We start from the raw sequence: 41,467 nt of genomic DNA, 5'->3' as shown, positions 1-41,467 counted from the left end.
GGCAGGTTTTTTGTTTCGTTTTTTAATGAAATACACGTTAGTACGTCAAAAGTCCTTTGAGTGAGAGGACCTTTGGCGTTTTTATATTTTAACCCTGTGTTATAGCTGCTTTGGCTTACGTCCACAGCTCTGCTACCGATTCTTGTTAACGCTGTAGCTTGTAATTGCATAGATGGGATAACTAATAGGCTTTTAGGCTTCATACACGATTCAGGCTGCTTCTAGGCATGCATAGCACTAATTGATTGGATGGGAGGTTAACTAACGATATTGGGATTGGTCTTTAGATATGGCTGGGTAACGAAGTGAGATAGCCATAGGTTAGTCTACACATCAGAACGGGGTAGAAGACTGCTCTGTAGGAGTATTTTGTTGGGTTCATAGCAGGGATTAGTATCATATTTATAAATCCATTTTAAGCATACTATTTAGGTTTTTTTCATCTTAAATAATATTATTATTAATAATAACAAGATTAAAATAAGTCTTAATGAGGGTCGTAAATATACATGATTAGTTATTAAAATGTCTTGAAATTTGATTGTTTGGCATTGGCGATGATCCTATTCTTATAATAGTTGTTGTGGATTGTTATCCTTTTAACGTGTTAACCTCCCATTCAGTAAAAGAATTGCTATTAAACTTTTGACGAATTAAATATGTTTGATTTTGTAAAATAACATTGTAGTGTTAGGATGTGAGATTATCTCAATAGAAATGGTTTATTAATCTGTTTTACAGATACAATGGCAATAATAATGACATGCTCAGTACTCAGTAATATTGCTAAATTAGTGGGAGGTTGTGAAGATGGAAAAGTCCATTAAGACGTTGTTTGATCAAGTTGCTAAGGACTATGATTTGCAGCGGCATCAGCTAATTCCATGCTTTGATGAGTTTTATGTAACAGCTGTGGATTGGGTGCAGACGACTAAGCAGATTGTTCAAGCAAAAATATGATATTGTTATTTCGTCCTTATCTATTCATCACCTGAGCCATGAGTCTAAGCAGGGGCTTTTCCATACCGTGCACGAGCTTCTAGAGGACGATGGCAGCTTTATTAATGCTGACCAGGCTGCCGGAAGCTTGCCTTGCTTTGATCTTGCCTATAAGGATAAATGGGAGCAGCAAATTGGCAAAGGGGAATTGGCTGAGCAGGCGAATTGCTCTGCAATGGAGCGAAGAAAGCTCGATCAGAATGCGACGGTTCATGATCAGCTGCAGTGGCTTCACAAAAGTGGTTTTGCCGCGGCTGATTGTGTTTATAAGCATCATGAGTTTGCTGTTTTTGCAGCTTTTAAGCTGCTACTTAATTATTCGTAAATTTGTTTCAAGTACAGGAAGAGACGACGCTGAACAAAGAGCCTATTGCCAGAGTAGAAATTGAAATGATGCCTCTAGGCGCTGATAATAAAAAGGCATCAGCAGTCGAACTTGTAACCCTTTTTATTACAGATATTTCGCCTCTTTAAAATACGAAGCTCTCGCATGTAAGCGTGAAGCTTCTGTTTAGTGAGAAAATTCAGACAAAAAGCTTATTGCAAAACGGAAATTGCCCGCCTTGTGACAGCCTTGACAGCCCATGACCCCTCTGCTAATATTGCAATAATATACGTGAAGACGGCTCAATTTAAGGGAGGAACATATTCGTGTGGGAATCAAAATTTGCCAAGGAAGGCCTAACATTTGATGATGTGCTGCTCGTTCCAAGGAAATCAGAAGTACTGCCAAGAGAATCGGATATTTCGACAAAACTTTCTGCTAACATCAAGCTGAATATTCCATTGATCAGCGCAGGGATGGACACGGTTACGGAAGCAGCTCTTGCTATTGCCATAGCGCGTGAGGGCGGAATCGGCATTATTCACAAGAATATGTCCATTGCACAACAGGCGGAAGAAGTAGATCGTGTAAAACGTTCGGAAAGCGGCGTTATTACGAATCCATTCTCGCTTACACCAGATCATCATGTGTATGATGCGGAAGAATTAATGGGTAAATATCGCATTTCGGGCGTGCCGATCGTAGATGCTGACAAGAAGCTTGTTGGTATTTTGACGAATCGCGACCTTCGTTTTGTACATGATTATTCCATTAAAATCCATGAAGTTATGACACGTGAAAATGTAGTAACGGCTCCAGTCGGCACGACGCTTACTGAAGCTGAAGTATTGCTGCAAAAACACAAAATTGAGAAATTGCCATTGGTGGATGACTCGAATACGCTCAAAGGCCTGATTACAATCAAGGACATTGAGAAGGCGATTCAATTCCCTAATGCTGCAAAAGATACACATGGCCGCTTGCTTTGCGGAGCAGCTGTTGGTATTTCTAAAGATACAATGGATCGTACCGAAGCACTCGTACAAGCAGGTATCGATATTCTCGTTGTAGACTCTGCTCACGGGCATCATATTAATATCCTTGATGCAGTTCGCAAAATCCGCAAGCAATATCCAGAATTGACGATTATTGCAGGAAATGTAGCTACAGGCGAAGCTACACGCGATTTGATTGAAGCAGGCGCATCTGTCGTTAAAGTCGGCATTGGACCAGGCTCGATCTGTACAACGCGTGTAATCGCAGGTATTGGCGTACCACAGATCACAGCGATTTATGACTGTGCTACCGTTGCCCGTGAATACAATGTACCGGTTATCGCTGATGGCGGTATCAAATATTCCGGCGATATTACGAAAGCTATTGCAGCAGGCGCAAGTGCCATTATGATCGGCAGCTTGTTTGCAGGTACTTCTGAAAGCCCTGGCGAAACAGAGATTTTCCAAGGCAGAAGCTTTAAAGTATATCGCGGTATGGGTTCCCTTGGCGCTATGAAAGAAGGCAGCAAGGACCGTTACTTCCAAGAAAACGAGAGCAAGCTAGTTCCAGAAGGCATTGAAGGCCGCGTGCCATTCAAAGGTCCTTTGTCTGATACGGTTCATCAGCTGCTTGGCGGCTTGCGTTCCGGTATGGGCTATTGCGGTACTTCAAACCTGGAGCAACTGAAGAACGATACACATTTTATCCGGATTTCTGGTGCAGGACTTCGCGAAAGCCATCCACATGATGTGCAAATTACGAAGGAAGCGCCTAACTACTCGCTTTAATATCCCGACCAACGGGCCAGAGACAGACCACAAGAAAGCGGAACTTCGCTTTTGCCGGGTCTGTCTTTTTTTCAATAGAGGGCATTGAATTAGATCCACTATTTTACATGGTAATTATTGCTCCAGGGGCGTTTTAAGGGGTTTAAACAGCTCAAATGGGCTTCCTACAAGGGCTTAACTGGTGAAAGAGGGCTGAGCGCAGTAGAGGTTTAATTCCCCTGCTTGCATGTGATACAATTAACAACGACAAACTTTCGGATGAAAAGGGGAGAAGACGTTGAAGGCAAAGGTAAAGCCGATTAGACTGACATCGGTTATCGCCGCTTTTATGGCGATGTGGTTGGTAATTCTGTCATTAGGGTCTGGTGCAGCAGCGGCTGCAGGTAAGGAAGATTGGGTCGAAAACTCTTTAGGCATGGAATTATCATCAGCCATTCTAATAGATGCAGATTCGGGACAAGTCATCTATGAAGTCAATGCGGATACGCCGCGTCCTCCTGCCAGCATGACGAAGCTCATGACGGAGTATATCGTACTTGAGGAAATTACGAATAAAAGATTAACTTGGGATCAGGTCGTTACCGTTAGTGAAGAAGCAGCGAATACTCCTGCAGATGGCTCGCAAATTTATTTGGCGCAAGGCGATCAGCACACGGTAAAGGACTTATATATTGCTATGGCAGTAGGCTCGGCGAATGATGCAACGATTGCGCTTGCATCGCAAATTAGCGGTAGTGAGCAGAGCTTTGTTGCCAAGATGAACGAAACGGCGAAAGAGCTGGGCCTGACGACGGCTCATTTTACAAGTGCAACAGGTTTATTGGATACAACGGTGATTTCGGCTCGCGATATGGCGAAGCTGGCACAAACGATTTTGAAAAAACATCCGGACTTTCTGGATTATTCGAAAATTCAGGAATACAAATTTCGTGAGCGCGATACAGCGACCATGAAGAACTATAACTGGATGCTGGAATCGAACAAAAGCAACACGTATTTGCGTGCATATGCGTATGAGGGCGTGGACGGTATGAAAACCGGCTATATTTCGGCAGCTGGTTATACGTTTACGGGTACAGTTAAACGAGGCGATACGCGTTATATCAGCGTCGTAATGAATACAAAGTCAAAAGAAGCCCGTTTCTTTGAAACAGCGAAGATGTACGACTTTGCGTTCAACAATTTTGAGAAGAAATCAGTGCTTCCTGCAAAATCTGTAGTAGAAACGGTGGAATCGGTTAAAATTAAGAAGGGTGTCGAAAAGACGGTTCCTGCCGTTACGGAGTCCGACATCACTTTCACAGTTAAAAAAGGTGCGGAGCCTAAGATTGAGCTGAAGGAAAGCAACATCTTGAAAGAGGAAGAGCTTGTTGCTCCCATTACAGCTGGTCAGAAGCTCGGAACAGTCACTTACGAGTATACGGATGCTGAAGGCAATAAAGTGGACAGAACGGTTAATTTGATCGCATCGGAGGATGTGGAAAAGGGCGGCTGGCTGCGTCTGATGTTCCGCGCTATCGGTCAATTTTTCGTTGGACTGTTCAACGATATTGTGAATCTGTTTTAATCACATAATACAGGGAAAACAATAGTTGTCGATTAAGGAGCGTTCCTGTAAAATTAGTGCCTAGGGCAAGTATCGATATTATAATGGGAGCTAAGCGCTAACCCTTCAGGATGAAGGGCGCGGCGTAAAACCTTGAGGAGGATTTTTCGAAAATGGAAACAGGAACTTCGCGTGTAAAACGTGGTATGGCTGAAATGCAAAAAGGCGGCGTCATCATGGACGTTATGAACGCCGAGCAAGCAAAAGTAGCAGAAGCGGCAGGTGCAACAGCAGTTATGGCGCTGGAGCGCGTTCCTTCCGATATTCGTGCAGCAGGCGGCGTTGCCCGTATGGCTGACCCAACCATCGTAGAAGAGGTTATGAAAGTTGTTTCGATCCCTGTTATGGCGAAAGCTCGTATCGGCCACTATGTAGAGGCGAAAGTGCTTGAATCGATGGGCGTTGACTATATTGACGAGAGTGAAGTTCTGACTCCGGCAGACGAAGTGTTCCACATTAGCAAAAACGAATTTACGATTCCTTTCGTATGTGGCGCTAAAGATCTTGGCGAAGCGCTTCGCCGTATTCAAGAGGGGGCAGCAATGCTTCGTACGAAAGGTGAGCCAGGAACAGGAAACATTGTTGAGGCTGTTCGCCACCTTCGTCTGATCAATGGCCAAATCCGTAAAATTCAAGGTTTGTCGAAGGACGAGCTGTATAATGAAGCGAAGGTTCTGGGCGTTGCTTATGACCTGCTTCTGGGTGTACACGAGAGCGGCAAGCTGCCAGTCGTTAACTTTGCAGCAGGCGGTGTAGCAACACCTTCTGACGCGGCACTGATGATGCACCTGGGTGCTGACGGCGTATTCGTAGGTTCGGGTATTTTCAAATCCGACAGCCCGGAGAAATTTGCTCGTGCTATTGTTGAAGCTACAACTCATTACCAAGACTACAAATTGATCGCAGAAGTATCCAAAAACTTGGGAGCGCCAATGAAGGGCATCGAAATTTCCAAGCTGGACGCTTCGCAGCGTATGCAGGATCGCGGAATTTAAGCAGCAAGCTTGGATAAGGTGAAACGGCCGAAAGCCGTCTTTTGGCGGCGCGGCGCGTTTCAATCCGAGAAATATAAGCCCATTTATAAGGGGAAACTTATAAATTCTTATATTTTAAGAAAGGCGTGTAGGCGATGAAAATTGGTGTACTTGCGCTTCAAGGCGCAGTTGCAGAGCATATACGCAGTTTGGAGGCGGCGGGCGCGGAAGCGGTCGCCGTTAAACAGACCTCGCAGCTTGATGAGCTGCAAGGTCTTGTTATTCCAGGCGGCGAAAGCACGACGATAGGCAAGTTGATCCGCAAATATGGCTTTCTAGAAGCGATTCAAGCTTTTTCCAAGCAATCCAAGCCGATTTTTGGCACTTGTGCAGGAATGATTTTGCTTGCTGAACGTATTGAAGGACAAGAGGATGCACATCTGAAGCTCATGGATATGACGGTGGAGCGCAATGCTTTCGGAAGACAGCGGGAGAGCTTCGAAACCGATCTCGACATTAAAGGCATTGATGAGCAGGTTCGGGCAGTATTCATTCGTGCTCCTTTGATCAAGAAAGTTGGATCGCAGGTTGATGTGCTGTCGGAATACAAAGGGGAAATTGTGGCGGCTCGGCAAGGACATTTGCTGGCAGCTTCCTTTCATCCCGAGTTAACCGATGATTACCGTTTGCATGCCTATTTTGTCGATATGATTAAACAGTTGGCAGTGAGCCGGTAGCTGAGAGGAGTTCATCCAAGCGTGATAGATATAAAATGGCTGCGTAACGAATACGCAAAAGTAGAGCAAGGGCTAACCAATCGCGGTAAATCGCTTGATTTAATCGCAGATTTCCCTGTTCTGGATACAAAGCGCCGGGACCTGCTGCAGGAAACGGATCAGCTGAAAAATCGCCGCAACACTGTATCGCAGGAAGTGGCGAAGCTGAAAAAAACAGGCGGCGACGCCGATGCGCTGATCATCGAAATGCGTGAGGTAGGCGATCGGATTAAGCAGCTGGACGAAGAAGTTCGCGCGGTAGAGTTGCAAGTGGACGAGCTTATGCTTTCGATTCCGAATTTGCCGCATGAAAGTGTGCCAGTAGGGGCCTCTGAGGATGATAATGTAGAGCTTCGCCGGATTGGCGAGCAGCCTTCATTTGATTTTGAGCCGAAAGCGCATTGGGATCTTGCACAAGAGCTTGGCATTCTTGATTTCGAGCGTGCAGCTAAAGTAACGGGCTCCCGCTTTACGTTTTATCGCGGCTTAGGTGCGCGTCTTGAGCGTGCGCTGATTAACTTTATGATGGATCTACATAGTGATAAGCACGGTTATGAGGAAGTGCTGCCGCCTTATTTGGTTAACCGCGATAGCTTAATTGGTACAGGACAGCTTCCGAAGTTCGAAGAGGATTTGTTCAAAATTTCCGATTCGGATTATTTCCTGATTCCAACAGCCGAGGTTCCAGTGACGAATCTTCATCGTGAAGAGATTTTGTCGCTTGAGGAGCTGCCGAAGCATTTTGTAGCTTACAGCTCTTGCTTCCGTTCGGAAGCTGGTGCAGCGGGACGAGATACACGCGGCCTGATTCGTCAGCATCAATTCAACAAAGTCGAGCTGATCAAGCTCGCGAAGCCAGAAGAGTCCTACGATGAGCTGGAGAAGATGACGGCGAATGCGGAGAAGGTACTTGAACTGCTAGGCTTGTCCTATCGCGTGCTCGCTCTGTGCACAGGCGATATGGGCTTCACCGCTGCGAAAACCTATGACCTTGAAGTATGGCTGCCAAGTGCAGGCACATACCGGGAAATTTCCTCATGCTCGAACGTAGAGGACTTTCAGGCGCGACGTGCAGGCATCCGCTTCCGCAGGGACGCCAAGAGCAAGCCGGAATTCGTTCATACGCTTAACGGCTCAGGTCTTGCGGTAGGACGTACCGTTGCCGCTATTCTTGAAAATTACCAACAGGCAGACGGCTCCATCGTCATTCCTGAAGTATTGCGTGCATATATGGGCGGAATCAGCGTAATTGGACCTAAAGCTTAAAGTTTTTACATTTTTGATAGCCACAGGTTAAAAATAGGGTTGATATTCATTTTTAACCTGTGGTATAATAATTTTTGTGATGATTTTATATGTGGAGAGGTACCGAAGCGGTCATAACGGGGCGGTCTTGAAAACCGTTAGGGTGCAAGCCCACGTGGGTTCGAATCCCACCCTCTCCGCCAACTTAATAAATGATAACGTCCAACCTTACAGTTTGGGCGTTTTTTTGTTGTTTGGGGATTGGGGATAACATCTGAGTAGGAGTTATCACCATTATCCACGATAGGCCTGTGGATAGAATGTATATAATGTGGATAACTGGCATGGAATGTGCATAAGACTGTGGATAACGCTGTGATTAAGAGTAAGTTTATGCTGGATTTTGCCTGAATAATTGGCGGGCCCGCGCCGCATCTTATAGGATGTGGAGGTGTTGATAAAGATGGTGAAAAAAGATGAGCTGACCTACAGCCAGCCAGAACTGGTGGAAGCATGGAACCGCACGCTGCCGGATATGATGAACAAGCCCGATAAATGCCAGGTAGCAGCCGATGAGGCGGACCCAAAATCGCTGCGGATTACAATTCAGTCAGCGGGGCATCAGGCGTATGAGATCGATTTTAAGGTGACATATGTGGATAGCCGTGAAATTAATGTGGAGCTCGTCGATGTGGAAAAGGATCATCAAGCTGTGGATGAACGCACAGACATGCTTCAACAGCTAATTCATGATTATAAGCGTCATATCCATGAATGCGCCCAAGCGCTTTCGCAGCTTACACACGCCTAAAAGGAGGATGATGATATGAGCAAGCCAGACAGCGTGCCTGTACCGGAGGCGCAGCGTCAATCTCAGGACAAAAGAAGCCGCAATGATGACTCCGCACAACAGCAGCCTTTATCGGGATCGAAAAAAACGAAGCAGAAAAATCATACTTCTCACCTAAATCCGGAAGGATCATAAAATTAAGGTGTTCATACAAAAGTCCCGTTTCTTCTCGAAGAAGCGGGATTTTTTGGATATTGCTTCTATATGCTGTCGTTTTGTTATAAAATAGGGGGGATGTCAAGTAGAGATACAAATAGGGAGGATCAACTAGAATGAAAAACAGACTACATAAAGTGGCTATGCTATTTATCGCTGCTGCTTTAATTATTGTCGCAGGATGCAGCGCGAGCGCATCTCCTAAGGAGTCTTTAGAAAAAGCTACTCAAAAAATGGCGGAGGTCACATCGTATGAATCTACGATGTCTTTTGGGATAGATGAGCTTACAGTGCCGGACGAATTACTTCAGGAAGACGGAGCTGGAGCACAATATGTCATTGGTCTGCTTAAAGGTGCTAAAGTAAATGTTAAAGCGGTATATCAGAAAGAGCCACTGCGCACAGATATGGAAATGGATGTTACGGCAGCGGGCATTTCCATTAAAATTCCGATGATTATGACCGACAAAAAGATGTTTGTGAAAATTCCAGCGCTTCCAATGCTTATGCTGCCCGAGCAATACACGGATAAATTCGTGGAGATTGATCTGGAGGAGCTGGCAAAGCAAGCGGAAACAGGAGCCATGCTGGATACTGCGGCCCAACAGAAGCTTGGTCAAGAAGTGAGCGGCATCATCCTAAAACATTTTGATGAAAAAACATATTTCTCCTCGCTGAAAAAAGAAGATGCAGCGCTCCCTGAAGGGGTAGAGGCTGATCAAGTTGTTCGCTTTCAAATTAATGAAGGCAACTATCAGCAAGCAGTAGAAACAATCGTTAATCAAGTGCTTCCAGAGCTCATCGACACATTGACGAAAAACGAAGATTTCATGAAAATGATTGAAAGCACGAATGAGGATGTAACGAAGCTGAAGGCTGATTTTGAAGCCAACAAGCAAGAAACGTTGGATCAACTGAAAGCAAACTTGAAAGTCAATGATTTCTCCATTGTAGGAGCCATTAAAGATGGCTATATATCGCAGCAGACTGCTAAAATCAATGTAGATTTTACGGATGAAAGCGGCGGTATCGTAAAAGTTGGCGGTTCGTTAACAGCTGAATACCACAACATTAATAAAGCGCCTAAATTCCTGTATGAAATTCCGACGGACGCGGTTAAGATGGATGAGCTGATGTCTGGCATGGGATTGGGTATGTAATTTTATAGCTTAAAATGATACAAAAGGAGCCGCCCATTCTAAATGAATGAGCGGCTTTTTCTAACGCTGTAGCGGCGGCCAAAATGATCCTATTGCTTTAAAAAGTAAAGTATATTACTATACGTATATGAGTTTAAAGGAGGAATCGTTATGCAAATAGATGTATGGTCAGATTTTGCATGTCCATTTTGTTATATTGGTAAAAAGAGGCTGGAGGGCGCATTAGCAGAGTTCGAGCATGGCAAGCAGGTGAAGGTCGTGTTCCGCAGCTTCGAGCTCGACCCTAGCGCCGCGATCAGCTATGAGCATGATGTGCATGAAATGCTGTCCCGCAAATACGGCATGCCACGTGAAAAAGCAATTGAGATGAACAGCGATTTGGCGAAGCAGGCGGCAACCGTTGGTTTGACCTTTAACTTCGATACGCTGGTGCTGACGAATACGTTTGATGCGCACCGCTTAACCCATTTTGCAGCTAAATACGGTAAGCTGGAAGAAATGTCGGAACGACTGTTCCGTGCATATTTTACCGATTCCAAGCATTTGGGACAGCGCGATACACTCGCTGATCTGGCTGCCGAGGTTGGACTGGATCGTCAGGAGGCACTTGCTGTGCTGGAAAGCGATGCTCATGCACAGGACGTTCGTGGCGATGAGGAGGAGGCTTCGCGGTTAGGCGTGCGCGGTGTGCCATTCTTCGTCATTAATCGCAAATATGCGATATCCGGTGCTCAGCCGAATGAAGTGTTCCTGAATGCAATGAAGCAGGCTTGGGATGAAGCGTATCCGGCCCTGACCGTCATTAATGATTTGCCGGATGATGCGGATGGTGCAGCTTGCTCGGACGGCACTTGCGCTCCTTCGCCTGCTAAGGAAGCTAATTCAGACAAGGCGTAAATTTATATACAGCTGAAATGATGAATATTTGAATATAAGCAGTTTTTAGGGAAGGCTGGAGTGGCGGGCAAGTGACGCTGCTTCAGCTTATTTGAAGTTATACAAATATAATTTGGCCGAGGGTTGTCCTCCGCCCTTTATGATGAGAAAATGAGGGAAAAGAGCATCAGGAGGCTGTGCGTGTTGAAAAGAAAGTCCCGTAAAAAGAAGTTTAAAATGAAAAATGCCCTTATTTCCTTGCTTATTATGCTGGCTTTGGCCGGAGCGTCTTATATGGGCTGGCTTGATGAGCTGGCGAAAGATTGGAACACGGCAGAAGGAACGGATTACACGTTATATTTTCCAACAGATCGGTATCCGGAGACAGGCAAGCACATTAAAGATGCGATTGCAGCGGGAAAATCCCCTATTTGTACGATTGATCGGGACGGCGCGGATCAGAATCGGAAGAAATCTTTGCAGGGCGTAAAGGTGAAAAAAGGCTATGATCGCGATGAATGGCCAATGGCGATGTGCGCGGAAGGCGGGAGCGGCGCCCATATTGCTTATATTGACCCATCGGATAATCGCGGGGCAGGGTCATGGGTCAGCAACCAGCTGGAGAAATATCCGGATGGTTCGAGAATTGCTTTTGTCATCAAATGAGCAAGCATATATTGTATATAAAAGTCTAATGGTCTGCGTTCGTGCAGAGGATTGGGCTTTTTTTTATATTCAGAGACTGGGTGAATACCGTGTTGCATATCGGGCTCAAACATAGACTGGTGTAATGATGATAAAAGACTATTTTTTGCGTTTTTGAATAGGAAGTGAGCAAATAAATCGGTAAAGAGGGATGAATATGAACAGGAAACGGAAATCACAAGAGCTGAATAAATGGATTAAGCAGCTCCAGCATATAAAAGGTCTAATTCGCCAAAAGCGCGTTAAACGAGCGAGCTCCCATATTCGATATGTCATTTCGGCATGCAGGCGTACAGTTAGTAAAAAGCGGTAATGTGAAAGAATAATGGGAGATGAGCAGGTTGGTGAAAAGAAGAGCCAGTTGTATGCGTAAATTAAACCTCGCCATTCTTGAATTGAGATTAGCGCGCAGGCTTGCGGGGAGAAATAAAATCGTCCGGGCGGACCGCGAAGTGATCGACTCGATTTTGCTGCTGAATGAGGCGCTGAAATGTCTCGATGGGCATTACGATAAAAAACCTCGACATAGCCATATCCACTGGACAGCTCATGCAAGGCGCGGAAAACGTGGCTCGAGGGGCGCCAGAGGCCCAAGGGGAGTGCGAGGTCTTAGCGGTCCAGCTGGAACTGACGGGGCAACTGGAGCCATTGGTCCGGCGGGAGCGCAGGGAGCTGCAGGGCAGCCTGGAGCGGGCCTTCCCGGAGGGATTGGTCCAGCGGGATCGCCTGGAGCGCAAGGCGCTGCGGGAGCAATTGGCCCAGCGGGGGCAAATGGCGCTGTGGGAGCTACAGGAGCGACTGGTGTAACGGGAGCAACAGGGGCAGGACTGGAAGGGATAGTCGCGTTTGAACCTTTGGCAGCCCCGGCATATCCCGTTAATTGGGTCGTTACATTCAATGGAAGAACGTATGTCGTGAATACGGCACCGCCAAGCGGAGTACCAGAAAGCTCGGCAGATTATACGCTGCTGGCTGGTGCAGGTGCGACGGGGACGACTGGGGCAACTGGAGCAACGGGGGCTGGCGTGACAGGAACGACCGGATCAACCGGGGCTACTAGTACAACTGGAGTGACAGGTGATACAGGAGCAACAGGTGCGACGGGTACCGGGGTTGCAGGCTCTACCAGCATAACTGGATCTACAGGTACAGCGGGAGAAACAGGTGCAACAGGGGGCACTGGAGCGACCGGAGCTAAAGGAACGACTGGTGTAACTGGAGCAACCGACTCGACAGGTGTAACTGGTATGACAGGAGTGACCGGGGTAACGGGTGCGACAGGAGCTACTGGCGTAACCGGAGCCACGGGAGCTACAGGTCTGACCGGAGCCACTGGTGCCACGGGTGCGACTGGAGCAACGGGTGTTAGTACGACAGCCGTGTCTGCTTTTGCAGCCAATACGACGGGAGGCATTATTGCGGTTGTGCTTGGAGGTACGAATGTGCCGCTCCCAAGCTTTCAAAATATCGCCGCAGGCATAACGGTCAATGGATTAAACGATACGTTCACAGTTGCCGCTGCGGGCAGATATTATATTACGTACCAAATTAATTTGACAGCGGCGTTATTGGTCAGCTCGCGTCTGTTAATTAACGGCACAGCGAGTACGGCCTCAACATTGGAGTCGGCATTAAGCTTATCCTCTTTCAATAATGATATTATTGTTGGGCTGACAGCAGGCTCGACCATTACTCTTCAATTATTTGGACTGCTGGGTTCGGCCACATTGCTTGGAGGCATCGCCGGCGCGGCACTGACCATTATTCAATTAAGCTAATGCGCCAGTTGGGCACCAAGGCAAGAGTGGCTGAATAGGATGGGTCAATAGAATCAACTCGCAGGAGTGTGGTTTCATTGATCGCGATCAGTCTTTGCATGATAGTCAAAAATGAAGAAAAAACATTGGCGCGCTGTCTCTCCTCTATCGCCCCTGCTGTAGATGAAATTATTATCGTCGACACAGGCTCGACCGATGCTACAAGGGAAATCGCCGCCGATTTCAACGCTCGCGTCGAGTCTTTTACCTGGGCGGATGACTTTGCCGCTGCCCGTAATTATGCATTTTCGCTTGCAACGAAGCCTTATATAATGTGGCTGGATGCGGACGATGTGCTGGAGGTTTCCGAGCTGCACAAGCTGAAGGCGCTCAAACATCAGCTCGGCGATACGGTGGATTCCGTCTCCATGGATTATCACCTGTCCTTTGACGAGTTCGGCAACGTAGTTAACAAGCTGCGGCGCAATCGCATTGTCAAGCGTGAGCGGAGCTTTCAGTGGATTGGCGCAGTTCATGAGTATTTGGAGGTTTACGGAAACATCGTTCATTGTGATGTGGCCGTTACGCATAAAAGCCTCGGGCAAGACAGCGACCGCAATTTGACCATGTATGAAAATCGGCTCCGCAGAGGAGAGATTTTCACCCCGCGCGACTTGTTTTATTACGCCAACGAGCTGAAAGACAATGGCCGTTACGATTCGGCCATTCGTTATTATGACAAGTTTCTCGCTACCGGAAAAGGCTGGATCGAGGATAATATTCTCGCTTGCGGGCGGCTTGCTGACTGCTACCACGAGCTGAACGAGCCTCGCAACATGATGGACTCCGTACTGCGATCCTTCTATTACGATAAGCCTCGGGCGGAATTTTGCTGCCGCCTTGGGCATTATTTTTTGCAGCGGGATGAACTTCAGATGGCGGTATATTGGTATAAGCAGGCGCTCCACGTGGAGCATACGGACACAACAGACTGGGGTTTTGCGAATATAACCTGCTCTACCTGGCTGCCGCAGCTTCAGTTATGTGTCTGTTATGATCGTCTAGGCGACTTCGAGGCAGCCTATATGCATAATGAGCAGGCGGCCAAATATCGGCCGGAGGATGAGCGAATGATAGCGAACCGGGTATATTTGAGTCAGCGGCTGTGTAAGACGGATGAGGGAGGGGTCGTACTTGTCTGAGAAAAAAAGGCGTGTGCTCGTTGCCAGTCCTGTTCAGCAGCAGCCTACGATTCTTGCGTTGTTTCTCGCTTCGCTGAAACGTCTTCATGCAGATCAGCTGGAGCTGAGCTATCTCTTCATTGACGACAATACGGATGCTACGAGCAGTCAGCTGCTGGAACAGTTTGCTGCTGCTCGCGAGAGGGTAACCATTATCCGCTCAGAATCCTCCGATAGCCAAGACGTGTATGTACGCACGGATATGACGCATTGCTGGAATGAGTAGCTCATTTGGAAGGTAGCCCATTTCAAAAATCGAATCATTGAACATGCTCTAGAGAGCCAATTTGACTACTTATTTCTGCTCGACTCCGACCTGCTGCTGGATGCCAGAACGCTTGCGCAGCTAGTATCGGACGACAAAGATATTGTAGCGGAAATTTTTTGGACCCGCTGGCAGCCGGATGCGCGTCCTCAGCCGCAAGTATGGCTGCATGACGAATATGGACAGTGGGAGCGAGGCCGAGGCGAGAAGCTGAGCGATTTGGAAATTGCGGAGCGTTTGGAGCAGTTTTACGCTATGTTAAACGAGCCTGGCGTATATGAGGTAGGCGGGCTTGGCGCATGCACGCTGCTGAGCAGAAAGGCGCTTGAAGCAGGTGTGCATTTTGGTCCCATTAGCAATTTAACCTTCTGGGGGGAAGACCGGCATTTCTGCATCAGGGCGGCTGCGCTTGGCTTGAGGCTGTTTGTGGATACCCACTATCCAGCCTATCATATTTACCGCAGTGCAGATTTGGCTGGGGCGGAGCGGTTTCTACAGAAAGAAATGGAAGTCCAGCCTAAGGCGAGAGGACGGCTTACGCTGTCGATGGTCGTAAGGAATGAGGGCAGCCGCTACTTGCGCCAGGCGCTGGAGCAGCATCGCCAGTATATTGATGACGCGGTCATTATTGACGATGGCAGCACGGATGATACAGCTGAGGTGTGCCTGCAGGCACTGGAAGGCATTCCGGTTAAGCTGATCCGCAACGAGGTGTCGCGTTTCAGCAATGAAATTACGCTGCGGAAGCAGCAGTGGGAAGAGACGTTGACTGTAAATCCGGAGTGGATACTGAATCTGGATGCGGATGAATGGTTTGAGCAAAGCTTCGTTCAGGAGCTCGACACCCTGCTGCAAAACCGTACTACGAATGTATTTTGCTTCCGTTTATACGATTTCTGGAGCCTTCATTCGTATCGATCGGACGCGATCTGGCGGGCACATGAAAGCTATCGCCCTTTTTTGCTCCGCTATGACCCAGCATTTGATTATAAGTGGAAAGATACACCGCAGCATTGCGGGCGTTTTCCCGTTAATATATTGGAGCTGCCTCACGAACTGTCGGGCATTCGCCTTAAGCATTATGGCTGGGCGAAAGCAGAGCATCGCCGGGAGAAGCTCCACCGCTACCAGCTGCTTGACCCCGATGCCAAGTATGGCTGGAAGGAGCAATACCTGTCCATTTTAGATGTCAATCCACAGCTTGTGGAGTGGCAGGAATAATAGGCACAAGCATGCAAAAAAGCATCTCTGCTCATCAGAAAAAATGAGTGGAGATGCTTTTAATCAACATATCGGAAGTACGTATAATAAATGGCTTAACGCAAAATTCGGCCAATAATGCCGCCGAGCCCGCCTTCGTTATTATTATTATTGCTTGGAGCGCCGCCGTTATTGCCAGCGTTACCAGCATTGCCGCCGTTGCCGCCAAAAGTGTTTTGGAAGGCGCTGCTTTGCTCTTGCGGCTGGTAACGGTTGTCGTCAATGCCGAATTTTACGCCGCTTTGGCGCTCGAAAGGCTGAATGATAACGATTTGCCCAGGCTCATTGAACTCATACATATACGACTCACCAGAGGTTTGTCCGATAAGGGTTTTCCAGTTCACATCTAGCTTTACTTTAGGTGAAGGGCCTGTCCAGGCAACAATCGCATCGGGATCGACGCGGCATGGAGCTTGCAGAACGAGCGGGTTGCCGTTCGTTTTCACTGCGACTTGAGCGCCTTGGCCGTTATAGGAGAGCTTGGAGGTGAAAAGTCCGCGTTGGGAAATGACACCGGAGCCGATGATCGTAACGCCGTAGTGGCAAGTTTCTGTAAACGCCAGCAGGTCTTCACTTTCAACGCTTACGTGCTGCCAAGGGCCGCCCTGCTCCAAATTAATGACGGTCACATGCGTGTTCTGGTCAGCAAGATAGACAGAGCCTTGGCCTTCGACTTCCATAATTTCAAGGTTTTCGCCTGTAATGCGGCGCATACCGTGGTTTAATACTTGTCCAACAATGTTGCCGGAGTTTGTGCCAAGCAAGCGCTTGGAATATTTAAATTTGCCGTTGTAAGCCTGATCAGCAACCATGGAGCCTTTTTTAGCGAAAAATTTGCCTTGGCCTTCAGCTTTCAGAAACAGCTCGCGTTCCACTTGAAATTGAAATGGCATATGAGTTGACCTCCAGTTAGATGTGTAGTGAATTACATAGCGCCATAATGTGCGCAAATGCCAGCCAGATCAAGCGTAAGGCCTGTACCTACCGCATTGAATTTCCACTCGTTGTTGTGGCGGTATACTTCTCCCGCGAGCAAGGAAATGGAAGTGGAATAGTCCTCGGACAGGTCAAAGCGGCAAATTTCAGCGCCGTTCGCCTGGTTGACGATCCGAATGTAGGCGTTGCCGATTTGGCCAAAGTTTTGATTTTTGCGAACAGCATCATCAATCGTCACGGTAAATACGATTTTCTGAATGTCAGGAGACACGCGGGACAGTTGGATTTCTGCCGACTCATCGTCGCCGCTGCCTTGTCCAGTCCGGTTGTCGCCGTTATAGCGAATCGCTCCGTCTGGGCTGTTCAAGTTATTATAAAAAATGATATGGCCGTTGGAAGGAAGCTTCTCCGCTTGGTTCAGCAGGAAAATTTCAACATCGAGGTCGTAATTTTGGCCTTGCAAGCGATTCGTATCCCAGCCGAGACCAACTTTTAAATGGTCGAGTCCGGGGTTATTTTTCGTCAAATCGAGCTTCTGTCCCTTGGACAATACAAGTCCGCCTCCGAAGCCGCCACCTTGAGGAGCGGGTGCTGCACCAAAGGAGTTAGCGTTGCCAGCATTCGGGAATCCACCTTGCTGAGTACCGCCTTGGATGCCGCCCTGTTGAATGCCGCCTTGTTGGATGCCGCCTTGCTGAATACCGCCCTGTTGAATGCCACCCTGTTGAATGCCGCCTTGTTGGATGCCGCCTTGCTGAATACCGCCCTGTTGAATGCCACCCTGCTGGATACCGCCTTGGATACCGCCCTGAATGCCGCCTTGTCCACCAAAATTGTTGCCGCCGTTTGAATTCGATCCAATACCCATTTGTATTGCCTCCTCAAATATGAAATAAAAGAACCATCTGCCTCGACAGTTATTCACCTTGAAGCTCTTAACAGGCCAGAATGGTGGAATTTGTCGATTCTGTGTAAGAATATGAAACTATTTGTAGTATAGCAGATTGTGATTGTAGTTGTTAATGGTTAATGGTGTTACAGTTCCTGCTGCAGCAGGGATGTCTGATTAGATACGGCGATGCGAAAGCTTGGTTGCATTTTTTAGAATATAGGAAAGAATAGGATTTTCCAATCCTTTCTCTATATTTCTCGGAATGAAACGTGCTGCGCCGCCAAAGGACGGCGACAGCCGTTTCACCTTAAAGCAAAGAAACATAACAAAATAGATGACAAAAGAGAACTATAAAAACAAATTGAATCTCCTATTTTTTTCAAGTAGTTCCTCTATAATGATGTGAAGCGCTTTCGAAACACTTTTAAAAAATAGGAGGATCGCATGAATAAAAAACGCAAATGGATCGCGGCCGTCATGGCCCCAGCTATCGTTGTTTCGATGTTCTCTTCTGCTGCTTTCGCTCAATCAGGTGCGGCAACTAAGGCGTTTGCTCCCGATATACAGGGGCATTGGGCGAAAGCTGCTATAGAGAAATGGAGTGCGCAGGGAATTGTAAGCGGTTACTTGGACGGAACGTTCCATCCGAATGAAAGCATGACCCGGGCGGAGTTTGTCGCGGTCATTAATCGGTTGTTCGGTTTATCGGCTTTGTCTGCTTCAGCTTTTAGCGATGTGCCGGAGACAGCTTGGTATGCGGGCGAGCTTAGCAAAGCGCGGGCTGCGGGCTATTATGACGGGTTCCCGGGTAATGAGGCAAGAGCCGAGCAGCCGATAACGAGGCAGGATGCGGTAACGCTGCTGGCGCGTATTTTCGAGCTGAAAGCGGCGGAGAATGCGGCTTATGCGGGTTCCTTCAAGGATAGCAGCCAAATTTCCAGCTATGCGAAAAAGGCGATCAACGCACTGCAAGGTGTCGTCAGCGGCTACGAAAATGGCACTTTCCTGCCCGCAGGCAAAATCTCTCGTGCAGAGGTCATAACCCTGGTGGACAAACTGGTGGCCGAGCTGTATGCCAAGGCAGGGGATTATACAGCGGCGCAAGCGATTTCGGGCCACGCGATCATTAATCATGCTGGCATTACGCTCAAAGATGCCCAAATTGCCGGCAACCTTTATTTGACCGCAGGCATTGGGGACGGGGAGGCAGCAGTCGCTCATACAAGCGTGAAAGGGACGACTTTTATTGCGGGCGGCGGCGAGCATACGGTTATTTTCAACGATTCAACGCTGGCAGGCGTAGAAATTAATCGCAAGGATGGCAGGGTTCATGTCGAGGCAGATGGGGACACAAAGATCAACAGCATCGTGGCTAACAGCAAGGCTATTCTGGAGCTGGGCGACAACGCCGAGGCAGACAGCATTGTGCTGAATCAGCCTACGGAGCTGATCACCGGCCCGGGCACAACGATTGGGAGACTGACAGTGCAAGCCGATTCCGTCACTATTAATGGCAAACCATTAGCCAAAGGCAGCTATACGGTGAAAAATGGCACGCTGACGCCAGTTGGCGCAATCACAACGCCAGTAACGGGCACATCCTCAGGCGGCAATGGAAGCAGTGGAGGCAGCAACAACGGCGGTGGAAATGGCGGAAATACGGAGCAGACGGTCAATTTTGTCGATCAGCATGCAACGGCTGAGACTAAATCATTGTTCGCCTATTTGAACGGTGTGCGCGGCCATGAAATTTTGTTCGGCCACCAGCATGCAACGGATGAAGGCGTGACACTGACCAGTGCAGACGGCTCGCAATCCGAGGTGAAAAATTCAGTCGGCGATTACCCTGCCGTGTTCGGCTGGGATACGCTTAGCCTGGAAGGCAAAGAGAAGCCGGGCGTGCCGAACAATGTCGAGCAGAGCCGGATCAATCTCACTGCCGCGGTCAAGAACGCCCACGAGCTCGGTGGTATTGTGGCGCTCAGCACCCATTTTCCAAACTTTGTGACCGGCGGCAGCTTTAATGATACGTCAGGCCATGTAGCTGCTCATATTTTGCCGGGCGGCGACAAGCATGCGGAATTTAATGCCTTTTTGGATACGATAGCGAACTTCGCGAATAATGTGAAGGATGATGATGGCAAGCTCATCCCCATCCTGTTCCGTCCTTTCCATGAGCAAAACGGCGGCTGGTTTTGGTGGGGCGCGAAAACGACGACCTCAAGCGAATACAAGGAGATTTTCCGCTATACGGTTGAATACCTGCGCGATAAGAAGGACGTGCGAAACTTCCTGTATGTATTCTCGCCAAATGGCTCGTTCGGCGGCGCAGAAAGCACGTATTTGACGACGTACCCGGGCGACGATTATGTCGATATATTGGGAATGGACCAATACGATAACAAGGAAAATGCGGGTTCACAAGGCTTTTTTGACGGACTGGTAAACGATCTTGGCATGATTTCAAGGATGGCCGACAGCAAGGGGAAAATTGCGACATTCTCCGAATTTGGCTACAGCCCAGAGGGGATGAAGACATCCGGGAACAATAATACGACCTGGTTCACCGATTTGCTGAGTGCGATCAAGTCCGATGAGGACGCTTCGCGCATTGCCTATATGCAGACGTGGGCGAATTTCGGCCTCGGCAATAATTTGTACGTTCCTTATAAAAATGCGCCAAACGGGCTCGGCGATCATGAGCTTTTGCCCGATTTTATAAACTTCTATAATGATTCGTTTACGACTTTCCGCAATGAGGTGCAGGGCGTATATGGCCATACGGTCGTGACTGCGCCAGAGCAGCCGTTCATGCATATTGCAACGCCTACGGATAACAGCATTGTGGGCAGCTCCGTTACGATTCGTGCACGTGCGCTGGAAATTACCCCAACGAAGGTCGTATATACGGTGCAGGGTTCGGATACGGAATATCCGATGACGCTCGATAGCGACGGATTTTTCTATACGGCGGATTGGTCTCCAGCAGCAGGCTTAAATGGCAAGACAGCGGCGCTGAACGTCAAAGTCTATGTCGGCAATCAGGTCGTGCTGACGCAAACGGCGACGGTATCGGTGCAGGCAAACGAGATTTTGATGAAAAGCTACACCTTTGACCAAGATACAGAAGGCGTAGTCAAAAATGGTGATCCGGGCACTTATCCGGAAACGATGGCGCTGACCGTGGGGCATGATGCTTTAGACGGCAACGGGGTATTGAAGCTGGATGCCCAGAGTGTGGCAGCGGCCGATACGTGGCAGGAATTCAAGCTTGCGCTACCAGCGCTTGACGGCGGAAATGCACTGGCGGATGTGAAACGCATCAAGCTGGATGCGTGGATTCCGCTAAGTGCGGGAGATGCGGAGGCGACGATTAGCAGCATTGCGATGCTGCCGCCGGATTGGGATACGAAATATGGGATGACGACGACCAAAATCAAGCTGTCCGAGCTTCCGCAGGTGACCGTAGGCAGCACGGTATATGCGAAATTTTCGCCCGTTATTGATTTGAATGATGCGGCAAAATCAGCAGCGGCGACGGGGCTAGCCCTTTCCTTGGTGGGCAGCGGATTAGAAGGCGATTTTTCAATCTACGTCGATAATCTGAGCTTGTACAGCACGTTCGCTGAAGCGGAGAAAGACCCGGCTGTAGTGGACAACTTCGAGACGTACCAAGGCAGCGATGCCGCTCTGGCAGCGAAGTTCATCCATGCGGGCGGTGATGCGACAGCGGTAGCGCTGGACGGCGTGCATAAAAGCTCGGGCAACTATGGGATGAAGCTGGACTATACGCTGAGCACTTCCGGCTATGCGGGCATTACGAAGGTGCTGGGTGGAGTAGACTGGTCCACGTTCAACAATCTGAAATTTTGGATGGTGCCGGACGGCAGCAACCAGAAGCTTGTGATTCAGCTGCGTGTGGATGGCGTCTCCTACGAAGCATATCCATCGCTTGTGGGTACAACCGGGCAATGGGTCAGCCTGCACTTTAATGCGTTTACCGTTGCTCCGTGGGATACAGGAAATGCGGGCAAAAAAATCAACAAGGTCAGCTTGAAAAATGTACAGGAATTTTCCGTGTACGTGAATGCCATCAATGGAGCCACGCTCAACAGCACGCTTTATTTTGACGATATTGAAGCGATCAACGATGGAACGGGCGGCGTGCCGAATGGAGGCTCCGGCTCGGGAAGCTCCCCGGCAGAATCGGGAACGCTGTATGGATTTGAAGCGGATACGGCTGGCTGGGCCGTAAGCTCGAATGAGGCGCAGGCCACAGATGCAGCGATTACACCGGATGAGAAGACAGAGGGCAGCCAATCGCTGACGTCTACCTTCTCGCTGGCTAGCCCGTTAGGCTTTGAGCTGACGAAGGTTGCGGCAGCAGATTTATCGGCTGCTGCTGCTCTCAGCGTCAAAGTGAAGCTGTCACAGGGTACCGCCGATGCCCGACTATATATTAAAACAGGCAGCACATGGGATTGGCATGACAGCGGCACGGGCGTGGTCGTCGATTCCAGCGGATTTAAAACGCTGACGCTTCCGCTCTCTGGCCTGACGGGACTCGATAGTGTCCAAGCGATCGGCGTGAAGATCGAGCCGACAGCTGGACAGACGGGCACAGCAGCTGTCTATGTAGATGATGTTTATGTGGTAGGAAGCGGAGGGCCAGGAACGGGTGAGCTCACGTATGATTTTGAAAGCGGGGCAGAGGGCTGGGCAATCAACACGGATGCTAGTAATGCCTATAATACGGCAAACGCCCGTGATATGGCCGTGTCGACCGATGCCGCGTCATCGGGAAGCAGCTCGCTGAAGGCGGCTTTTGACCTAAACGGCGGCGATTTCCAGCTTAGACGGGTCGGTGCGCTGAGCTTGGGTGCAGCAAGTACGCTGTCCGCCAAGTTTAAAGTGGCAGCGGATGGGAATGCAGCGCTTGCGGGCGCTGTATCCGTCAAGCTGTTCCTGCAAACAGGAGGCGGCTGGAGCTGGTTCGCGCCGAATGAAACGGTTTCCTACAACGGCGATGGATTCGTGACGGTAAGCTACGATTTGTCAGGCGTCTCGGACAAAAATAATGTCCAGGCGCTGGGCATTCAGGTATTTACACCAAGCGGCTCGACGGGCGCGGCAATGATTTATTTGGATGAGGTTAAGGCGCAATAATACATGTTTCAAACATAAAAAGAACGGGAAGTGAAAACTGGTCCCCATACACTAAACATTGTGTATGGGGACCAGTTTAATTATTGGAGAACTCATAAAGTTGGACACTGAGAAAAAAATTCTTTTTTTTTGATTCAAAAGCAAATTTCTGGAACTTTTTACTGTTTTAAGCGTCTATGTATATAGAAGAACCGGTTGTGTCATATACCAGAAGGGAAACCCTTTATCGGTGGGAAGAAAGCATACAAAGCAACAAGATACACTTCACAGGAATTAAGTAATAACTTCCAACCAATCTATGATGAGCTGTACCGAGGAGATGTGGTCCAACACGTTAATTCTGCCGCATACAATCCATTCTCAGATTGTAAACGGTTATGGCCCGGGAAACGATCTTAAAATTGCTCAACATTCTGTCAATAGTGGCACATGGAATAAGGATATATCGTTAAAATCGTATGTAGCTTACGGCTCGTGGATTGTATCCATCAAAATTAAACTCTAAAGAAAAGGAATTGGGAAAAATTGAAGAAAAAAACGTGGATGATTCTTTCTGTCTGCGGTGCATTGGCGATTGGAGGCTTCGTATGGGGTAACCTTAGTCCTAACCAGGCCGAGGCTAATGCCCCTACCCTTCAAGAGAAGGTTTCGTATGCAAATGAAAGCTATGATGCACAGAAGAAAATTGCTGATGCACCTGGAGCAACAACAGCCGACGAACAGAAACTTAAAGAACTGGCGAGCAAGGCTGGAGATTTAGAAGCTGAACTCAGTCCGCAAAGCGCTCTTGACGAATTTAACGAAGTTTTTGCAGGATATAAAGACTTGTATGCAATTGAAAGTGCCCATTACGCTGACCAGCAGGATTCTGAGGATCCGGCTGTGCAAAGGGTTTTAGAGGAACTGGAGCAAAAAGGGAAGTTGATTGCCCAATTTGAAAAACAGGCTCAAAGTCAGGCATTGAGCAAATCAGCCGATGGCGAATCCTTACTGGATCAGTTCATGGCAGCAACCAGTAAATTAAATCAAGAGTTGTATCCGGAACAGTACAAATATGAAAGCAAGTAAAAGGAGCTGCCAATTGAGGCGGCTCTTTTGCTTAAAGAATGTGAAAAAGACACTAAGCAGCATGTAAGCTGCTCAGCGTCTTTTACAAACGTTATCAATTGCTTTTATTGTCGCGAAACGAATCCAAATAGTTGTGAATGTCCGCTTCGGGCGTCTTCAGCAAGCCCTTGAGCATCTTTTGGATAGCGCGCAGTGATTCGACCTTTTCATCAATCTCGACGATTTTGCCCCGCACATAAGCCTTCAGGGTTTCGACGTCCATATCACGGCCTAGCAGATGCAGCACTTCATGAATCTCCTTAAGGGAGTAGCCGAGCGACTTGGTGTCCTTAATGAATTTGATTTTGACCAAATAATCGTCCGAGTACAAACGGTATCCGCCTTGGCTTCGGCGGGGGGCCGGAAGGATGCCGCTCTCCTCGTAGTAGCGAATCGTTGCCATGCTAAGCCCGGTTTTTTTGGCAAGCTCGCCGCGTGTCATGCCTTCCATGCGCGTTTCCCTCCTGGTTGTTCGTGTGTTGTCCGTGTGTTTATTGCGCAATTGCTTTTTTCGTATAGTTATTGTCGAAAATAACCTCAGGATAGTCCGGTGATGGCCCAGCCAGCAGCGGCTGTGATTCATTTTTCAAATATTGATTGAAAAAGGCGGTGACATAAGAGCGGGTAATATCTACCACGTGAACGGAGTCGACTCCCTTGGCGAACAGCTTAGGCGACAGCAGCGCGATGTCGGTAAAGCTCTGATGGATAAAAGGCTCAACGGTCATGTAATACGTGTCATTGGTGCTTTTCGTCATGACCGAGTCCAAATCGGAAGCGAACTCGTCGAAATAGACATAGGATTTTTCCTTCGTCGCTGGATCAAGGCTTTTGGCTGTATCGCCCGTCATCAAATACATGAACGGCTGCTTCAGGCCGTTATGGGCTACATCGCCCCAAAATCCGCCCTCCAGACTAACTCCCGCCTTGAAACGGCTATCCTGTGCCAGCGTCTCCGCAGTTGTCGCCCCGCCATAGGAGTGGCCGAAAATGCCAACGCGGCTTAGATCCAGCTTGCCCTCCAGCTTATGCTCAGGGTCATCCTGGTTCCATGCCGTCAACGTGTCGAGCACAAAACTCGTATCAGCTACACGGATAGCGACTTCTTTAATATTGTTGTCGTAAAGCTCTGCTGAAGTTGGAAATTCGGGCTCAGCCTCGTATAAAATCGAACGGCCATCCGGAAAATCCACCTTCGCTGACGTATACGGATGATCCATGCCTACGACGATGTAGCCATTGCTTACGAGTTCCTCAATTGCCGTCATGCTCTGGAAGCGGGTCGAACGAACTCCGGGAGAGAACAGGACAACGGGATAGCTCGCTTCAGCAGAGGATAGCTTGGCCCCTTCTATTACATGCGTCGGAATGTTCGTCACATGGCTGAAAATTTGCTTCGGTATGCCGAATACGAGGCTGACCGCTTCCCCAATTTCCGAAGGGTAATGCTCGGTCGATGCGCCTTCGGTTTTATTTTTATCTACCGGGTACCATACATTGATCATCAGCTCGCGCTTGTCGTTCGGGTCTTCACTGTGCGTCTCAGCGCGGGATTCATCCGTCAGATGCCGTGCGATGGTGCCAATGCCATAGCTGCCGTGAGGTTCAGGCATTGTGAAAATCGGCAGCAGCGAGCTCGCATAGACGGAAAATCCGCTAAGAGCGACGACGATAAGGGAAAGCAGACTCTTTTTGATAATAGCTTTGGAACGGATAGGATTGCCATAGGGCTTCAGCAGCCGGCGGACTAAGACCATAATCAAAACGAAAGTCACAGCGTAAGCAGCAACCATCTGGATGCGAAAATGATCGATTACTCCATGCAGCAGCACGGCCAGTACCACCGCGCCCAGCATCCCCGCCTCAAGCCGCTTCGTTTTTCTTGCGAATAACAGGCCTCCCGCTGCCGCTAAAATAACCAGAATGACAATGATTTCGAATATTTTCATTATACAGTACCTCCATTTATTTCTGTATTCTCCGTCCAGCAGGCCGGAAATCTTGTATAAACAGAGTATAAAGGTTGAAGTATACCTCAAGGTCAAGGTACTATTTTGGAGTTCTCTCTCCTACCGAAAATGTCTCCCCATATGAATGTGAACCTGCATACCGGAAGGCGGCCAGTATAGGGGCACCTCAGTCCTCACCATTTTGAGAAAAAAAGAGCGAACCTGGCAAGCATTGTGCTACTATATTGGCAAATCAAGCACGATGTTTGACAGAAAAGGGGACTAGCTGTGTTTTACTCATTAAGAAGTCGACTTATTGCCGTCTTTATTTTGCTGTTCGTCCTTTCTTTTGGCGCTATGTCTTATCTATTGTTTAATGAATCACGCTCTATTATCCGCTCTTATATTGAATCCTCGGCACTGGAGAAAATGGAGGAGTACGGCGCTTACGTCGATATGGTCCAGATGCAGATTTACGATCTGGCCTCACTCGTGTTCAATAGCGATACGACGAAAAACTGGGATGGGGCTATGTCGGACCCGAAGCTATCGGCGGGCGAGAAAATGCTGGCGAATATTAAGCTCAGCAGCTTTCTCACGCAGGCGATGAACAGCTATACGAGCGTATCGCGGGTGACCTTTTACCGCGCAGACGGCACGTGGATCAGCAGCGACAATCAGGTTGTGTCCGACCCGGTCCTGCTTGAGCAGCAGTGGTACAGCGATTTTAAAACATCGGGAACCCACTGGGTGGCCAGCCATATTGACCCGGTCGAGGCACGATACAATAACACGCATCCAGTTGTCAGCATGCTCATGCCAATCGGAACATTTGAGCCAAGCCGTGCCCGAACGGTGATGAAAATCAATGTGAGCAGTGACTATTTTCAGCAGCCGCTCAATCGGATTCACCTTGGTGAAAGCGGTGCCATTTATTTGCTGGATCAAGGCGGCCAACTGCTGCTTTCCCCGCCTGAAGCCGGGGCACAGGCCGACATGCAGGCTGCTATGGAGAAAATCCGCGGAGATATGCGCAAACAAGGCGTTATTTATATGGATACGGATAAGGGGAAAACCGATATTGTCGTATTTAAAAAGCTGCAAAGAACGGGATGGATACTTGTCGGCTTCGTATCGGAACAAGACTTGTACGCGAAGCTGTTCCAATTGCGCAGCAGCATTATTTTATTCGCCTCCATATTGCTCGTATTATCCGTCTTTCTAGCCATATGGCTGTCGCAGAGCATTTCCAATCCGCTATCCCGCCTCATATCCGCTATGCGCCATGTTCAGCGGGGCGATTTCAATCAGGCGGAGCTGCGTCTTCCGCCAGAAATCAGCATTCGCAACGAAGTAGGTTTTGCGACGGTAACCTTCCGCAATATGGTGCGCCAGCTCCGGCAGCATATCAAAAACGAATTTGAGCTGAAGCTGCTGCGCCAGCAAGCGGAATACAAGGCGCTGCTGATGCAGATCAATCCGCATTTTTTGTTCAATACGCTGGAGCTCATGAGCAGTCTCGCCATGCAGAAGCGTACCGACGATACGGTGCAGGTCATTGAGTCGCTTGGCAAAATGATGCGTTTCTCGCTGAGAATGAGCGATGATGTGGTACCGCTGCGCGAGGAACTGAAATACGTGAAGGATTACGTGGAGATTTTGCAAATCCGCTTTGGTGAACGGCTGAGCTTGACGTTGAAGGAGGAAGGAGAGCTTGCGCATCTGACGATTATTAAATTTATTTTGCAGCCGCTGATCGAAAATGCCGTCAAATACAGCTTTCAGCATCAGCCGGAAGCCTGGGTGGAAATTGTAGTCAGCAGGAGTGATGGGCGCATCGTTCTAAGCATTGCGGATAATGGTCAGGGCATTCCTGACGACATGAAGCGCCAGCTTGCGGAACGCTCGGCCGCTGCTCGATTGGACATGCTGCTGAATAGCCGCGACAGTCAAATTGGCCTCAGCAACGTCATTGCAAGGTGCAGGCTGTATTACGGCGAGCTGTTTGAGATCCAGATCAAAGATAGCGGCTGGGGCGGTGCGCTAATCGTACTGGCGCTGCCTATACAGGAGGAGGGAAAGCATGTATAAGGTGCTGATTGTGGACGACGAACCGGAAATCAGGCTGGGGCTGCGGCTCAAGGTAGATTGGGAGGAGCTGGGCCTGTGTATTGCGGGCGAGGCGGCGAATGGCATGGAGGCGCTGGAGCAGCTGGAGCGCGAGGCATTCGATGTTGTTATGACAGATATGAATATGCCCGTGATGGACGGACTGTCTTTTTTGGACGAATGCCGCAGGCTGTATCCTGAAATCCGGCTGATCATCCTTACAGGCTATGAGGATTTCAGTTATGCGCATGCGGCTGTCCGTCATCAGGCACGCCATTATTTGCTCAAGCCGGTTGCGCGGGATGAGCTGACGGAGGCGCTGCTGAAGGTCAGAGGGGAGATGGACAAGGAGCAGGAGAGCCATCGGCAGTCCGAGGATATGAAATGGCGTCTGACCCAGTATTATCGGGAAATGAAGGAGCATTTTCTGCGCTATCTCATCCGGGGCGAGGCAGGGCGTGAGGAAGCGCTAATGGAGCGGGCAAAGCTGTTTCAGCTGGAGGAATGGGGAGAGCGGACGGTCAGATTTATGACAGCTGGGCTAGAGCAGCGTGGGCAGCGGCTGGATCAGCCGAATCAGCTGAATCAGCTGAATCAGGCGGGGCAGGCTGGACAGAAAAGTCAGAAGGATCAGATGAACCAGACAGACCCAGCCGAACAGAAAGGCCAGACGGACCTGTCAGACCAGACTGGCCAAACGGATCAGAGAGATTGGCAGACGAACCGCAGGCCTGAGCAATTCAGCCTGCCGTTTGAGCTGATATGCCGCGAGCTGGCGGATGGCTCCACCGGCTCGGTGCAAGTCGTTCGAGACGAGCATTATCACGGCTTAATGCATATTGCTTTACTGGATGGAGAGGAGAAGCCAGCGGAATTTGAGCAGAAGCTGCGCGATATGGTGTATGGGCATCTCGGATTCGTGCCCTCCATCGGCATAGGAAATGCTGTTAAAGGCTTTAAGCAGTGGAAGGAGGGCTGCATGTCCTCGCTCGTCGCATGGAATTTGGCGGAGGCGCAGGCTCGCCAAGGAGAACGGGCAGCGGAGGAGCCGTTTCTGCTTCCGAAGGAGACGGTCGATTTGAACCGGCGTCTGCTGGAACGGGGAGAAATGGAGCAGCTCGCCAAAATGATAGAGCGTGAACTGAAGGAGGCGCTTAGCGTATCGCGCATCCGGTTCGTGAAGGCGATTTTTCAGTTCAATCTCGTTTTGGAGGCGCAGGCGCATGAAGCGCAGGTGCCGTTAACGGGCGGCGAGCAGCTTTGGCTGCGTCCGGAAATGGCGCTCAACCTAAGCACAGCGGAGAAGGCCTGCCAATTTTTGATGAAGCTAGCCGCGGCTATTCATGACAAGCTGCAAGGGGCAGAAGAGGGCGCTGTGGATACGGTTCTGGAGGCTTCCAGGCAATATATCGCAGAAAACTACATGTATGACTTGAATTTAACGATGCTAGCTGAACGATTCAATTATAATTCGACCTACTTTTCGGAGCTGTTTAAAGCGAAAGCGGGTAAAACGTTTATTCATTATTTGACTGACGTTCGAATGGCGCATGCAACCCGGCTGCTGGAGGAAACGGGGCTCAGCCTATGGGATATATCCGAGCTGTCCGGCTTTTCCAATGCGAGCTATTTCAGCTCCAAGTTTAAAAGGATGTATGGCCTGACACCGTCTGAATTTCGCCAGCGCCTATCTGAAAAAAGTGATAACGAACTCCCGAAGAAATGATATGTTGCCGAATCCTATTCCTGCGTATGATTGGTGTACGAATGCAGCTTGCTTGCGTACATCAATCATTAGGAGGGATTTTTGCCATGGGCGTTTCCCGCAAAACACTGGCCCGCGAGCAGAACCAAACCGCTTATTTGTTTCTGCTGCCGTGGCTGATTGGCTTTTTCTGCATGACGGCTGGGCCGATGCTGGGCTCGCTGTACCTGTCCATGACCAAGTACAATTTGCTGTCCCCGCCATCATGGATTGGGATGGATAACTACGTACAAATTTTTACGAATGACAGCACGTTTACAGGCTCGTTATGGCTAACCTTCAAGTATGTATTCATTTCCGTGCCGCTCAGGCTGGCTTTTGCCCTGCTTGTAGCAGTGGCGCTCAATAAGGGTATTCGGGCGCTGGGCATTTACCGGACGATTTATTATATCCCATCCTTGCTTGGTGGGAGCGTTGCTATTGCTATCGTATGGCGGCAAATATTCGACGGTACTGGTGCCGTGAACGAGGCGCTCGCTTGGCTGGGTATCAAAGGCCCGTCATGGATTGCCCATCCGGATTACATTGTATATACGATTGTTACGCTTTCGGTATGGCAGTTCGGCTCGGCGATGGTCATCTTTCTAGCGGGGTTAAAGCAAATTCCCGCCGATCTTTACGAAGCATCCCAGGTGGACGGGGCGAGGAAGTGGAACCAGTTCGTCAGCATTACGCTGCCGATTCTGACGCCGGTTATTTTTTTCAACCTCATTATGAGCGTCATTCATTCATTTCAGGCGTTTACACCGGCTTTCGTCATCGGTGACGGCCGCGGCGGCCCGCTTGATGCGACGATGTTTTATACGCTGTATTTGTATTTGAAGGGCTTCTCCTTCTTCGATATGGGCTACGCCTCGGCGCTCGCCTGGATTATGCTGCTCATTATCGGAGCGTTGACGGCGATTATATTCGTGACCTCGAAATACTGGGTGTTTTATGGAGACAACAAGGATGGGAGGTAAGTGCAGAGGATGACAAACCGCATGAAATATGGGCAAGTACTGAGGCATGTGCCGATTATCGTCATGGGCCTGCTGATGATCTATCCCGTTCTATGGCTGATCAGCAGCTCCTTCAAGCCGAACCAGCTTATCTTTTCCGATCCGGGCATCTGGCCAAGCTCGTTTACGCTGGAAAATTACGCGAATGGCTGGCGCGGCTTCCAAGGCATCAGCTTCAGCCGTTTTTTCGCCAACTCCTTTGCGATATCGCTCACGAGCGTACTTGGAAATGCTATTACCTGCTCGCTTGCTGCTTTTGCTTTTGCCAGATTGACCTTTAAGTTCAGCAAGCTATGGTTTTCGCTGATGCTGGTTACGATTATGCTGCCTTATCATGTTACACTGGTGCCGCAATACGTCATTTTTAACGAGCTGCATTGGATTAATACGTATTATCCGCTAGTGCTTCCAAAATGGCTGGCGACGGATTCGTTTTTTATTTTGCTCATGGTCCAGTTTATCCGGGGCATTCCACGCGAGCTTGACGAAAGCGCGACGATTGACGGATGCAGCCAAAAACAAATTTATTTCCGCATCATTCTTCCGCTGCTCGTCCCGGCGCTGATTACGACGGCCATCTTTACGTTTATATGGACATGGGATGATTTTTTCAGCCAAATGATTTATTTGAGCGATATTCGGCTGTTCACGGTGCAGCTTGGCATTCGGGCGTTGTTCGACCCATCGGGCTCCTCGGATTGGGGTGCGCTGCTGGCGATGTCTGCGTTGTCGCTGCTTCCCATTACGGCGGTTTTCCTGACGTTCCAGCGTTATTTTCTGGAGGGGATTGCAACGACAGGCTTGAAATAGCGGCCTCATGGCTAGCAATCGGCGAGTCAGCTATATGGCGATAACGCGATCCGAAAAAATTGCAAATGAACTGCCGAAATAATGAAAGGCGCTGTGGCTAAGGTTTACAGTAAGATGGCGTTGTAAGCGTTTTACTCAAATAAATTTAACGAAAACGGGGGAGATTGGCATGAAGCGGCGTATTCTTTTTTCAATGCTGGCAGCATTAATGGTAATTGTAACGGCATGCTCGGGTGGTACGGGAGCAGGAGGAGCGGCATCTGGCACTAATGGAGAGAGCAAGACGAATGGATCGGGCGCTGGCAGCGGCAACGCAGGCCAGGAGCAGGTAGAGCTGCGCATCATGTGGTGGGGAGACCAAGGGCGGGCTGACCGTACAAATCAGGTGCTGGAGCTATTCCAGAAAAAAAATCCAAACATTAAGGTGCAGGGCGAGTTCGCGCCTTCATCCGGTTATTTTGACAAGCTGAATACCCAGCTCGCATCGGGTACACCGGCGGATGTTTTTTTCCTCGGCGGCAATGTTGTTGATTATGCCAATAAAGGGGTTTTGCTGGAGCTTGACCCGTATGTAGGCAAAGAGCTCGATTTGACGGATATGGATGAGTCGATGGTGGAGTATGGTACGCTGGGCGGCAAGCTGCTGCATATATCTGCTGGCGCGAATGCGAGAGGAATCCTGATTAATACGAAGCTGTTCGAGAAAGCCGGCATTGCGGTGCCTCAGGATGGCTGGAGTTGGGACGACTACGCCGCAATTAGCAAGGAGCTGTCTGAAAAGCTCGGCGATGGCGTATATGGCACCTATAATTTTACGGTAGATGGCATGGATATTGCGCTTAAGCAAAATGGCGCGCAGCTATACAACATGGCAGAAGGCAAGCCAGGCTTTACAGAAGAGCAGGCGCTGAGCTGGTTTAAATACTGGGAAGCGACAACGGCGGGAGGCGGTGTCGTGACACCGGAGCTTGCCGTATCGAATCCGCCGAGCGATCCTAGCAAATCGTTGATCATCACGGGCAAGGTGGCGATGAGCCTTATACCATCCAACCAGTTTGCAGCGTATCAAGGGCTGACGGAGGATAAGCTCACGATGGTGCAGCTGCCTAGGGGTGCGAAGGGAACGGGTGTCGTATTCGAGTCGAGCCAAGGACTGTCGGGCTATGCAAAAACGGAGCATCCGAAGGAAGTGGCGATGCTGATCAACTTCTTCATTAATGATCCAGAGGCAGCCAAGGTGCTTGGCAATGATCGCGGCGTTCCGGTTACGTCCAAAAATCGTGAGGCGCTGCAGGCCGAAGCGAGCGATGCGGACCGCATCGTTTACGACTATACGAGCCGTGTGTCGGAAGCGACAAAAACGGAGCCTTTCGCAGTCAGCTACAATCCTCCAGGCTTCGCGGAGTTTTCCAAGCTGGCGGAGACGACGGTTCAGGAAATCGGTTTTGGCCGTAAAAAGGTAGAGCAGGCGGTTGCCGATTTTTACAACGGCACGCTGCAAATTTTTGCGAAAAACCAATAGGCAATGAAGCTTATAGGCGGAGAAAAGGCAAATGCAAAGGCAAAGAGAAATACAAAGGCGAAGGTAAAAGTGAAAGCGAAGGCCGCGCCAACCTGCTAATTGGAATATAAATAGGTTCATTCGGGCTGCCGTTAGGCAGCCTGCTGTTGTCAGAGCCGATAGGGGCGGAGAAGGGGCTAAGGTCAGCATGAGAGAGTGTTCGCGCATTTTAACCTAGCAGCTGCCAAGCGAAATCGTTCATTTTAATAGAAAGCGGGGCGAAATTTATGGAAGAAAAGCTGCTTGAACGGCTTAGGAGCAAGTCTGCAAAGCATATATTGGGGCAGCGGGGCAAAGCTTCCGATCAATCGTTAATAAGCGAGTGGGAAGCTGGCGGAGTAAAATTTGCTGCAGCCCAAGGGAGGCTGGAAGGCGTACATGAGGAGGCCGTGCGCCGCTTGCTGGATTGCATCGTGCCGACGGGCGGCAATCCGGAGCCGATTTTGCATGAGGGCGGCGTCTACTTAGGCTGCTGGCTGGAAAGTACAGGCACGATTAACGCAGAGCTGCTGTCCCGGTTTATTCCGTCTGTATCAGAGACAACGTACCTCTCCTTTGCCGCATTTCAGCGGGAGGATGGCCTATTTCCGTACAAAATAACGGAGAATGGGCCGTCTTATCGGCAAATTCAGCTGGTGACGCCGCTCGCCCGCAGCGTCTGGAACCATTATGCGCTGCATGGGCGGGACAAGGCTTTTTTACAAACGATGTATGCTGCTATTTCCCTTTATGACGACTGGCTGGCGGCTCACCGAGATACGAGAGGGACGGGCTGTGTAGAAGCGTTCAGCACGTTCGATACGGGCCATGATTTGTCGCCCCGCTTCTGGCATGTGCCAGATACGCCGCATTTGGGAGATGCCGCGCTTTGTCAGCCGGATTCTCCGATTTTGCCATTTTTGGCTCCTGATTTAACGGCTAACGTTTATTGCCAGCGGCAGTATTTGGCGTTAATAGCGGAGGAGTTGGGGCTGCCCTCCGAGCAATGGAAGCGGAAGGCGGAGGCCTCGCTTGCAAGCCTATTCGAATATTGCTTTGACGAAGCGGACCATTTCTTCTATGATCGTGACCGCCAAAATGAACTGGTAAAGGTGCAGTCGGATGTACTGCTGCGGGTGATGGCCTGCGAGGTGGGCGACCGCCGTTTTTTTGATACGATGCTGAGGCGCTACTTGCTCAATACGAGCAAGTTTTTTGCCAAATTTCCGTTTACATCGTTGGCGATGGATGATCCGCGTTTTGATCCGTTTTCCAGCTACAACAGCTGGGGCGGGCCCACTAACTTTCTGAGCATCATTCGCGCTGCCCATGCGTTCGAGAAGCATCAGCGTTATGTAGAGCTGACTTGGGTTATGTATCCGCTTGTGTCAGCGATGGCCAATATGACGCGGTTTTCACAAGCGCTTAGCCCTTGGACTGGGGTGGAGGGCTATACGGAAACGTATTCGCCGGCGATTTTGAGCGTGCTGGACTATGTAGAGCGATTGTGTGGTATTTTGCCTGCGCCAGATGGAACGCTGTGGTTTACAGGGCTGCTGCCTTATGCGATGGATCATGGCGAGGAGCCGGCGGGCGGCGGCACGGCCTACAGCAGAACCGTGGATAGCTTGACGTTTGAGCTGCTCAACACTCGTGAGGAGTCCGTCATTTATTTAGATGGGCAGGAGCATATGCGTTTCCCGTTCGGCACTCGCGTCGTTACGGACCAGGCAGGCAGGCTGAGCCGCATAATCGGTATGAGCGTTAGGACGATTAAAGGGGTTGTCTACTTCGATGGAGCGGAGCTCGCTTTGGAGATTAAAGGGAATGAACAGCTTCGTTATACAGAGGGGCGTTTAGAAAAAGAGCTGGATATTGGCATTGTTTATCCGGCCTATAGCTGAAGGAAAGCAGCAAAATCTAGTTGGCTCTCATTTAGCAGCATAGGCATTATTAAAAGCTCCAACATACTCAGAGGCTGCTGCTTCGGCGGCAGCTTTGCTATGAAAACCGGATTTTTAATCAAAAAAGACGGTTTTTTTGCTATTATTTCACAAAAAACAACGTTAGTATCAAGTTGAAAGCGTATTCAAATAATTGCCATAGCCATTAAACATAGAAGCAGGGAGGGATGAAGGCCTCATAACGAACAGACAGCTTAGGATCGTACAGCAGGATGCGGTATTTTGTAAACGCTTACTTAATATTGAGGCTAAAAACGGATACGCAGTTTACCCGCAAGTCGAACCTTGTTGCAAGGAATGAACATTTCAATTGAGAAAATGGGGGGAATCTTTTTATATGTTAAGAAGTAAAAAAAGGCTAATGTTTCTGCTGCTTGCCGCAGCGGTTTTATGGACCACAATTTTGCAGGGGCTGCCGCTTGGATCGCAGACAGCATACGCAAACACAGTAGAACAGCTCGTGAAGAAGTTCGATTTTGGCACAGCTTCAAGTCCTGTAAAGGAAGGCTTTATCGGCGTAAGCGAATCGCAGCTTTATACGGCTGAGGCTGGTTATGGGCTGAGCGTCGCGCTAGCCTCCCGGAACCGCTCTGGCGGAGATGAGCTGACGAATGATTTTGTCCTCGGAACCTCGTTTTCCTTTTATGCGGATTTGCCTAATGGCGAATATGATGTCACGGTGTATTCAGGCGATTTGCTGGCCGGGACAAGCACGACTAAAACAAATATTGCCTTGGAAGGAGTCGCTGCCGGAACGCTTTCTACACGTCAGGCGGCCGTTCATGGCACGTACCGGACAACGGTAAATGACGGGCAGCTGACAGTCGATATTTCGGCGACTACGGGCTACGCTTATTTGAATGGCATCGTCATTGAGCAGGTAGTCGCTGCTGCCCCTGAGGCGCCGGGCGGACTAGCCGTGACGCGCGTGACGCCGCAGGATGTTACGCTCGCGTGGAACCCGGCAGCCGGTGCGGCCCGTTACAAGCTCTATCGTTCGGAGGGCGCTGCCGCTCCTGTCCTTGCAGGTGAAACGGCAGCTGCCTCCTATGTGGATACGGCCGTTGCAGAAGGAAGCAGCTACAGCTACTTCGTCGCTGCCGTCAATGCAGCTGGACTGGAGTCGGTCTTAAGCGCCCCTACCGCTGCGGTAACCATACCAGCGCTAACAGCTCCAACTGCACCGAGCCAAGTCAGCATCAGCGCCGTGCAAGCTTCGGCGGTTGTGCTGGGCTGGACGGTTGTCGAGGGAGCGGAGGGCTATAAGGTGCTGCGTGCCGATGCGGCAGCAGGGCCGTTTGTAGAAATCGGCCAAACGACAGTTCCTGCCTATACGGATACGGGCGTCGACACGTCTGTGGTGCAATTTTACACTGTGAAAGCTACTAACGTGCGCGGGGAATCGGAAGCTTCCACGGTTGTGGAGAGCGCTGTCTATGTGCCGCCTACTACACTGCCGGAAGGCGATACGATTCGCTTCGATTTTGGATCGGGCGAGCTTGCTGACGGCTATGTCCGTGTAGCAGCTGAGACCGCCTATACATCTGCGCTTAAATACGGATTTACTGATATTTCTAATATCGGCTCAGGCAACCGTGGCACAGCTGATCCGCTGCGTTCGGATTTTGTTACACCGAATAATGGGGTCTTTAACGTCGATCTGCCTAATGGCGACTATACGATTTCACTCATTGCGGGTGATGCGACCGAAGCATCCGAAATCGCGATCAAGGCCGAAACCATTCAGAAGGTGCAGCTGACTAGCAAAGCAGCTGGCCAATATCTGGAGATGGACTTTCAGCTGGCGCTTGTGGATGGGCAGCTTAATCTTGCATTTACGGGGTCCGCACCCAAGCTGAACGCGCTTGTCATCAAGAAGCAGCAGGAGCGTCAGGCCGGAGAGCTTCCGACTGTATATCTAGCGGGCGATTCTACCGTTCAAACCTATGATCCCTACTGGGAGCCAGAGGCTGGCTGGGGCCAAATGCTGCCGCGTTTCTTCAGCGATGATGTTATTTTCAAAAATCATGCCATTGGCGGCCGCAGCTCCAAATCCTTTATTGTAGAGGGCCGTCTGGATGAAGTGCTGCGGACGATTCGTCCGGGGGACTATTTCCTTGTCCAATTCGGCCACAATGATGCGACGATTAGCGTTCCTGAGCGCTATGCTTCACCAGCCGATTACAAAAACTATTTGAAAACCTACGTTAATGGTGCCAGACAGCGCGGCGCGACGCCGATTCTCGTAACGCCGATGGGCCGCCGTGATTTCAATGCGGACACAGGCATTTTTAATATAAGCTTTTCGGAATATGTGCAGGCCATGAAAGATGTGGCTGCCGAGCTGAATGTGGAGCTGGTTGACCTGAGTGCGCTCAGTATCGCCTACTACAACTCCATTGGTCCGCAAGCTTCCTTGTCTGTATTCCTTCATGTGGAGCCGGGCATTTATGGGGCCTTCCCGAATGGTTCTGCGGACAATACGCATTTCCAGGAATACGGGGCCATTCAAATCGCTCGTCTGCTGGCAGGCGGCATTGAACAGCTTCCGGTGCCGCTGGCGGACTTTGTCCGCGAAATCGCACAGCCTGATGCAGTGCCTGACGCGCCAGCTAATCTAGTTGCAGGCAGTGTCAGCAACGCCGGTGCTGTGCTGAAGTGGAGCGCTTCGGACAACACCGATATTTATAAAATTTACCGCAAGCTGGCTTCCGAGCCTGAATCGGCTTACGCCATGATTGGCACAGCGACGGTGCCAACCCTGTCTATCGGCGGAATGCTGGAAGGAAAGTCTTATACCGTGCGGGTAACGGCTGTTAATGGCCGCGGCGAATCGCTGCCATCCAGCGAAGTATCGATCACGACCAAATCGGCACAGTATCGGTTTGATTTCGGTCCGGTAGGAGCACCCGTTGCAGCTGGATACACTGAAGTTACGCGCAATGTGCTGTATACGCCTGAGCTTGGCTATGGGCTGACGAACAGCACAGGCATGATTGACCGCGACCGAGGTGCGGGAACGGACGACCTTAGGCGCGATTTTGTGGCTTATTTCAATGCCAGCTATGAGTTCAAGGTCGATTTGCCGAACGGTTCCTATTCGGTCAAAACATATACGGGCGATTGGATTGGCTCGACACGAACCAATGTCAATATTGAAGGGGCAGATTACGGCACAATTACGTCCGGCAAAGAGTCTATTGCCGAGCGGGTATTCAATCAGATTGCCGTGAAGGATGGTCAAATGAACCTCGTATTCAGCGGCCAAACGGCTCATTTGAATGGTCTGGAAATTACGCCGCTGCTGCTGGCACCGACAGGTCTAGCGCTGACGGAACTGGAGCTTGAAAATGAGCCTGTAACGGCTGCCCTGGCATGGAACGCTGTGGAAGGCGCATCAGCCTACCGCGTCTATCGTCAGGCTGCTGTAGCCACTAGTGCAGAGCTTTTGACCGAGACGGCAGCGCTTAGCTTTGCCGATACGACAGCTGATGTCGGTCTGGATTATGTGTATACGGTGACAGCTGTTGACCATACGGGGCTTGAGTCGGTGGCCTCCAACGCGCTTGCTGTGTCGATGGTTGATCCAAATGTGCCAACGGCAGCCATTCCGACAGGCCTCACGCTTGTGGAAACGAATAAAAATGACCTGACATTCCGCTGGGATGCGGTCAGCAATGCGAAAGTGTTCTATATTTATCGGGCTACCAAGGTGGATGGCGATTACACGCTAATTGGCAAGTCTGCGGAAGCGGCCTACACGGACACAACAGTGCTGACGACGATTCCTTACTATTATAAGGTTGCATCTGTGAATGCGGGCGGCATTTCCGAGCTGTCCCAAAGCTTGGAGTCGCCTGCCGTAACAACTTTGTATCGCAATATGGAGTATTTGGACCGTGCTCCGGTCGCAGTGAAAAAGGCTGAGGGCATCTACATCGGATGGCGGATGCTGGGCCTTGATCCTTCATCCATAGCTTTTAATGTGTACCGCGATGGAAGCAAGGTAAATGCCGAGCCGATTACAGACAGTACGAACCTGCTTGATACGGAAGGGACAGACAGCTCCGTTTATCAGGTGACGGCTGTTCTGAACGGCGTGGAGAAGCCAGCGACCGAAGAATTCGGCGTGTGGACCCAATCATATTTGTCCATTCCGCTGCAAAAACCAGCCGACGATTATACAAAGGATGGCCAGCCTTATACGTACAATGCGGGCGATGCTAGCGTTGGTGATCTTGACGGCGATGGCGAACTGGAAGTTGTATTGATGTGGACACCGTCCAACAGCAAGGATAATTCTCAGGCGGGTTATACAGGCATCGTTTATTTGGATGCCTACAAAATGGATGGCACACGGCTGTGGCGCATTAATATGGGGCCAAATATCCGCTCTGGTGCTCATTATACGCAGGTTATGGTTTACGATCTCGATGGAGATGGACGCGCTGAAGTCACGATGAAAACAGCCGATGGAACGATTGATGGCCTGGGCCGCGTCATTGGCGATCCGAGTGCCGATCACCGCAATAGCAGCGGCTACGTGCTGCTGGGACAGGAATTTTTGACCGTATTCAATGGCTTGAATGGCGGCGCACTGGATACGGTTGCCTATGATCCGCCGCGCGGCGATGTCAGCGCATGGGGCGATGCATATGGCAACCGAGTCGACCGTTTTCTTGCGGGCGTCGCTTATTTGGACGGTGAGCATCCGAGCGTTATTTTCAGCCGTGGCTACTATACAAGAACGGTTCTGGCTGCCTACAATTTCCGTGACGGAAAACTGATGCAGCAGTGGAAATTTGATTCAAATACCGAAGGCTACGGCTCTTATGCCGGGCAGGGCAACCACAACTTGTCGATTGGCGATGTAGACAACGATGGCAAGGATGAAATTACGTTTGGCGCGATGGCGATTGACGATGATGGCAAACCGCTATACAACACAGGGCTTGGTCATGGCGATGCTTTGCATCTTGGAGATCTGGACCCTACTCGTCCTGGGCTTGAAGTGTTCGGCGTACATGAGCATACGGATTCCAAGTATGGCATGGAGATGCGTGATGCAGCGACGGGAGAAATTCTTTGGGGCGTCTTCACCGGCATAGATACCGGACGCGGACTGTCTGCAGATATTGATCCTAACCATATCGGTGAAGAAATGTGGTCAGCAACGATTACGAATGAGCAGCACATTCCGATCACCGGACTGTACAATGCACGCGGCGAGCTGATTACGACTAAAATCCCTTCCTCGACGAACTTTGGCATATGGTGGGATGGCGATTTGCTGCGCGAGCTGCAGGATGGCAATCGGATCGATAAGTGGGATTATATGAATGAAACAACAGTCAACCTGCTTACGGCAACGGGCGCTTCCTCAAACAATTCAACAAAGGCCAATCCGAGCTTGCAGGCCGATCTATTCGGCGACTGGCGCGAGGAAGTAATGTGGCGTTCTACAGACAGCTCGGAGCTTCGCATTTATACGACGACCGATGTAACCGAGCATCGGATTAGAACGCTGATGCATGATCCTGTATACCGACTGGGTATTGCTTGGCAAAATGTAGCCTATAATCAGCCGCCGCATACTAGCTTCTATTTAGGTGCAGGCATGGAAGAGCCGCCAATGCCGCGCATTCAGTATGTAGGTGCGCCGCAGGAGGAAGAGGATACAACACCTCCTGTTATTACAGGCTTGCCGCCGCAACAGATGACCGAGGCCGACAGCTGGACGGTGGCGGTAACGGCGGAAGATCCAGAATCGGGCATTAGGAGCCTGACGCTTTCCTTTGACGGAAATCCAGTGTCAAATGGCGATGTTCTGTCCATGGCTGGGCGGGCAGGAACGCATGCCTTTACAGCGACAGCGGTCAATGAGGCAGGGCTGCAAACGACGCAAACCGTCGTCATTACAGTGACAGGAGCCGAGAAGGCAACGGACATTCCGGGCAAGCCGGTGCTGTCCGACAATAACGGTCATGACAACGGGCTGCTGGATGGCAGCTACAAAATTACCATGAACCTGTGGTATGGGCAAAATGGTACGGTATATAAGCTGTATGAGAATGGGGAGCTCATTGCTAGCAAGGTGTTAACGGACAACTCGCCGTCTGCACAGGCGGCGTCTGTAGATATTACCGGAAAAGCAAACGGTACGTATACGTACACTTGCGAGCTGACTAATTCCTTCGGTACGACGAGCTGTACCCCTCATACTGTAACGGTTAAGGACGCTTTTCCCGG

Annotated in this window: 30 protein-coding genes and 1 tRNA gene (1 of these 31 only partly in view); 26 read left to right on the top strand and 5 right to left on the bottom strand. The window is 49.8% G+C overall.

Annotation, left to right across the window (positions count from 1 at the left end):
• On the bottom strand, positions 1 to 203 hold a 203-nt coding region (locus tag ABEW34_RS18805; RefSeq protein WP_430160716.1), incomplete at its 3' end, for a hypothetical protein.
• Between the two features lie 607 nt (positions 204 to 810).
• On the opposite strand from ABEW34_RS18805, the gene ABEW34_RS18800 reads away from it, so the two are divergent.
• The 17 genes from ABEW34_RS18800 (at position 811) to ABEW34_RS18720 (ending at position 15,940) form a co-directional block, all read left to right on the top strand.
• The gene (locus ABEW34_RS18800; protein ID WP_430160713.1) at positions 811 to 960 is read left to right on the top strand and encodes a hypothetical protein; all 150 of its coding nucleotides are present in this window, start codon (positions 811 to 813) and stop codon (positions 958 to 960) included.
• Between the two features lie 67 nt (positions 961 to 1,027).
• A complete protein-coding gene (locus tag ABEW34_RS18795; protein WP_430160710.1) occupies positions 1,028 to 1,324 on the top strand; it encodes a hypothetical protein in 297 nt (98 codons plus the stop codon).
• Positions 1,325 to 1,650: 326 nt separating this feature from the next.
• Complete coding sequence (guaB, locus tag ABEW34_RS18790; protein ID WP_430160708.1) at positions 1,651 to 3,108, top strand: IMP dehydrogenase; 1,458 nt, start codon at positions 1,651 to 1,653, stop codon at positions 3,106 to 3,108.
• A gap of 277 nt (positions 3,109 to 3,385) precedes the next feature.
• Positions 3,386 to 4,675, top strand: coding sequence for a D-alanyl-D-alanine carboxypeptidase family protein (locus tag ABEW34_RS18785; RefSeq protein ID WP_430160705.1), 1,290 nt, complete (start codon positions 3,386 to 3,388; stop codon positions 4,673 to 4,675).
• A gap of 152 nt (positions 4,676 to 4,827) precedes the next feature.
• Positions 4,828 to 5,709, top strand: coding sequence for a pyridoxal 5'-phosphate synthase lyase subunit PdxS (gene pdxS, locus ABEW34_RS18780; protein WP_046234144.1), 882 nt, complete (start codon positions 4,828 to 4,830; stop codon positions 5,707 to 5,709).
• A 134-nt stretch (positions 5,710 to 5,843) separates the two neighbouring features.
• Positions 5,844 to 6,425, top strand: a complete 582-nt coding sequence (pdxT, locus tag ABEW34_RS18775; protein WP_430160702.1) for a pyridoxal 5'-phosphate synthase glutaminase subunit PdxT — start codon at positions 5,844 to 5,846, stop codon at positions 6,423 to 6,425.
• A gap of 21 nt (positions 6,426 to 6,446) precedes the next feature.
• On the top strand, positions 6,447 to 7,730 hold the full coding sequence (serS, locus tag ABEW34_RS18770; RefSeq protein WP_430160701.1) for a serine--tRNA ligase: 1,284 nt from the start codon (positions 6,447 to 6,449) through the stop codon (positions 7,728 to 7,730).
• A 93-nt stretch (positions 7,731 to 7,823) separates the two neighbouring features.
• Positions 7,824 to 7,912, top strand: a tRNA-Ser gene (locus ABEW34_RS18765).
• Between the two features lie 260 nt (positions 7,913 to 8,172).
• Positions 8,173 to 8,520, top strand: a complete 348-nt coding sequence (locus ABEW34_RS18760; protein WP_430160699.1) for a hypothetical protein — start codon at positions 8,173 to 8,175, stop codon at positions 8,518 to 8,520.
• A gap of 15 nt (positions 8,521 to 8,535) precedes the next feature.
• On the top strand, positions 8,536 to 8,694 hold the full coding sequence (locus ABEW34_RS18755; RefSeq protein WP_056035203.1) for a small acid-soluble spore protein P: 159 nt from the start codon (positions 8,536 to 8,538) through the stop codon (positions 8,692 to 8,694).
• Between the two features lie 137 nt (positions 8,695 to 8,831).
• The gene (locus ABEW34_RS18750; RefSeq protein WP_430160696.1) at positions 8,832 to 9,875 is read left to right on the top strand and encodes a hypothetical protein; all 1,044 of its coding nucleotides are present in this window, start codon (positions 8,832 to 8,834) and stop codon (positions 9,873 to 9,875) included.
• A 150-nt stretch (positions 9,876 to 10,025) separates the two neighbouring features.
• Positions 10,026 to 10,772, top strand: coding sequence for a DsbA family oxidoreductase (locus ABEW34_RS18745; RefSeq protein ID WP_430160693.1), 747 nt, complete (start codon positions 10,026 to 10,028; stop codon positions 10,770 to 10,772).
• Positions 10,773 to 10,988: 216 nt separating this feature from the next.
• On the top strand, positions 10,989 to 11,417 hold the full coding sequence (locus ABEW34_RS18740; RefSeq protein ID WP_430160734.1) for a NucA/NucB deoxyribonuclease domain-containing protein: 429 nt from the start codon (positions 10,989 to 10,991) through the stop codon (positions 11,415 to 11,417).
• Between the two features lie 404 nt (positions 11,418 to 11,821).
• Positions 11,822 to 13,234, top strand: a complete 1,413-nt coding sequence (locus tag ABEW34_RS18735; protein WP_430160690.1) for a BclA C-terminal domain-containing protein — start codon at positions 11,822 to 11,824, stop codon at positions 13,232 to 13,234.
• Between the two features lie 68 nt (positions 13,235 to 13,302).
• Complete coding sequence (locus tag ABEW34_RS18730; RefSeq protein WP_430160687.1) at positions 13,303 to 14,415, top strand: tetratricopeptide repeat-containing glycosyltransferase family 2 protein; 1,113 nt, start codon at positions 13,303 to 13,305, stop codon at positions 14,413 to 14,415.
• On the top strand, positions 14,408 to 14,680 hold the full coding sequence (locus ABEW34_RS18725) for a hypothetical protein (RefSeq protein ID WP_430160685.1): 273 nt from the start codon (positions 14,408 to 14,410) through the stop codon (positions 14,678 to 14,680). The genes ABEW34_RS18730 and ABEW34_RS18725 overlap by 8 nt, the downstream gene beginning before the upstream one ends.
• Before the next feature lie 258 nt (positions 14,681 to 14,938).
• Positions 14,939 to 15,940, top strand: coding sequence for a glycosyltransferase (locus tag ABEW34_RS18720; protein ID WP_430160682.1), 1,002 nt, complete (start codon positions 14,939 to 14,941; stop codon positions 15,938 to 15,940).
• Between the two features lie 95 nt (positions 15,941 to 16,035).
• On the opposite strand, the gene ABEW34_RS18715 is transcribed toward ABEW34_RS18720, so the two are convergent.
• Together ABEW34_RS18715 and ABEW34_RS18710 are read right to left on the bottom strand one after the other, a co-directional pair.
• Positions 16,036 to 16,872, bottom strand: coding sequence for an AIM24 family protein (locus ABEW34_RS18715; RefSeq protein ID WP_430160681.1), 837 nt, complete (start codon positions 16,870 to 16,872; stop codon positions 16,036 to 16,038).
• A 32-nt stretch (positions 16,873 to 16,904) separates the two neighbouring features.
• Entirely contained in the window at positions 16,905 to 17,465 is a 561-nt protein-coding gene (locus ABEW34_RS18710; RefSeq protein ID WP_430160732.1) for a TerD family protein, read from the bottom strand.
• Positions 17,466 to 18,251: 786 nt separating this feature from the next.
• On the opposite strand from ABEW34_RS18710, the gene ABEW34_RS18705 reads away from it, so the two are divergent.
• On the top strand, positions 18,252 to 22,973 hold the full coding sequence (locus ABEW34_RS18705; RefSeq protein ID WP_430160680.1) for a glycosyl hydrolase: 4,722 nt from the start codon (positions 18,252 to 18,254) through the stop codon (positions 22,971 to 22,973).
• A gap of 525 nt (positions 22,974 to 23,498) precedes the next feature.
• Positions 23,499 to 24,041 (top strand): hypothetical protein, encoded by a 543-nt coding sequence (locus ABEW34_RS18700; RefSeq protein ID WP_430160678.1) that lies wholly within the window; start codon positions 23,499 to 23,501, stop codon positions 24,039 to 24,041.
• Positions 24,042 to 24,135: 94 nt separating this feature from the next.
• On the opposite strand, the gene ABEW34_RS18695 is transcribed toward ABEW34_RS18700, so the two are convergent.
• Complete coding sequence (locus tag ABEW34_RS18695) at positions 24,136 to 24,531, bottom strand: MerR family transcriptional regulator (protein ID WP_430160675.1); 396 nt, start codon at positions 24,529 to 24,531, stop codon at positions 24,136 to 24,138.
• 40 nt (positions 24,532 to 24,571) lie between these two features.
• A complete protein-coding gene (locus ABEW34_RS18690; RefSeq protein WP_430160673.1) occupies positions 24,572 to 26,029 on the bottom strand; it encodes an alpha/beta hydrolase family protein in 1,458 nt (485 codons plus the stop codon).
• Positions 26,030 to 26,317: 288 nt separating this feature from the next.
• Here ABEW34_RS18690 and ABEW34_RS18685 point away from each other — a divergent pair, with 288 nt between their 5' ends.
• The 7 genes from ABEW34_RS18685 to ABEW34_RS18655 form a co-directional block, all read left to right on the top strand.
• The gene (locus ABEW34_RS18685) at positions 26,318 to 28,120 is read left to right on the top strand and encodes a sensor histidine kinase (protein WP_430160670.1); all 1,803 of its coding nucleotides are present in this window, start codon (positions 26,318 to 26,320) and stop codon (positions 28,118 to 28,120) included.
• Entirely contained in the window at positions 28,113 to 29,864 is a 1,752-nt protein-coding gene (locus ABEW34_RS18680) for a response regulator transcription factor (protein ID WP_430160668.1), read from the top strand. Before ABEW34_RS18685 ends, ABEW34_RS18680 begins: the two co-directional genes overlap by 8 nt.
• 86 nt (positions 29,865 to 29,950) lie before the next feature.
• The gene (locus tag ABEW34_RS18675; RefSeq protein ID WP_099517773.1) at positions 29,951 to 30,865 is read left to right on the top strand and encodes a carbohydrate ABC transporter permease; all 915 of its coding nucleotides are present in this window, start codon (positions 29,951 to 29,953) and stop codon (positions 30,863 to 30,865) included.
• A gap of 9 nt (positions 30,866 to 30,874) precedes the next feature.
• A complete protein-coding gene (locus tag ABEW34_RS18670) occupies positions 30,875 to 31,714 on the top strand; it encodes a carbohydrate ABC transporter permease (protein WP_430160666.1) in 840 nt (279 codons plus the stop codon).
• Positions 31,715 to 31,883: 169 nt separating this feature from the next.
• Positions 31,884 to 33,236, top strand: a complete 1,353-nt coding sequence (locus ABEW34_RS18665) for an ABC transporter substrate-binding protein (protein ID WP_430160663.1) — start codon at positions 31,884 to 31,886, stop codon at positions 33,234 to 33,236.
• 266 nt (positions 33,237 to 33,502) lie between these two features.
• The gene (locus ABEW34_RS18660; RefSeq protein WP_430160661.1) at positions 33,503 to 35,158 is read left to right on the top strand and encodes an MGH1-like glycoside hydrolase domain-containing protein; all 1,656 of its coding nucleotides are present in this window, start codon (positions 33,503 to 33,505) and stop codon (positions 35,156 to 35,158) included.
• Positions 35,159 to 35,555: 397 nt separating this feature from the next.
• A protein-coding gene (locus ABEW34_RS18655; protein WP_430160659.1) for a fibronectin type III domain-containing protein crosses the window boundary here: on the top strand, positions 35,556 to 41,467 show its 5' portion. Its footprint extends 274 nt past the window's final position; the window shows 5,912 of its 6,186 coding nt (coding positions 1-5,912); it begins with the start codon at positions 35,556 to 35,558; its stop codon lies beyond the right edge, outside the window.

The organism is Paenibacillus algorifonticola, from assembly GCF_050481745.1.
GTDB classification, from domain to species: domain Bacteria; phylum Bacillota; class Bacilli; order Paenibacillales; family Paenibacillaceae; genus Pristimantibacillus; species Pristimantibacillus algorifonticola_A.
This window is presented reverse-complemented; position numbering and strand designations above follow the sequence as displayed.

Coding starts and splice junctions, on each gene's coding strand:
- ABEW34_RS18680 (WP_430160668.1), top strand. CDS start 28,113: ATGTATAAGGTGCTGATTGTGGACGACGAACCGGAAATCAGGCTGGGG.
- ABEW34_RS18735 (WP_430160690.1), top strand. CDS start 11,822: ATGCGTAAATTAAACCTCGCCATTCTTGAATTGAGATTAGCGCGCAGG.
- ABEW34_RS18695 (WP_430160675.1), bottom strand. CDS start 24,531: ATGGAAGGCATGACACGCGGCGAGCTTGCCAAAAAAACCGGGCTTAGC.
- ABEW34_RS18740 (WP_430160734.1), top strand. CDS start 10,989: ATGAAAAATGCCCTTATTTCCTTGCTTATTATGCTGGCTTTGGCCGGA.
- ABEW34_RS18715 (WP_430160681.1), bottom strand. CDS start 16,872: ATGCCATTTCAATTTCAAGTGGAACGCGAGCTGTTTCTGAAAGCTGAA.
- ABEW34_RS18665 (WP_430160663.1), top strand. CDS start 31,884: ATGAAGCGGCGTATTCTTTTTTCAATGCTGGCAGCATTAATGGTAATT.
- ABEW34_RS18690 (WP_430160673.1), bottom strand. CDS start 26,029: ATGAAAATATTCGAAATCATTGTCATTCTGGTTATTTTAGCGGCAGCG.
- ABEW34_RS18800 (WP_430160713.1), top strand. CDS start 811: ATGGAAAAGTCCATTAAGACGTTGTTTGATCAAGTTGCTAAGGACTAT.
- ABEW34_RS18705 (WP_430160680.1), top strand. CDS start 18,252: ATGAATAAAAAACGCAAATGGATCGCGGCCGTCATGGCCCCAGCTATC.
- ABEW34_RS18670 (WP_430160666.1), top strand. CDS start 30,875: ATGACAAACCGCATGAAATATGGGCAAGTACTGAGGCATGTGCCGATT.
- pdxS (WP_046234144.1), top strand. CDS start 4,828: ATGGAAACAGGAACTTCGCGTGTAAAACGTGGTATGGCTGAAATGCAA.
- ABEW34_RS18760 (WP_430160699.1), top strand. CDS start 8,173: ATGGTGAAAAAAGATGAGCTGACCTACAGCCAGCCAGAACTGGTGGAA.
- ABEW34_RS18660 (WP_430160661.1), top strand. CDS start 33,503: ATGGAAGAAAAGCTGCTTGAACGGCTTAGGAGCAAGTCTGCAAAGCAT.
- ABEW34_RS18750 (WP_430160696.1), top strand. CDS start 8,832: ATGAAAAACAGACTACATAAAGTGGCTATGCTATTTATCGCTGCTGCT.
- ABEW34_RS18755 (WP_056035203.1), top strand. CDS start 8,536: ATGAGCAAGCCAGACAGCGTGCCTGTACCGGAGGCGCAGCGTCAATCT.
- pdxT (WP_430160702.1), top strand. CDS start 5,844: ATGAAAATTGGTGTACTTGCGCTTCAAGGCGCAGTTGCAGAGCATATA.
- ABEW34_RS18745 (WP_430160693.1), top strand. CDS start 10,026: ATGCAAATAGATGTATGGTCAGATTTTGCATGTCCATTTTGTTATATT.
- ABEW34_RS18675 (WP_099517773.1), top strand. CDS start 29,951: ATGGGCGTTTCCCGCAAAACACTGGCCCGCGAGCAGAACCAAACCGCT.